Raw genomic sequence first — 56,615 nt, 5'->3', positions numbered from 1 at the left:
CCGCCTGCGGGAGGGTCAGGTCCTTGGCGGTGGTGCTGAAGAAGTACCGGGAGGCGGCCTCGATGCCGTACGCGTCCCGGTTGAAGAAGACGATGTTCAGGTAGCCCTCAAGGATCTGGTCCTTGGTGAACTCCTTCTCCAGGGCGATGGAGAGCTTCATTTCGCGGAGCTTGTCGCCCACGCCCTTGTTGACGCCGTTGAGTTTGATCTGGTCCTCTTCGCCGGCAGCGGCGAGGTTCGCATTGAGCACGTTGTTGACGTACTGCTGCGTGATGGTGGACGCGCCCTGCTTGTTGCCGCGGGCGGTGGCGACCAGCGCGCGGAGGATGCCGGTCGTGTCCACGCCGCCGTGCTCGTAGAAGCGGCTGTCCTCCACGGCAATGATGGCGTTCTTCATGTTGGGCGAAATCTGGTCCAGCGGAACCTTGGTGCGGTTCTCCGTGTAGACACTGGCGATCTCGCTGCCGTCGGCAGCCAGGATGCGGGTGGTCTGGCTGGGCGGGTCAACCTTCAGTTCCGCAGGGAGGGAGTCGAAGAAGTTGATGGAACCGCTTGCCGCGCTGCCGGACACGGCAGCGGCAGGGACCAGAAGGCCCGCCACCAGGACACCGCAAATCGCGCTCACACCGAGGAAAAGAAGGATCTTACCCAGTGTGGTGGCAGTGTCGAATAAGGGGTTGTTGCGAGTCGCCATGTTTTCCACTTTACCGGCAAGGGCTACGCTTTCTCTCATGACCAAATGGGAGTACGCGACGATTCCGCTCATTATTCACGCCACCAAGCAGATCCTTGACCAGTGGGGGGAGGACGGCTGGGAGCTTGTCCAGGTGGTTCCCGGACCCGACGGCAACGGCCTTGTCGCCTACCTCAAGAGGGAGAAGCAGTAGCATGGGCACCCCCGCAGAAGCCCCGTCCGGCGCCGCAACAGCGCCCGCGTCCGCCGTCGAGCAGCGCCTCGCGGAACTTGGCATCACGCTCCCGGAAGTCGCCGCTCCCGTGGCGTCCTACGTCCCCGCCATCGTCTCCGGCAACCACGTGTACACCTCCGGCCAACTGCCGTTCATTAACGGCAAACTCGAAGCTACGGGCAAGGTGTCCGCCGGTACCGAAGGGTTCGCCGACGAGCCCACGGTGTCCCCGGAGGACGCGCAGAAGTATGCCGCCGTGTGTGCCGTGAACGCCCTGGCCGCGGTCAAGAGCGTCATCGGCGACCTGGACCGCATCACCCGCATCGTCAAGGTGGTGGGGTTCGTCTCCTCGGACCCGTCGTTCACGGGCCAGCCCGCCGTGGTCAACGGCGCCTCTGAACTGCTGGGCCGTGTCCTTGGCGATGCCGGGCAGCACGCACGTTCCGCCGTCGGCGTTGCCGTTCTTCCGCTCGACTCTCCTGTTGAAGTCGAACTGATCGCCGAATTCAGCTAGGACCGGTCACTTCCCTTGCCTCACCTCGCACGACGCCTTTTTGCACTTCCCCAGGACCTTGAAGGGGCGGCTCAAAGCTGGCTCGAACACGGCGAACGGACCCCCCGGGCCGCTCGCTACGCCTCTTCCGTGGTCCTCCTGCGTGATTCGCCCACCGGCCTGGAGACGTGGCTGGGCTACCGGCCCGGTTCCTCGCCGCTGGGAGTCCTCGCCTTCCCCGGCGGTTCCCTGGACCCGGCCGACGACGACGCCATGGGCTGGCTTGGCCCCTCGCCGCAGCATTGGGCCGAGCAGATGGGTACGGCCGACGTCGGGCTGGCGCGGCGCCACGTGGTGGGCGCCATCCGGGAGCTCTTCGAAGAGACCGGCATCCTGCTGGCCGGTCCGGACATGTCCAACACCGTGGAAGCCACGTCCTCGTCCGAGTGGATGCGTGCCCGCATCGCCGTCGCGGACCAGGAGAAGACGTTGGCCCAGGTCCTGGGCAAGCGTGGCCTCTCGCTGCGTACTGACCTGCTCAAATCCCTGGTCAACTGGCGCAGCCCGGATTTTGCGCACCGCCGGTTCGACACCCGGTACTTTGCCGCCACCGTCCCGCTGGGCCAGGAACCCTCGCTGCTTGAGGGCAAGGGCGTCTGGGGCAGGTGGGTCAACGCGGCGCAGGTGGTGCAGGAAAGAAATACCACCGCACTCGGCGACGAGGCAGGCCAGGAGAACACAGTGGGCCGTCCCTTGGGCGAGCTGCTGGTCCCCGGCTCGGAGATTATGATCGAAAAGATGGCGGCCGCCAACGGCTGCATCGCCTACCTGAGCTACAAGCGCAAGCCCCACGTGTACCAGCCGGTCCTGGTGGAGGAAGACGGCAAGCTGATGCTTGAGGTCGAAGCCGCCAAGACCGTGGCAGGGGACCACCAGCGCGAACGCTGAAGCCAGGCGGTTGTGCCTGCCCCAACCACCTCATTGTTTCCGGACACGAAAAAGGCCGCCCCTCGGGGGCGGCCTTTTTCGTGTGTCCTAGCGGGAGCGCTGGCGGAGGCGCTGCATGTCCAGGATGACCACGGCGCGGGCCTCGAGGCGGAGCCAGCCGCGCTGGACGAACTCGGCGAGGGCCTTGTTGACGGTTTCGCGGGACGCGCCCACCAGCTGGGCCAGTTCCTCCTGGGTCAGCTCGTGCGCCACCAGGACGCCGTCGGTTGCCGGCCGGCCGAAGCGGTCTGCCAGGTCCAGCAGTGCCTTGGCCACGCGGCCGGGGACGTCGGAGAAGACAAGGTCGGACAGGGAGTCGTTGGTGCGGCGCAGGCGGCGGGCCAGGGCCTGCAGCAGCTGTGCGGAAACCTCGGGGCGGGTGCGAAGCAGGGTGTTCAGGCTCTCGTTCTTGAGCCCGGCCAGGCGGGTTTCCGACACCGCGGTGGCGGTGGCGGTGCGGGGGCTGGGGTCAAACAGGGCCATCTCGCCGAAGAGCTCGCCCGGGCCGAGGATGGCGAGGAGGGATTCCCGGCCATCCGGGGACGTGCGGCCGAGTTTCACCTTGCCGGAGACGATGAAGTAGAGCTGGTCACCCTGGTCTCCCTCGCGGAACACGGATGCGCCGCGGGAAAGGTCCACCTCGGTGAGCTCGTCCGTCAGCAGACGGAATGCGTCGTCGTCGAGCGTGGCGAAAAGGGGTGCTCGGCGCAGTACCTCGATGTCCATGAAATCTCCTGAGTAAAAGTATCGGCTGTGGCGCTTGTGCCATTGTTTCAGAATTTTCAAGGTTCTGTGACGAACTTGGCAGCCGAAACGCCCGCGAACAACCGGATCCGGGTCAGTGGGAGGGCATTGCAGCCCACAGAAGATTGTCAGTGTCCGCCACTAGAATGGGGGTTCAACTGTTTAATAAGGAGCCTTTGTGGTCGGCTTGACTGTCCTGGACCTCGTCCTGATCCTGGCGCTGCTGTCATACCTGGTTTACGGCCTCCGCAATGGGTTCCTGGTCACTGTCGGCGGCCTGGCCGGTTTCGCAGCCGGCGCCGTCGCGGCGTTCTTTGCCGTCCCCCTGGTCAGCACCTTCGTTCCGGACTCCGGATGGCGGCTGACCGCCATCATTGCTGCCGCCGTCGTCCTCATGGCACTGGGCCACGGGCTGGGCACCATGGTGGGCCGGCAAATCCGCGGCGCCATGCGGATCCGGCCGCTGCGTGCCGTGGACCGTCTGGTGGGCGGGGCCCTGAACCTGGTGGTGTCGGCGCTGGTGATGTCCATGCTTGCCTTCAGTGTCAGCTCCCTGGGCGTGCCGGTCGTGTCGCAGCAATTGGCTGAATCCAAGGTGATCCGGTTCATCGACGGGCTGACCCCCACCCCGGTCAAGGCCACCATGGCCGAGCTGCGGTCCACGGTGATCGGCAACGGGATACCCACGTTGTTCGAAGGCCTGGACCAGGGCCAGCCGGTCCAGGTGCCCAACGCCAGCACCAACACTCCCGCCTTGAACAAGGCCGCCCAGTCGGTCCTGAGGATCGCCGGCACGGCGTACGAATGCGGCCAGAACCAGACCGGCACCGGGTTCGTGGTGTCCCAAGGCCGCGTGGTCACCAACGCGCACGTTGTGGCGGGCGTGTCGCAGCCCGTCGTGGAGATGCCCGACGGCGGCGCGATGCCGGGGCGTGTGGTCTACTTCGACACCAAGCGGGACCTGGCAGTCCTGGCCGTGGACAACCTGCCGTCACAGCCGCTGCCGCTGAGCCGCGACCTGCCCGGCGGCAGCCAGGCCGCCTTCGCCGGGTACCCCCACGGCGGCCCCTTCCAGTCCAAGCCGGCCACTGTGCAGGACATCGCCACCGTGCTGGTGCCGGACATCTACGGCAACAACCCGTCGCCGGAGGACATCTACCGCCTGGCGGGGGACGTGCAGCCGGGAAACTCGGGTGGCCCGCTGCTGACCACCGACGGCCAGGTGGCCGGCGTGATCTTTGCCAAGGCAACCTCGGACGCTGAAGTGGGATTCGCCATCACCATGAGCGACCTGAACCCGGTGGCCCAGCAGGCGCCCACCCTGTCTGCGCCCGTCTCCTCCGGGCAGTGCATCCAGAAGTAGGGGCCTGCCCGCTACAGGACCTCGGCCAGGTAGTCGATGGCGAGTTTGTAGCCGAACACGCCGGCACCCACGATGACCGCGGCGCAAACCTGCGACAGGTACGAGTGGTGCCGGAACTCCTCGCGCTGGTGCACGTTGGTGATGTGCACCTCGACGGCGGGCAGCTGCACCGCGGCCAGGGCGTCCCGGAGCGCCACGGACGTGTGCGTGAAGGCGCCGGCATTCAGGACAATTCCTGCGGCGGCGCCCCGGGCCGCGTGGATGGCGTCCAGCAGGACACCCTCATGGTTGGACTGCACGCACTCCACCGCGAATCCGTGCTTGGCAGCGGCGGCAGCGGCCAGCTGCTCCACGTCCGCGAGGGTTGAGGTGCCGTACTTCTCCGGCTCCCGGGTGCCCAGCAGGTTCAGGTTGGGGCCGTTGATAACGAGGATGGTGCCGCGGCCGGCTTCGACGGTGGAGGAGGCTTCAGTCATGCCTGCAAATCTATCGGTTGGTGCTGCCCGCCGCGCATTCTTACGTTGGTATGGGCGGCGGGCAGCGGGGCGGTAGCGGCAGCTAGAGGGCCGTGAGTTTGAACAGCAGCGCGTGCTCCGGGTTCAACGTGGGCATGGGCAGCCCCACTTCGGCGAGGAACCGGCCGCTGGCAACCGCGCCGCCTGCAAGCCAGGCCGGGGGCTGGACCTGGGTGAAGGTGTGGGCGTAGTCGGCGTCCACCGGCGTGGGGAAGACGGCTTCCACCTGGTAGCTCCGCTCCGCGTCCAACCCGGGAATGCCCATCCTGCCGGGGGTCTCGGACGCCGAGGTGCGCAGGCCCACGACGGCGAACAGGGCCGTCGTCGCGCCTTCAACGGGCGCGGGAGCAACCACGCCGTACAACTGGAACGCGTCATCGGCGATGTCTGCGTGGACCGGCAGCCCGCTGTGGATAAGGTCCCGGTGTTCCTTGTACAGCCCCACCAGGCGCCGCAACTCTTCCCGGTCCTTGCCTTGGACCACCCGGACGTCCCATTCCATCCCGAAGTGGCCGAACAAGGCCGTAATGGCCCGGAACGAGAGGTCGTGGGTGCGGGCGGTGGTATGCGAGGTGGTGGGGCCGATGTGGCTGCCTACCAGCTCGGGCGGGACCACAACGCCGGTCCAGCGCTGGATGGTTTGGCGCTCCAGCGCGTCATTGCAGTCCGAAGCCCAGATGCGGTCGGTCCGCTCCAGGATGCCCAGGTCCACGCGGGCGCCCCCGGACGAGCAGCTCTCGATTTCGACACCGGGATGGGCCTTGCGGAGTTCATCGAACAGTCGGTAGGCGGCCAGGGTCTGTGCATGGACGGAGGAGCGTCCGGCGTGACCGTGTTCCACGAGGTCACGGTTCTGGTCCCATTTCAGGTAGCTGATGTTGTTGCCGGACAGGAGCGCGGAAATCCGGTCGAACACGTACTGCCAGGCCTCCGGGTTCACCAGGTCGATGACATGCTGGTTGCGCCATTCAAGGGGCAGCCGGCCGCCGTCCTTGTGCGCTGCGGCGGAAGGACCCACGATCCAGTCCGGGTGCGCACGGGCCACGTCCGAAGCCAGGTTGACCATCTCCGGCTCCACCCACAGGCCGAACTCCATGCCGCGGGAGGTGACGGCATCGATCAGCGGCGTCAGCCCGTCCGGCCACACCCTCTCGTCGACGTACCAGTCGCCCAGCCCGGCGTGATCGTCGCGGCGCCCGCGGAACCAGCCGTCGTCGAGCACGAAGCGCTCCACGCCAAGGTCCGCCGCGGAATCAGCCAGTTCGATCAGCGTGTCCAGGTTGTGGTCGAAATACACTGCCTCCCAGGTGTTCAGTACTACCGGGCGCGGTTTCCCGGCCGGCAGCCCGGTGGCTGCGGCAGGCAGCACATGGTGCGGCCGGGAACGGAACCAGCTGTAGAAGGCCTCGCTGATGCCGTCCAGGCCGTGGCCGGAGTACGCGGCGAACAGGGCCGGCGTGGTGTAACCGGCACCCGGTTCGAGGATGACTTCGGCCGGCCCCAGCAGCTCCGAGCCGCCAATCACGGTGCGGCCATCGCCGATGGTGTCCGCGAACTGTTCGTGGTTGCCGCTCCAGGCCAGGTGCGTTGCCCACACCTTGCCGTGCCGGTTGCCGAAGCCCTCGGTGCCTGCGGCGAAGATCAGTGAAGAGTCGTGCCCGGTGCGGCCGTGCCGGCCGGTGCGGACCCACGTGCCCTGCTGGATGCGCTGCCGTTGTGGGTGGCGTTCCCGGCACCAGCGGCCGGTGAGGTCCAGGAGTTCGACGGCGTCGGGGGCCACCGGGAGGACGGTTGCCAGCTCGTCCACCTGGAACGGGGTGGTGCCGTCATTGGTGATGGTGTGGCGCAGTTCCAGCAGGCCGCCGTCGTGCAGCGTGAGGGAGGTGGAGACGCTGATGCCGGCGTCGGCGTCTGACTGCCCAATCGTGGCGGTGCCGCCCTCGGCGTGGACGGACGTAAGGCGGAGGCGGGTCGAGAAGTCGAAGCCGGAGCCGTAGCCGGTGATGCGGTGCCCGCGCAGGGCGGGGCGTCCCCGCCACGAGGAGGATGCCTGGGGGAGGAGGCCGGACGGTACGCGCGCGTCGACCGAAGAGTGCCCGACAGGTCCGGCCAGGAAACCCAGGTCCGGCAGCACCGCCCCCAGGTCGGCACCCCAATGGATGACCTCGGCCTCCCCGCTGTCGAAGCTGATCAGCAGGCTGGTGCCGGCGGAACGGAGATACAGGGGATCCATAGGAGGTCTCTTTCAGTGTTCAGCGTTGCGTCTTAAGTTACGCACAGGAGGGAAATCCGGGAAGGGGTGGCCGGGCGCCGCCGCCGCGAGGAGGAGGACGGCGGCGCCTGGCCGGTGGCTGCGACCACATACGCAGCCACGTGGGAGGGGTTACTTGAACAGGGCGTTGACCTGGTCGTTGGCCTGGGTCAGGGAGCCGGCCTTGGCCTTGCCGGATACCACGGCGTCCATGGCCGGCTTCATGATGCCGTCAACCTTGGCGGCGTTGTCCGCGATCGGGTAGAGGAAGGTGGTGCCGTCCTTGACCTGCTGGCTGAACGGGGTCACGTCCACGCCCTTGGCCTTGAACGCTTCTACGGCCTTGTCGGCGGAGGTCTTGATGGCGGGGAAGACAACGGCCTTGGCAGCCACCACGTCCTGGCAGGCTGCGGAGCCCAGGTATTCCACCCACTTAACGGCGGCCTCCGGCTTCTTGGTGCCGGCGTAGATGGAGTCCGCCAGGCCGTTGTACATGCTGGCGCGTTTGCCGTTGACTCCCGTGGGCGTCGGGGCGATGCCCACCTTGACGTCCTTGTAACCGGTGTACTGGCCGATCATCCACGAACCGTTGGCGTTGATGACGGACTTGCCGGCGGCAAAGGTGTCCGCCATGCTGGCGCCCACCGTGGTTTCAAGCTTGGGCATGTAGCCCTTGTCCGCCAGCCCCGCGAACCAGTCGATGCTTTCCTGGAACTTGGGGTCGTCGTAGTTGAAGTGCTTGCCCCACGGGTTCTTGTCCGTGTGCGTCCAGTCGGTGGTTCCGGTCAGGTAGCTCCACTCGGTCTGGCCCTGGCCGGAGCCGGAGCCGTTGAGCCCGAGCCCGTAGACGGCCACGTTGTTCTTGTCGAAGCCGGACTCGTCGCCGCGCTTGCCGTTCTTGTCCACGGTCAGGTGGGCGATCGTCTTTTCGTACGTGCCGCCGTCCTGGGGGTTCCACGTCAGGGTGGCCATCTGCTCCGGGGTGACGCCGGCGTCGGCCGCGAGCTTGGTGTTGTAGAACAGGGCGATGGTGTCCCAGTCCTTGGGGAGGCCGTACCGCTTGCCGTCCTGGCCCACCCAGAGGTCCGCGAGCCCGGAGTTGTAGATGCCGGTATCGAGGTTGTCCTTCTTGACGGCGTCATCGAGGGCGAGCAGCTGCTTGTTCTTGATGAATTCGGGGTACTTGCCCAGGTGGTCGGTGAAGACGTCCGGCGCGGTGCCCGCCACGAAGCCGTTGGTGAGGGTGCCCCAGTAATCGTCCCAGCCGCGCTGGGTGACCTTGACGGTGATGTCCGGGTTGGCCTTGTGGAAGTCGTCGGCGCACTGCTTGTACGCCGGGAGCTGGTTGGCATCCCACAGCCAGTAGTTGATTTCGCCCTTGCCGGCCTCGGCGGATCCGCCGCCTCCGCAGGCCGAGAGTGCCAGGACTGCGGCCGCCGCTGCGGCGAGGGAGGTGAGTGCTGTCTTTTTCATGGGTGTTCCTTTCACAGTGCTTCCGGGCAGGCCGCCATGGCCCGGCGCCGGGGATGGGACGGGTGGGTTACGCGGGAAGGGGTGTTACTTGATGCCGGAGAAGCCGATGGAGTTGACGATTTTCTTGCCGAACGCGGCGAACAGGATCAGGACCGGCAGGGCGGAGACAAGGGTGGCTGCCATCAGCCCGGACCAGTCCGGCGCGCCTTGCGGCGACTGGGATTTGAAGACGCCCAGGCCCACCGTGAGGACGCGGACGGATTCGTCCTGGCCCACCAGCAGAGGCCAGAAGTACTCGTTCCACTGGCCGATGAAGGTGAGCAGGGCGAGCGTGGCGATGGGGGCTGCGGCGTTGGGCAGGATGATCTGGAAGAAGATGCGAAGGTGCTTGGCGCCGTCGAGCATGGCCGCTTCCTCCACCTCGCGGGACATGTTCAGGAAGAACTGCCGCAGGAAGAAGATGGCGAACGGGGTCATGAAAATGTAGGGGAGGACCAGCCCCGCCAGGGTGTTGAGCAGGCCCAGGTTCTTGATGAGCAGGAAGTTGGGCAGCGCCGTGAAGATCGGCGGCACCATCATGGTGGCCAGGAAGAGGCTGAACACAAGGTTCCGTCCCCGCCACCGCAGCCGGGCGAACGCGTAGGCGGCCATGGCGCTGAAGAACACGGCTCCGGTGGTGGTGATGGAGGCGAAGAGCACGGAGTTGCGGAGGTAGCTCCAGAAGTCGATCTGGGCGCCGGAGCCGCCCTCGGCGACAGCTTCCTCCGGTGACTGCAGGCCGAAGACCCGTTTGAAGGCGCCCAGGTTGAAGTCTGCCGGGAGCAGGTTGGTGGCGTTGCCGGCAAGGGATCCGTTGGTGGACAGCGCCGTCCGCAGGATCCAGTAGAACGGGAGGACCGAGACGGCGACCGCGAGGGCGACAAGGGCCCAGGCTGCGGCGCGGCGCCAGCTGAACGGACGACGGCGGGCGGCGGGCCGGGCGGGGGCGGAAACTTTTGCGGTGGTCATGGGAGTGTCCTTAGTCCAGGTCTGATTCGTTGCCCTTGAGGAACTTCATCTGGATGAAGGCCACCAGGGCGAGGATGACGAAGAGGATGACTGCCAGGGCGGAGCCGTATCCGAAGTCCGATTCCGTGAAGGCCTTTTGGTAGATGTAGAACTGCAGCACCCGGCTGGCGTTGACCGGGCCGCCAAGGGTGGTCACGGCCACGGTGTCGAACACCTGGAAGGAGCCGATGACGGTGACGATCAGGACCAGGACCAGGACGGGACGCAGCAGCGGCACGGTGATTTTGCGGAAGGTCTGCCAGGGCGAGGCGCCGTCCAGGTTGGCCACCTCGTAGACATGGTGGGGGATGGACTGCAGGCCGGCGAAGAGCAGCAGTGCCGTGTAGCCCATATGCCGCCACGTGTTGATGAGCGCCTGGGTGGGGATGGCCCATTCCTCGCTGCCGAAAAATGCCACTTTGGGCAGCCCGATGGACTCGATGAAGTAGTTGACGATGCCGATCTGGTAGTCCAGCAGCCAGAACCACAGGAGGGCGGCGATCACGTTGGCCATGAGGTACGGCAGCAGGAGTGCGCCGCGGATCCAGGTGGACTTGGCCACCCGGTGCATCAGGAGGGCCAGCCCCAGGGCGAGTGCGGTCTGCAGGACGATATTGATCAGGACGTACTGCGAGGTGACTGCCAAGGCGTTCCAGAACAAGGGATCCTTGGCGATTGCCTCGTAGTTGGCGGTTCCGATCCACGTCGGGTCCCCGAGGATGCTGTATTCGGTGAAGCTGAGGTAGATGCCGCGCAACGTCGGCACCAGGTAGAAGACGAGAAATCCGATCATGGCGGGAGCGATGAAGAACAGCGCGATCTTCAGGTCACTTTGTCCCCGGCGCTTCAGCGGCCGGCGCACTGCGTGCTCTGCCGGGCTGGCGTTCCTGGTAAGGGTGGTCATCGTCGACCCTTTCCTGATTGTGATGGAAGTAACAAGCTGCGGAACAATCTACACGAGTAGATGCGAGAGTGGCAAGAGGTTAATTTTTGCCTGTATTCATGGCATTTTGTCCATTTGGCGGATATTGACTCGAGTAGAAACCGGTGCAAGACTCAGATATCACCCTGACGAAAGGCATGACAATGACGTTCTCGATCGGCATCGTGGGCGCGGGCCAGTTCGGCTCCCAGTTCGCGCACCTGTTCAACCTGCACCCCGGTGTCCACGCCGTTTACGTGGCCGATGAGCGCCCCGAGCGGGCGGCCGAGGCTGTCGAACGGTACAACCTGGCGGGGCAGGAAGCGGACTTTGACGCCCTGCTGGCCTCCGACGTCGACGCCGTTGCCATCTTTACCCAGCGCTGGACCCACGGCCCGCTGGTGGAACGGGCGCTCCGAGCCGGCAAGCACGTCTACTCCGCCGTTCCCATGGCCGTCTCGGAAGCGGAAATCGCCCGCATCATCGACGCCGTCCGGGAAACCGGAAATGTCTACATGATGGGTGAGACCAGCTACTACAACCCCGCGACGGTCTATGCCCGGGAGCAGCACGCCGCCGGCAAATTCGGCAGGGTGTTTTACTCCGAGGGCGATTACGTCCACGACATGGACCTGGGGTTCTATGACGCCTACCAGTACAGCGGCGGCGAGCGATGGAAAGAGACCGCCAGCTACCCGCCCATGCTCTACCCCACGCACGCTATCGGCGGCGTGCTCGGGGCCCTGCCGGCACACGCCGTCAGCGTCAGCTGCGTCGGGGTCACGGACCAGCGGAACGACGGCGTCTTCGACAAGGACGTCAGCATGTTCGGCAACGACCTTTCCAACGCCACCGCGCTCTTCGAACTGAACGACGGCGGCGCCATGCGCACCAACGAAATGCGCCGGGTGGGCTACCCCTCCCACATCCGCGAATCCAGGTTCCGGTTCTTCGGCACGGAGGCCAGCTTCGAACAACTCGCCAAAGTCACCGTGTGGCAGGACAAACAGGACGTCCACGACATCTCCGACCAGATGGAAACCCGGCCCAGCATTCCCCTGGACGATCCGTCGCTGGCCAACGTCGCCCCCGAACTCCGGGACGCGTTCGTCTCGGGACTCGCCCCGGTGCACGACGCAGCCCGGCTGCCCGCGGAGTTCCAGGGCGCCCCCAACGGGCATGAAGGCAGCCACCATTTCCTGGTGGACGACTTCGTCACCGCGGTGAACAACCGCACGCTGCCGCCCGTCAATGCCTGGGTTGCCGCCCGGTTCACGCTGCCCGGGATCGTGGCCCACGAATCGGCGCAGCAAAACGGCGCGCGGCTGCCTATTCGTGACTTCGGCGACGCGCCCGCCACCTGGTAGCTAGCATGTACTCCATGACCACTTCGGCTGTGCCGTCCCCGCGCGGGCCGGTGACGCGCAAGGATGTTGCCCGGTTCGCGGGCGTCAGCACCGCCGTCGTCAGCTACGTGGTCAATGGAGGTCCCAAGAAGGTGGCCCCTGCCACCGAAGCCAAAGTCCAGGACGCCATCCGCGTCCTCGGCTACCGGCCCAATGCCGCTGCCAGGGCGCTAAAGCTGGGGTCCAGCGAGACGCTGGGGCTCATTGTCCCGGACATCGCCAACCCCTTCTTCTCGCTGTTCTCCCACGCGGTGGAGGACGCGGCCGCCGCCCTTGGCTACGCCCTGGTCCTGAGCAACTCGGACGGGAACCTGGCCAAGGAGCGGCGGAACGTCCGCAACCTCGCCGCGCGGCAGGTGGACGGGGTGCTGCTCGCCAGCGTTCTCTTCGAACCGGACCTCGAAGTCCTGGAAACGGCGGACATTCCGGCGGTGCTGTTGAACCAGGAACGCGATGCGCCCGGGTTCAACAGTGTTGGCGTGGATCTGGCAACAGGTGCCAGGATCGCGGTGCAGCACCTCATTGGCCATGGGCACACCAATATTGGGCTGGCGATGGGCACCAACGTTTCCGGCTCCACCGATGGCCGCGAGCTGGGCTGGCGCGAGGCACTCCAGGAGGCGGGCCTGCCGGAAGGGCCCATCGCCTACAGTGCGTTCACCAGGCCCGGCGGGTACGTCGCCGGGCAGCGGCTGCTGGCATCGGTGAACCGGCCCACGGCCATCTTTGCCACGTCCGACATGCAGGGCATCGGACTCCTCCGCGCCATCCACGAGGCAGGCCTTTCGGTTCCGGGCGATATCGCCGTCGCGTCCTTTGACGGGTCGGCGGACTCGGAATACTCCTGGCCGCCGCTGACCACCGTGGAACAGCCGGTGGTGGCCATGGCGGAAGCCGCCGTCGGGGCGCTGGTGGGAGCCGGCCGTGGTGAGAAACCGCGGCACCGGATCTTCCCCACCACCCTGCGCATCCGCCAGTCCTGCGGCTGCCCGTAAGGGCTTAAGCCGGGGCGGCGATCCGCAGCCGGCTGACGCTCTCCTGCAGGATCCGGCGGGCATCCGCGCTGAGACCGGAATCGCTGATGACCTCGTCCGCTTCCTCCAGTGCGGCGATGGTGCTCATGCCTTGGGTGCCCCACTTGGTGTGGTCGGCCACCACCACCAGCTTCCGGGATGCCGCCACGAATGCGCGGTCAGTCTCGGCCTCCAGCAGGTTGGGGGTGGTGAATCCAGCTTCGGGGTCCATGCCATGCACCCCCAGGAACAGCAGGTCCAGATGCAGCTGCTTCAACGCGGCGGTGGCGATCGGCCCCACGAGGGCGTCCGACGGCGTGCGTTCGCCGCCGATCAGGATCACGGTGGAACCGTAGCGGGCAGCCCCCGAAGCCGCCCCGTGGTGGAAAAGGTCCGCAATGCGCACGGAATTGGTCACCACCGTGATCCGTGGCCCCTTGGCCAGTTCCTGGGCCAGGGCCCACGTGGTGGTCCCCGCGCTGAGGCCCACCGCCATGCCCTCATGCACCATCCGCGCGGCTTCGGCCGCAATGGCCCGCTTCTCGGCCGGCAGCTGGGTCGACTTCAGTTCAAAGCCGGGCTCATGGGTGGTTGCCCCGCCGGGGAGCTTGGCACCGCCGTGGATCCGCTCCACCCGGCCGCCCTCCTCCAGCAGCTCGATGTCCCGCCGGACCGTCATGAGCGAGACACCCAGCTGGTGGGCGAGGTCTGACACACGGACCACCCGCTCCCGCTGGACGGCGTCCACGATGGCCTGGTGACGTGCTGCGGGGAGCATGGAGTTCCTTTCGGGCGGCTAAGGGAGGAATGTCCCGTTCACGTTCCATCTTTGCCTACCCCTTGCTGGAACCGAGAGTCAGCCCCGCCACGAACTGCCGCTGCAGGAGCAGGTAGATGATCAGGGTGGGGATGACGGTGATGACCGCACCCGCCGCCAGGAGGTTGTAATTGTTCAGGAACTGTCCCTGGAGGTTGTTGATGGCGGTGGTGATGGGGAGCCGGTTTCCGCTCTGGATGAAGAGCAGGGGCCAGAAGTAGTCGTTGTAGATGAAGATGACTTCCAGCGTGCCCAGGGCGGCGAACGCCGGCCGGCACAGCGGCAGGATGATTTCCCTGTACTGCCGCCAGATGCCCGCCCCGTCGACCAGTGCCGCTTCGGTCAGGTCTGCGGACAGCGCTTTCATGTAGTTGGACAGCACGAAGGTGCAGAACCCCATCTGGAAGGCCGTGTCCACGGCGATCACGACGATGTAGGTGTTGAGCATGTTCCCGGAGTCGCTGAACGAGTAGGGCACCGTCAGGTGCTTGGCCATCTCGAACAGGGGCGCGGCGAGGACCTGCGGTGGAAGGAGGTTGCCCGCCGTGAACATGATCAGCAGCGTGATGTTGAACTTCCAACTGACCCGGCTCACGGCGAAGGCCATGAGGGAGGCCAGGAACAGCGTCAGCAGCACGGCCGGGACGGTGATGATCACCGAATTCCAGAAGTACGTTGAGAATCCGCCCTGGGTCCAGGCCTGGATGAAGTTGTCGAAGTTGAATGCGCCGGCCAGGCTGAAGTACCCGTACTGGTTGGTGGAGGCCACCGGCCTGAGTGCGGTGAAGACGGACCAGCCGAGCGGGACCAGCCACATGATGGCCATGATGGTCAGGAAGATGTGGGTTCCGTAGTGCCGCTTGGGGCGGCTGCCTGACCGGGTTCCGGCGTCTGCCGGAACCGGCCGGGGCCGGGCTGCAACATTGCTCATGCTCTGTTCTCCTTGCCAAAGGTGCGGCTGAGGTAGAAAACGATGGGGACAAGGGAAATCACCAGCAGGACCACGGCCAGCGCGGAGCCCACGCCGATCACCTGGCCCTCGCCCACGAGGTTCTGGATGACCAGCGCGCTGAGCATCTCCAGGCCGTTGGTGCCGCGGTTGATCACGTACACCACGTCGAATGCGCGGAGGGACTCGATGATGGTGATGACCACGATGACGATGTTGATCGGCCGCATGGCCGGGAAGACCACGCGGAAGAACGTCTGCGTGGCGGAGGCTCCGTCGATGGCTGCCGCTTCCTTCAGGCTGGGGTCCACGCCCTTGAGGCCGGCCAGGTAGAGCAACATGACGTAGCCGGCGTGGCGCCAGGTGGCGGCGATCATGGCGGCCCAGATGTTGACGGACGAATCGCCGAACCAGTCCACTGCCTGGGGCGTCCCCGCCGTTCCCAGGATGAAGTTCAGCAGACCGTTGTCACGCTGGTAGAACAGCTGCCAGATGATGCCGATGAGGGCGAGGGACAGCATGACCGGGGCGAAGAAGATGCTCTGGTAGATCTTGCCGCCGCGGATGTTCTGGTCAAGGAGTACGGCCAGGAGCAGGCCCAGCGGCGTGGCGATGAGGGCCAGGAACAACAGCCACAGCATGTTGTGCTGCACCGCGGGCCAGAACGGCGGGTAGTCCTGGGTGATGAACTGGTAGTTGTCGGTGCCGGCCGGGCGGAGGTCGGCCAGGTCCAGGCCATTCCAGCGGCTGAAGCTCAGCCCGACGGACATCAGCATGGGCAGCCAGACCAGCATCAGTTCAATCAGGGTGGGAATCCCCACCATCAGGGCCAGGACCAGCTTGTCCCGGCTGGACAGGCGGCGTACCCGGCCGCGCCCGGGCCGCCTTTTCGAGGGCGCTCCGGCCGGGTCCCTGGACTCCGGCGGGATCAATTCTTGTGCGGTGCTGCTCATGGGATTCTTCCCCTTGCTTGGTCCGGATGCAGGAGGGGGAACGACGACGGCGCACGCCACGTGCCGCCGTCGCCGTTCCGTGGGTGGAACTACTGCGCTGCGTACAGGGTCTTGGCCTGGGCCTCAAGGTTCTTGACGTCCATGGTGCCGTCCTTGATGAACGTCTGCAGGGCCGGAATCATCACGTTGTTGGCCATGGCCGGCAGCGCATCGCGGTCGAAGAACTGGCTGATGTTCTTCGCGCCCGCAATCGTGTCGGCGCATTTCTTGTTCAGGGGCGTGAACGATGAAGTGTCCGCGCCCTTGGCGGTGGCGATGTTTGATGAGTCCACCTTGGCGTAGGCATTCTGGGCCTCCGGGGTGCCGAGGAACGCCAGGAAGTCGCGGGCTGCCTTGTTGTCCCCGCCCTTCTTGGACAACAGCAGTCCGTCGATGGGGGCTTCGACGGAGTCCCTGCCTTCCATGGCGATCTCCGGGAAAGCGAAGAAGTCGATGTCGGCCAGGACCGTGGGGTCGGTGAACTGCTGGGTGACGAAGGAACCAAGCAGGTACATGCCGGTCTTCTTCGCCTCCAGGGCCTTTGCGGCGTCCTGCCAGGTCTGCCCGAGGGCGGCAGGGTCCTGGAACGGCAGGAGCGCCTTCCAGGTGTCAAAGACGGCGCTGACTTTCTGCTGGTCCCAGGACTCCTTGTGGGCGCAGAGGTCCACGTGGAACTGGTACCCGTTGAGCCGCATGTTGATGTAGTCGAAGGTGCCCATGGCCGGCCAGCCGTCCTTGTCGGCAAAACCGATGGGAATCAGCCCGTCGGCCTTCATCTTCGTGGCCAGCGCCTTGAGGTCATCGAACGTTGCCGGTACCTGGTAGCCCTTTTCGGTCCAGAGGCTCTTCCGGTAGAAGAACCCCCACGGGTAGTTGTAGTTGGGAACGAAGTACATCTTCCCGTCAGGGCCGGTGGACGCCTTCTTCAGGGCGTCCGAATAGTTGGCGCCCACGGTCTGCCAGACATCGTCGATGGGTGCCAGCAGTCCCTTGCCCGCGTAGTACTGCATCCGGTACCCGGCGAACCAGGTGAACGCATCGTCGGGGGAGCCTTGCAGGTAGGAGTTGATCTTGTTCTGGAAATCGTTGTGGGGTACCACGTTGGTGGTGACCGTCTTGCCCGTCTTGGCGGTGAAGGCGTCCGTCACGGCCTGGTAGGCGCGCTTGGGCACGTCGTCGGAGGCTCCGGAGCCGAAAGTGAGCCCGGAGGATTCCGACCCCGTTGCCGACGGTGCGCTGCCGCCGGTGCAGGCGGCGAGGAACGGGATGCCGGCCAGGCCAACCGCTCCTACGCCGACTGTCTTGAGGATGGTCCGCCTGCTCGGAAATGCGGTGGCAGACGCATCAAACTGTGAAGCCATGTTCTCTCCCTTGAAAAATAGCCGCGTGTGAGGCACCTCACATACGCTGACTATAACCTCGCAAAAGCGAACAGGGAAGAACGCTAAATAACATTTTGCGTGTCGATTTTTTTGAATCGTCACAAATGCGAGTGGCCCCGTTTTCCCCGCGGTGGCGGGGAAAACGGGGCCACTCTGTGGCTCCCGGCTTGATACTAAGCCAGTGTTACTTTCTGAGCGACTGCGCGATCTGCTGCATGATCGTGGGGTCCGAAAGGGTGGTGGCGTCGCCCGGGTCCCGGCCTTCCGCGACGTCCTTGAGCAGGCGTCGCATGATCTTCCCCGAACGGGTCTTGGGCAGTTCGGGGACCACCAGGATGTTCTTCGGCTTGGCGATCGGGCCGATCTCCTTGCCTACGTGGTTGCGCAGTTCCTGGACGGTAGCGTCGCCATTGTTCACGGCATCACCGCGCAGGATGACAAAGGCGACGACGGCCTGGCCGGTGGTCTCGTCCGAGGCGCCCACGACGGCGGCCTCCGCCACTGCGGGGTGGGATACCAGGGCGGATTCGATCTCCGTGGTGGAGAGCCGGTGTCCGGAGACGTTCATGACGTCGTCCACCCGGCCCAGGAGCCAGATGTCCCCGTCTTCGTCCTTCTTGGCCCCGTCCCCGGCGAAGTACATGTTTTCGAACCGGGACCAGTACGTGTCCTTGAACCGCTCGGGGTCACCCCAGATGCCACGCAGCATGGCCGGCCAGGGTTCGCGGATCACCAGGAAGCCGCCGTGGCCGTAGGGAACGGACTGGCCCATCTCGTCCACCACGTCCACGGCAATGCCGGGCAACGGCACCTGGGCCGAGCCTGGCTTGGTGGCCGTGACGCCCGGCAGCGGGGCGATCATCTGGGCGCCGGTTTCGGTCTGCCACCAGGTGTCCACGATCGGCGCCTTGTCGCCGCCTATCACCTTGCGATACCACATCCATGCCTCGGGGTTGATCGGCTCGCCCACCGAACCCAGGACGCGGATCGAGGACAGATCGTACTTGCCCGGGATCTCGGCACCCCACTTCATGAAGGTGCGGATGGCGGTAGGGGCGGTGTAGAGGATGGAGACCTTGTACTTCTCCACGATCTCCCACCAGCGGCCCTGGTGCGGGGAGTCCGGGGTGCCCTCGTACATGACCTGGGTGGCGCCGTTGATGAGCGGGGCGTAGGCGACGTAGGAGTGGCCGGTGATCCAGCCGACGTCGGCCGTGCACCAGTAGACGTCCGTTTCCGGGTGCAGGTCGAAGACGGCCTTGTGCGTGTACGCGCCCTGGGTGAGGTACCCGCCGGTGGTGTGCAGGATCCCCTTGGGCTTCCCGGTGGTCCCGGAGGTGTAGAGGATGAACAGCGGGTGCTCGGAATCGTGGCCCACTGCGGTGTGTTCCGCCGACGCGGCGCCCACGGTGTCCGCCCACCAGTGGTCACGGCCCTCGTGCCAGTCCACGTCCTGCCCGTTGCGCTTGACCACCACCACGTTCTGCACGGTGTGGCCGTCGTGGGCCAGGGCGTCGTCGACGGCCGGCTTCAGCGGGCTGGGCTTGCCGCGCCGGTAGGTACCGTCAGCGGTCACCACCAGCTTGGCTTCGGCGTCATCGATCCGGGAGCGGAGCGCCTCGGCCGAGAACCCCCCGAACACCACCGAGTGCACCGCGCCGATCCGGGCACACGCCAGCAGCGTGATGACGGCCTCCGGGATCATCGGCAGGTACACGGCCACCCGGTCACCCTTGGCCACGCCCAACGACTCGAAAGCGTTGGCCGCCTTCTTCACTTCTTCGGTCAGCTCTGCATAGGTGTAGGCGCGGGTGTCGCCGGGTTCGCCCTCGAAATAGATGGCCACGCGGTCTCCGTTGCCGGCCTCCACGTGCCGGTCCAGGGCGTTGTATGCGGCGTTGATTTCACCGCCAACGAACCATTTCGCGAACGGCGGATCGGACCAGTCCAGCGCCTGCGTAAAGTCCTTGGACCACGTCAGCAACTCCCGGGCCTTCTTCGCCCAGAACGCCGGCCGGTCCGCGTTCGCATCGTCGTATTCGGCTGCCGTGGCGACGGCGCCCGCCGCGAACTCGGCGCTGGGAGGGAAGGCCCGGGTCTCGTGCAGCAGGTTCGCGAAGGCGTCGCCCTGCTGGCTGGGCTGGGCTGCGGCCGGAGCGGACTCGGACGGAACCGTGGCCGTGGAGCTGGGGGTGTCCTGGGACATATGAACCTCATCATTCATCGATCGTCGCCGCGCGGGACGCCATCGCCGCAGGGCCCGCCGTTCGCGCGGCACTGGGCTCCAGCCGGGACGGAGATACCGCAAAGAGCTGTTCCGCCACCAAGCCTAATGCTTGCCACGGATGCAATGTGCCCGCCGTCACAGATGGGGCAGCGAACGGCATTTGTTAAGCGGTGAATGGTGTGCAAGCCACTCCGGCGGCCTCGCGTCGGCTAGTGATCAGCTTGGCTGTTGACTAGGCTGAGATGGAATTGTGACTTCACTTCGGAGGGCTCCGACCAGGCATGAACCGTGCCCTGCCGGAGCCGGACCGCATGTCAAGACGGCACAGTTTTCGGGTCCGTACGGGCCCTGTGCCGCCACGCTAAGGAGAGCAGAATGAACCAGCAGAGCTTCGGCCAGCGAACGGCCCCGCAGACGCAAGCGGGACCCGGCGGCTCCGGGTCCGCGGGGGGACCCGGCCACCAGACCCCTGCCGGCAGCACCGCTCCAGGGCAGAAGGCAGGATCGGGAAAGATTGACCCGAATGCCAACCAGGCCGTGCTCGGTCCGTTCACCGTGCGCGACCTTGCGGTTTTCGCCGGCACCCTGGTGCTCTTCGTTGCGTCCCTGCTGCCCCTGTTCGGCGCACGGTACAACCTGTGGAACCTCAACAACCTCTTCTTCCTGGGACTGGGCATCATCCTGCCGCTGATCGCCAGCGCGCTGTTCGCCGCACGCCGCCTGGCTCCCGGCACCAAAATCAGGGTGGGGTCGCTGTCCATTGACCAGTTCGCGTCAGTGGTGGCCTCCTTCGCCGTCGCCTTTTTCTTCCTGTCGGTTGCGGGCGCCTATGTCACCAGCCTGCTGGTGGGCCTGATCGGCTCCCTGGTCCTTTTCGCCGCCACGGTCCTGGGCCGCTTCATTCCTTATCTCGCCGGTGATTTCAAGGGCCGTCCCGACGCCCCGGCCCATATCGTGGCACGCGAAGCCGCAGTGCCGGCGCGGAAGCCCCGCGCCCCCAAGCCAGCCAAGCCGGAGTCCGGCTCCGGCCAGTCCAAGACCGGCTTCGGGCTCAAGGGTGCAGGCGTCTTTGGCGGCGGAGGTGCCGGGTCATCCGCGGTCCAGCCGGGAGGTGCCGGCCACGGACCCGCCGGCACCGCGCACCCGCCCGCCACGGCCGCCGTGCCTGCCTCCGCCGCTGCAGCGTCTGCCCCTGCTCCGGCCGCTGCTCCGGCCGCCTCGGCTCCGGCCGCTGCTCCGGTCGCCTCGGCTCCTGCTCCGGCCGCCTCGGCTCCTGCTCCTTCCGCGCCGGCATCCTCCACTCCGGTTTCCACCGCGCCTGAGGTCTCGGATCGTACCCCTGAGCTGGATGCCGGCCCGCCCACCCAGGCAGCCGACGTCGTCCGCCCCGCTGCGCCGCCCGCGGCGGAGGAAACCCAGGCAGCCGACGTCGTCCGCCCCCCTGCGCCGCCCGCGGCGGAGGAAACCCGGCATGGCGATGCTCCGGCAGCGGGTGCCCCGCAGCCGGCCTGGGAGCCACCGGCCGCTACGGCGGTGCACCAGCAGATCCGAACGGAAGAGCCCATCGGCGCAACCGTGGACCCCGCTGCCCGCCACGACGAGACGGACGCCCAGCCCGCCCACGAGGCATTCTGGTTTGCCGTGGCGCAGCACCGCACCGCCTTTGATCCCCGCACCGGGGCGCCTGCCTTCGTCATCGAACCCGGCGGGTGGGTCCTGGCACTGGAAGACCGGGGACATGAGTTCCTGGTCCAGCACACTGACGGCCGGCTGGGCGTCCTGCGCGACCTCAGCAACATCGAACGGGGCTGACGTCCATGGCCGGGCTCCGGGCGGCCAGGCCCGGCGGGAATGACCCCGCCGGGCATACCGCGAACAACGGCCAGGCTCCCGGCATGCCGGCGGTCCCGGCGGAATCCTTGCTGGCACTGAAGCGGCGGGCGCGGCGCATCAACAAGGCGCTGGCCGAAAAATACCCCTACGCCCATGCGGAGCTCGACTTCCGCAACCCCTTCGAACTGCTCGTGGCAACCGTGCTGTCCGCCCAGACCACCGACGTCACCGTCAACCAGGTCACCAAAGTGCTGTTCGCGCGCTGGCCTGACGCCCGCTCCCTGGCGGAAGCGGACCCGGTGGAGCTGGAAGCCATCCTCAAACCCACCGGATTCTTCCGGGCCAAAGCCAAGAACGTCCTCGCGCTGTGCACGCGGCTCGTGGATGACTTCGACGGCGAGGTTCCGGGCCGGATGAAGGAACTGGTCACGTTGCCCGGCGTCGGACGCAAGACAGCCAACGTAGTGCTGGGCAACGCCTTCGGCGTCCCGGGCATCTCCGTGGACACCCACTTCGCCCGTCTTGCCAAGCGGTTCGGCTGGACGCAGTCCGAGGATCCCGTGCAGATCGAACAGGACGTCGCCGGGCTCTTTGAGCGCAAGGACTGGACCATGCTGTCCCACCGGGTCATCTTCCACGGCCGGCGCGTTTGCCACGCCCGCAGGCCTGCCTGCGGTGCCTGCCCCGTGGCCAACTGGTGCCCCTCCTACGGCATGGGAGAGACGGACCCGGCCAAGGCCGCCAAGCTCCTGAAATATGAGCTCGCGCCCGGCAGCGAAGCCCTGCTGGAGCAGTACCTGTCAGAACAGCACCGGGCGGCCGAGATCCGGATGGCTTCCCAGGTGAGGACCCCGTGAGCGCGCGCGAAGACCTCGCCAGGCTGGTCCGGCAGGCCGAATCGGGAACCGCCGGGAACCCCGACCCCGCGCTGGGCCGCGCTGACCGTGGATGTTGAGCGGGCCCGCAGGGCCGCCGTCCTCATGCTTTTCGGCGTGCTCGACGACGTCCCTGCGGCGTCCGGCAAACCGTTGGCCCCGGCCGACCTGGATGTCCTGCTCCTGGAACGCGCCCACACCCTGGGGTCCCACCCGGGACAGGTGGCCTTCCCCGGCGGCAGCATCGACCCGGACGAGACACCTGTGGCGGCTGCGCTGAGGGAGGCCGAGGAGGAAACCGGATTGGATTCGGCAGGCGTGGAGGTGCTGGGCACCCTCCAGGAGCTGGGCCTGGCGCACAGCAACTTCCTGGTGACGCCGGTCCTCGCTTGGTGGCATGCACCGTCACCGGTCCGGGTGGTGGACTACGGCGAATCGGCCCAGGTGTTCCGCGTCCCGGTCCGGGACCTGTTGGACCCTGACAACCGGGTGATGGCCACCGTCCACCGGGCAGGCCGCACCTTCGACAGCCCCGCCTTTACCGTCAATGGAGTGGTGGTGTGGGGGTTCACCGGGATTGTGCTGAGCGGGCTGTTCGACCAGCTCGGCTGGTCCGTCCCGTGGGACCGGAACCGGCTGCACCCGGTGGCCGTCTAAGCGTCAGGCCTGCCGGCGCAAGTCCACCACAATGCCCGTGGCCGCATTTTCCCGCACGGCCTTGATGCCGTCACGCAGCATCGTCAAGGACCGAAAAGTCGGAGAAACCGCAACGATATTCCCTTCGGCGTCTGTGAGCCGCAGCCGGTAGGACTCGTCCCCAACACGGTGTATTTCAAATCTTCCCGCCATGGACGGGGACCTCCCTGGTATGCGTCGTTGCATCAGTGACCGGATCTGTTTCAGCCATTTTGACTGTAACCGCCGTCACCGCACCCGTCGAGCTACCGCCCGGTAGGTTACTTTGCGTCTCAAAGGCGAGTTTTCTTCGGAGCCTCAGGCGCGCTATTTGGCGCGGTCGTAGGAATCCACCACGGCAACGCTGACCGGAAACTCCACCGGAATCGGGCCGAACAACAGTTCCTTGGCTGCGCTGGCTGCCTCCTCGATGGCGGCGATGCAAGCCTCCACCCGCTCCGCCGGCGCGTGCACCATCACTTCGTCGTGGAGGAAGAACACCAGTTCGGGCCCGCCGGCCCCGCTCCCAACCCCGTCGGCAGCCCGCAAGGCGCGCAGCCGTCGTCGCAATTCCGCCAGCCAGCATGCCGCCCAGTCCGCCGCCGAGCCCTGGACCACGAAGTTCCGCGTGAAACGGCCCCGCGACCGGGCGATCGACTCGGCCCGCCGCTGCTCCTCCGCCGTTGCCGAGCGCTGGCTTTGGAACCAGCGCTCGGACGGAGGAGGACTGCTGCGCCCCAGCCTGGTGGTGACCGTCCCACCAGCTTCGCCCGCCCGTGCAGCACGCTCCACGAAGTCGACGGCGCGTGGATAGGTGCGTGCCAGCTGCGGCATCAGCCGGCCTGCTTCACCGGACGTGGCACCATACATCGCGCCCAGCAGCGCCATCTTCGCCTTGGCCCGGTCCCCGCCGAAACCCCTGGCGGCGATCCCGGCGTAGAGGTCCTGGTCCCGGGCCGCTTCCGCCATGGACGAATCCTGCGCCAGGGCCACCAGGACGCGGGGTTCGAGCTGGGAGGCGTCGGCGACGATGAGCTTGTGGCCGGGGTCGGCATGCACGGCACCCCGGATCTGGCGCGGAATCTGCAGGGCGCCACCGCCGCGGGAAGCCCAGCGGCCCGAGACCACGCCACCCACGACGTACTCCGGCCGGAACCGGCCGCCGTCCACCCAGGCATCCAGCCAGGACCAGCCGTTGGCGGTGTGCAGCCGGGACAGGCTCTTGTACTCCAGCAGCGGCTCAATGACCGGATGGCTGGACTCCCTCAGCTCCCACTTCCGGGTGCTCTTCACCTCGATCCCGTTCCGGTGCAGGGCCCGCATCAGGTCCTGCGGCGAATCCGGGTTGAGCCCGGGAGCGTTGAGCAGGGCACGCAGCTCCGCCGCCAACGTTTCGAGCCTGTGCGGACGCTGTCCCGCGGGAGGGCGGGGACCCAGGTGGCCGGCCAGTATTTGTTCGTGCAGGTCTTCGCGCCACGGAACACCCGCGTGCTGCATCTCCGCAGCCACCATGGCGCCGGCGGACTCCGCCGCCAGCAGCAGCTGGAGCCGGTTGCGTCGGTTTTCCGCTGGGTCCACCGCGGCCACGGCGGCCTGCTGGGAGCCGTATTCGGTTCGGAGCTCGTCCAGGGACATTCCGGGCGCGGCACGGACGTTGGGGTCTTCGAACAACGCGCCCTGGTCCGCCGGGGGAGGCGGCGGCTGCAGAGCCTTCGGCGGCAGCAGCGGATCCTCCACGGGGACCCGGTCCGTGTTCCGGGCGTATTCAGTGTTCGCGCTGAACTGCGAAAAGGCCAGGATGTTGCCGCAGAGACTGACGTCATAGCAGCGCTCCACCTCCACCCCGGATGCGAGCAGGGCGGGGTACCAATCCTGCGTTCGGTGCCAAATCCAACGGGGCGGCTGGCCGCCGGGGCGCCGGGCTTCCAGGTCGCGGACGACGGCGGCAAGGTCCGCCAGTGCCACGGGCCGGGGTTCCGGGCTGGCCGGCTCGGGATGTCCGGCCTGCGTCAGTTGCTGGAGGGCCGCGCCGCGGGAATGGGCGGCGAGCAGCAGGTACATGCTCCAATTCTGCCCTGTTTGCGGAGCTGCCCCGACGCACGTTGTCCACATACAGGATTTGTTCCCTTATCCGCGCGGCGGGATGTGGAAAGAGTGGCTTCATGAGCAGGCACCAGTTGAACGCACCACACTCCGGGCCGGGAGATTCCGGGACACCTTCGTGGCGGCCGCCGGACGGGGAACCGGCCGCGGCCGCCGGGCCGGAGGTGCGAGGTACGGCCTGGCTGCCGGATGGGGCCGGTGAAGTGTTGCTGGTCTCCTCCTCCGGCGTGCTGCGTTCCGAGGTGGAACGCATTGTGGCGGCCGCCGGTGCCCACTTGCGTGTTGTTCCCGATGCTGTCGAAGGCGCGCAGTATTGGGATGCTGCGGCGGCCGTCCTTGTGGGCAGCGACGTGCGGGAACTTCCACCGCGCCGGCGCACGCCGGCGGTCATGGTTGGCCTGGACGGTGAAGGGGACAGCCTCTGGCACCTCGCCGCCGCCCTCGGAGCGGAACGCGTCGCCGTGCTGCCGGACGCCGCTGCGTGGCTGGCAGACCACCTGAGCCGGTCCCGCTCGCCGGGTCCGGGTGGCGTGGTCCTGGGCATCACGGGTGGGTGCGGCGGGGCAGGGGCCACCACGGCGGCCATCTGGATTGCGCAGGCAGCCGCCCGGCTGGGTGTGCGCGTCCTGCTGGTTGACGGTGACCCATGGGGCGGGGGTCTGGAACTGGCGCTCGCTGCGGAGGACACCCCTGGCCTCCGCTGGCCGGACCTCGCCGAGGCCAGGGGCAGCATCGACCCCGTGCAACTGGTGGATTCCCTGCCCGCGGCGGGAGGCCTGTCCTTCCTCTCGTGGCCTGCCACCCGGGAGCAACCGGTCCCGGTTCCCGCAGCTGCCATGGCGGGGGTCCTCGACGCCGCCCGCCGTGGCTACGAACTGGTGGTCGTCGATGTGGGGCGGGGTGCAGGGCCGCTGAACACGGTGGCCTGGGACTGCGACCGGATCATGGTGGTGGTCCCGGCCCAACTCAAGGCAGCAGTGGCAGCCGTGCGCCTGCTCCAGGAGCTTCCGCCTGTGGAGGCGGCACTGCTGGTCCGCGGGCGTCCCGGCGCCGCGCTGGACAGTTCGCTGATCGCCGACGCCGTCGGGCTGCCGGTGCAAGGCAGGATCCCCGAGCTGCGCGCCGTACCAGGTGCCACGGAAACGGGGCGCCTGCTGGACCTGGGGAAGCGGCGGAACATCCGGCGCTTCGCCGCCGCCGCCCTCGATTGGCTCGGCGATGACCTGCAGGCGGGGGAAGTGGCATGAGGCGCCCACAGGGAACTCCCGGATTCACGGAGCGGGACCAGGGCAGCGGTGCGGCGCGAGGAAACGCCGGCGCAGGTCGGAGCGCCCGGATCCTGGAAACCAATCCGGCAGGCCGCGCCGGGCGGGCGACGGATACAGCGGTGACCGGAAGGGCAGTGGACGCCGGGCTGCTGGAATCGGTCCGCGAGTCGATGATGGCCGAGGCCGGGGCCGTGACGCCCTCACGGGTTGCTGCGGCGGTCCAGGCCACCGGCAAGCTGCTGGGTACCGCCGGTTCGCTGGCCGCGGTGGAGCGGATCAGTGCTGAGCTCAACGGTCTGGGGCCGCTTCAGGAGCTCACCCGGGATCCGGCCGTCACGGACATCTTCGTGAACGCACCGGGCTCTGTCTGGGTGGACCGGGGGCGGGGCATTGAGCGCGTTTCCGTCCAGTTCGACGGTGAAGCCCAGCTGCGGGCACTGGCCGGGAGGCTTGTAGCTGCAGGCGGCCGGCGCCTGGACGACGGCTCACCGTGCGTCGACGTCAGGCTTGCCGGCGGCTACCGTGTCCACGCCGTGTTGCCGCCGGTTTCCACGTCCGGGACGTTGCTGAGCATCCGGATCCGCCGGGAGCGGGTCTTCACCATGGCGGAGCTCCGGGCCGCCGGAATGTTCGGCCCGCGGGTGCAGGCAGTGCTGGAGGCAGTGGTGGCCAGGAGGTTGAGCTTCCTGGTCAGCGGCGCCACCGGTTCCGGCAAGACGACGCTGCTGTCCACCCTGTTGGGGCTGTGCGCTCCGGACGAACGCCTCGTCCTGATTGAGGACGCGTCCGAGCTGAACCCGGTCCACCCGCACGTGGTGTCCCTTGAATCGCGCCACGGAAACCTTGAAGGCGGAGGAGCCGTGGACCTGGGAGAACTCGTCAGGCAGGCCCTCCGCATGCGCCCGGACCGACTGGTGGTGGGCGAGTGCCGGGGGCCCGAAGTACGCGAGCTCCTCACGGCGATGAACACCGGCCACAGCGGTGGCGGCGGAACCATCCACGCCAACACCGCGACAGCGGTCCCGGCCAGGCTCACAGCACTCGGGGCCCTCGCCGGCTTGGGACCGGAAGCCGTGCGGCTCCAGGCGGCCAGCGCGCTGGACGTGGTCATCCACCTCGGCCGGACACCCCGGGGCAGGGAAGTCCTCTGCGTGGGACTCCTCGGCGACGGTCCCGAGGGCCTTGGCGTGGTGCCGGCCGTCGAGGAATCGGGAAAGCCAGGACCGGCGTGGCCTGCGCTGGCAGCCCGGTTGGGGATGGATTCCGGGGAAGCCCTGTGACGCTCTTCCTGGCGGTGCTCCTTTGCACCGCCGTGCTGCTCCTCAGGCCGCCGCTGCATGCGGCCGCGAGGTTGCGCTCCGTGGCGCGGAATTCCCCGGCCGCGCAACCTTCCCCCAGGCGCAGGATGCTGCCGTGGTTTCGGCGGGCCGGCAGCGCTTCGGTCGATAAGCGCGGACTGGGCCTGACCCTGGTGGTACAGCAGCTGGCGGCGCTGCTCAGGGGCGGACGGACGCCCGCCCGGCTCTGGGACGAACTGTGGACCGTGTACGGCGTCCCCGGCCGTCATTCGCAGCGGCTCCAGGGTGCCGTACGCCCCGCCGGGCCCGTACTGTCGCCGGGATCAACGACAATCCTGGCAGCAGCGCGTGCAGCCGCGGCTACCGGAGCTCCGGTGTCGGAGGCCATCCGTCGGGTGCTTCCCACGGCATTCCCGGGCCGGGACCGGGAAGCGGGAACCTGGACTGAGCTGGCGGCCTGCCTCGATATCGCTGAAGCCAGCGGATGCCCGCTCGCTGACGTGCTGACCAGGTTCGCGGCACAGCTGGAGGCAGCGGAAGACGCCGACGCCGCACGGCAGACGGCCCTGGCCGGGCCCAAGGCCACGGTCCGCCTGCTGACCTGGCTTCCGTTGATGGGACTTGGACTGGGGGCAGCCTTGGGGGTCGATCCGTTAGCCACGCTGCTGGGCACTCCCCTGGGACTGGCAGCGCTGGTGGGCGGCGTGGTTCTCACCATGGCGGGCAGGGTGTGGTCCGCCCGGCTCGTTTCGGCCGCCGCGGAGTCCGGGCCATGACGCCGGGATGGGGCCCCGGCCTGGCGCTGTTCTTGCTCCTCGCGGTGGCTGCCTGGCTGGCATGTTCCGGCCGCAGCCGGCCCCGCCAACGCTTGCGGCACCTGCGCCTGGACGCCCCACAGGAGAATCACCATCAGGCGGCTGCGGGGACCGGCATCCGCCGCGCCGCCGGCCTCAAGGACACGGCCATGATGCTCGAACTCGTGGCGGCGATGCTGGATGCCGGGGCCGGTATCGGGCGCTCGCTGGAACTGGTGGCCGCTTCGGCTGCACCCCACTACCGGGACTCCCTGCGCCCCGTGGTCTCCGCCCTGGCCATCGGCGCAGACTGGGAGACGGCGTGGCGCAGCTCTGCCGTTCGGCTCCCTGAGATCCTGGAGCTCCGGGACGCCCTGGGGTTTGCCGCGCTGACCGGCGCACCCTCGTCCGCGATCCTGTACGCCCAGGCGGCAAGGCTACGGCGGGAGAGGTTCCGTGCCGCCGAAAAACGCGCCGCGTCGCTCGGCGTGAAGCTGGTGGTCCCGCTGGGCCTTTGCTCGCTCCCTGCCTTCATCTGCCTGGGCGTCCTCCCGGTGCTGCTCGCCATGGTTCCATCCGGTTCCTAGACCGCCCGCCCGGGCTCCCCGGGCCTCGGTCCTGTCCTCCACAAGAGGGCGGCGGCCCGGCTTTTCCACTTAGCCCACCCCATCCCTTACCGGCCGCAGCACCGCCGGGAAGAGTCGAGACAGCGGGGAAACACCCCGGCAAACCCACGAAAGGAAGACACATGTCCATCAACCACCACCGCTGCTCCGCCGGAACATCTGCGCTCGCCGATTTCGCCAAGGCCGGCACCTCACCTGGCGGACAAGGATTCGCCCCCGGCGGCACCGGGCACGCTTCCGCACCAACCGGTCCTGCCAGGTATGGCTCCGCGGCCGCAGACGGCAACGTCGTGGAGCTTTACCCGGCACCGGACCGAGCCCGGCATGGGAACCGGCGCAGGGCCCAGCTGCTGGGCTCTGAGGCAGGCATGGCCACTGCGGAATATGCCATTGCCACCCTGGCGGCCGTCGGCTTCGCGGGGCTGCTCGTGTTCATCCTTCGCAGTGATGAAGTCCGCGGCTTCCTGCTGAACCTGATCCGGACCGCGCTGGCGTTGCCGTGACAGGTGTGTTGGCGTGGCGCCACCGCAGCTCACGGAGGAGCACGCCGGCAACGATGACCCACCCCGGGGTGGGCCCGGGAACGCCGGACCATGCCAACGCCCCGGACAAGCCCCATGCACCGGACACTCCCAAGGCGCTGGCCGGGGAGAGGGCCAGGGGCGCGGTCACAGCAGAGTTCGCCGTGGGGCTGCCGGCCGTACTGGCGCTGCTTGCCATGCTGCTGGCCGGGGCCGCCGCAGGTATGACGCAACTGCGGATTGAAGAAGGGGCCCGCGCCGGTGCACGGGCCCTGGCCCGGGGCGAAGACCCCGGAGCCGTGGAACGGACAGTCAGGACCCTCGCCGGCGGATCGGCGGCCGCGTCCATTGCGGCCGATGGCGAGTGGTTCAGCATTACCGTCACCGACCACGTGCCGGGGCCCCTGGGAGCGTCCATTCCTTGGACTCTCACCGCACGCGCATCGACGCGGAGTGAGTCGCCGGGAACCAGTGGCGCAGACAGGACCCGCAACGGCAACGGCCTGACCGATGGCAAGGGAAACCGGTGACGGGGATGGGAACGCGCCACGCAGCTGCCGGGCAGTGCTACCCAGCCGTTGGGCAGAGACACCCACCTGCCGTGCCGGGGCACCTTGGAAGCGCGTCCGGCTGGAGGGGTGCACACGATGGCCGCGAGCGTGGCTCCGGAACGGTCATGGCTGCAGGGCTGGTGCTGGTGGTCATGACAGCCATGGCCGTCGTGCTCTTGCTCGCCCAGTCAGCCGTGTTGGCCAGCCGCGCGGCTACGGCCGCGGACTTGGCAGCCCTCGCCGCTGCCGACGCCCTCCGCGGCATCACCACGGGGGAGCCCTGCACCGTTGCGTCGGAGGTATCGGCCCGCCATGCCGCCACAGTGATCAGTTGCTTGCAGGGGTCCGGGCAGACGGTTGACGTGCGGACCGAGCTTAACGAGCGGTCGCTCTTGGGCGCCGCCACCGGACATGCACGGGCCGGGCCTCCTCCATAAGGAGATGCCCTGGAGCGGCGGCGCATGGCGTGTCTGTCCAGGCCTCCGTGCACATTCCTTCAGTCCGGCACGTCCCGCTCAGCTCCTGGCGTCCAAAACCTCCCGGCTGGCTTCCGAGGCGTCCTTGAGCAGGACATCCAGCAGGGTTACCGCCGCGGCTTTGTCCAATGGGTTGTTCTTATTGCCGCACTTGGGCGACTGGACACAGGACGGGCAACCGGCGTCACACTCGCAGGCCGTGATGGCGTCCCGGGTTGCCGCCAGCCACACCATGGCCTTGTCGAACCCACGTTCGGCGAATCCGGCGCCCCCGGGGTGCCCGTCATACACAAAGATGGTGGGCACCCCGGTGTCGGCGTGCAGTGCGGTTGAGACCCCGCCGATATCCCACCGGTCGCTGGAAGCCACCAGGGGGAGGAGCCCAATTGCCGCGTGTTCGGCAGCATGCAGGGCGCCCGGGAACTGTGCCTCGATCAGTCCCGCCGCCGTCAGGGAACGGTTCTCCACCACGAACCACACCGCTTTGGTGAAAAGGTCCCGGGCGCCCAGCTCCAGGGGTTCCTCGCCCAGCACCTCATTGGAGATCAGTGCCTTGCGCTGGAAGGAGACAACCTGGGTGGTGACCTTCACGTCGCCGAAGTGGACCGTCACGTCACCCCACTGCATGGTTCTCTGGGTCTCCAGCACCTCGATCTGGGTCACGTCCCGTGCCGTCGTGTAATAGTCCGGGTTGGCCCGCCGCACCATGACGCAGTGGTCGTCTTCGTTCAGGTCCTCCACCACATAGGTATCGCCCTGGTGGACATACACCGCTCCGGTGTGCGCTTGGTAATGGGTCTGGGGCGAGTCCATGGTTCCCAGGAGCGAACCGGTCTCGGCGTCCACGATACTGACAGGTCCCCCGCCGTCCGCCCGGAGGTTGACCATGGCGGCGGCACTCTGTGAATGGGTCCAGAACCAGCCGGCGGGCCGTCGCCGGAGGTAACCCTGTGCTACCAGCCGGTCCAGGAGCATTTCCGCGGTATCGCCGAAGAGATCGAGCTCCGCCGGTCCCAGCGGAAGTTCCGCTGCCGCAGCGCACAGATGAGGTCCCAGGACATAGGGATTGGAAGGGTCAAAGACCGTTGCTTCCACCGAAACGTCGAAGATGGCCTCGGGGTGGTTCACCAGGTACGTATCCAAGGGGTCATCGCTTGCCACGAAGGCGGCAATAGCATCCTGTCCAGCGCGGCCCGCCCTGCCGATCTGCTGGAACAGCGAGGCCCGTGTCCCGGGCCACCCGGCCACCAGGACCGCATCGAGGCCGGAAATGTCGATTCCCAGTTCCAGTGCCGACGTGCTGGAAACGCCCAGCAACTGGCCGGAACGCAACGCCTTCTCCACCGCCCGGCGTTCCTCCGGCAGGTAGCCCGAACGGTACGCTGCCACCCGTTGCGGGAGGCTCGGATCCACTTCGTCGAGGAGCCGTTTGGTAATGGCGGAGATGGTCTCCGCTCCGCGTCGTGACTTGATGAACGCGATGGTGCGGACCTGCGCGGACACCAGGTTGGCCAGCAGGTCCGAGGTCTCCGCCACGGCCGTCCGCCGCTCCTGGGCACCGTTCTCGCCGCGGACGTCCGTCAGTGCCGGTTCCCAGAGGGCCACCGTCGTAGCGCCGTGTGGCGAACAGTCGCGGGAAACCGCGGTGACGGGAGCGCCAATGAGGCGTGCAAAGGAAACGTCAGGCTCCGACGCCGTGGCGGATGCCGCAATGAACACCGGTTCCGGGTACGACGAGCCCGCCCCGTAGTAGGCGCAGATCCGGCGCAGCCGCCGCATCAGGTTGGCCACGTGGGACCCGAACACGCCACGGTAACTGTGGGCCTCATCCACGATGACATAGCGCAGCCGGCGGAAGAACGACGCCCACCACGCGTGGTTGGGGAGGATGCCGAAGTGCAGCATGTCGGGGTTGGCCAGGATGAAGTTCGCGTGGTCCCGGATCCAGCGGCGGGCGCCGGGATCGGTATCCCCGTCATAGGTTTCCGCCCGGACCGTGGGCAGTTTCAAGGCGCGGATGGCGTTCAACTGGTCGGCCGCAAGGGCCTTGGTGGGGGAGAGGTACAGCGTCACGGCGCCGTCGTCGTGGATCTTCCCGGGATCCGCCAGCACACGCAGCTCCGACCGGTGGATCGCGTCCAGCGCCGGCAATTGGTACGCCAGCGATTTCCCGGACGCTGTTCCGGTGGCCACCACAACATGCTTCCCCGCATGGGCTGCGTTGGCCGCCTCCACCTGGTGCCGGTACGGCTCCCGGATGCCGAGCGAGCCGTACGCCTCAACGAGGTCCGGGTGCATCCATCCAGGCCAGGGTTCGTGGACCGCCGCCCGCGCCGGGATGGTGCGGACATGACGCAGCTGTTCCGGTTCCGGGCCGCGGCCCAGGAGGGGAATCAGGGAGTCATGGGGGGTCACCGCACCATTCTTTCACCAGGCACCAAGCCGGAGGGCAATGGTTCGCCAAGCGCACAACCGGGCGGTGGCACCCTCAGCTAAGCGAAAGATCCGCTCCGTCATGGGACGCCGAAAGCATCAGGACGCGGGCCACCGTGGTCCAGCCCAGATGCGAGTACAGTTTCTGCCCGTCGGTGGACGCCAACAGGAGCCCGGTGCGCACGTCGTGGCCGAAGGCCTGCGCCGCCAGCGCGCGCATGATGAGGCTGCCAAGGCCCCTGCGCTGGAATGCAGGCTCGGTGATGATTTTGTCGAACACTGCGGTATCGCCAACCACGAACACCCTTCCGCTGGCCGCGATATCATCCCCGGAGCGGACCTCGGCGTAGTGCACGCCGTCCTGCTCGAACGTGGACAGGCTCAGGTCGTCGTCGGAAAGCCACGGATCCTCGGCATCCTGGGTGTCCATGTCCACGATCATCATCGTCTGCGAATCCGAGGTGACGTTCAGCCCGTGCTTGGCCGCCAAACCAGTGAACCGGGCGGGATCGAGCGTCAGGATGGTCAGCACGCGTGCCGGCGATTCGGCTGTCGTGGCCGCCAGAGCCGCGAATTCTTCAGGAGTGGGTTCGGATGCAAAAACTTCCCAGTCGCCGCTGGTATCAGCCCGGAGTACTGCAGGGAACCGGCCCTGCGTTGAGGTCCGGTAGCCGCGACATCCGGCCCAGCCCGCAACCCACACGTGAAACAGGCCAGTGATGTCTTCAACCAGGGTTTCCTGACTCATGGCATGAAGACTATTCCAGCCGGAACGCCAGCAACAGGGGGTGACCAAGTGATTATGGAATTGTGATGCGCGCCCGCTTCCGGGCCGCCGGCATCCATACTTCGGGCCGGCGGTACCCTTAAATACGTGGCTTTGAACCGAATTGTGCTTTTTTACGGCTTTACCCCCATCGCGGATCCGGACGCCGTGCGGCTTTGGCAGCGCGCCCTCTGCGAAAAGCTCGGCTTGACCGGCCGCATCCTCATCTCCAAGGACGGCATCAACGCCACGGTGGGCGGGGAAATCGGCGCGGTCAAACAGTACGTCAAGACCACCCGCGAGTACCCGGGGTTCCGGGGCATCGACGTGAAGTGGTCCGACGGCGGCGCAGAGGACTTTCCCAGGCTCAGCGTCAAGGTGCGGGACGAGATCGTCTCCTTTGGCGCGCCCGGAGAACTCACCGTTGACGCCAATGGAGTGGTGGGCGGGGGCAAGCACCTCAAGCCCGAGGAACTGCACGAACTCGTGGACGCCAAGAAGCAGGGCGGCGAGGACGTGGTGTTCTTCGACGGCCGGAACGCCTTCGAAGCCGAAATCGGCAGGTTCAAGGACGCCGTGGTCCCCGATGTGGCCACCACGCACGACTTCATCAAGGAACTCGACTCGGGCAAGTACGACGACCTCAAGGACAAGCCGGTGGTCACCTACTGCACCGGCGGTATCCGCTGCGAGGTCCTCTCCAGCCTGATGGTGAACCGCGGCTTCAAAGAGGTCTACCAGCTCGACGGCGGTATTGTCCGCTACGGCGAGGCATTCAAGGACCAGGGGCTCTGGGAGGGCTCGCTCTACGTCTTCGACAAGCGCATGCACCTCGAGTTCAGCGAGGACGCCAAGACGATCGGCCAGTGCACCCGCTGCTCGGCACCCACCAGCAAATTCGAGAACTGCTCCAACCCCAGCTGCCGGACCCTGACGCTGTACTGCGCCGAGTGCGCCTCCAGCCCGGAAACCCTCCGCTGCCCCGAAGGCTGCGCGGCTGCCTGAGCCCGCACGTCAAAGCCTGCGCAGCCGGAACGCATAGTTCGCCGCGCTGCCGGCTTCCAGCCGCACTGTCAGGACGCTCCGGGTGGAGAGATAGAAGACGTTTTCCCGGTTAATGCCGCACCGAAGGCCAAGATCCACCAGCGTCAGGTCTTCGGTGCTCACCGTGAACGTCACCCTGCGCTGGCTCCGGCAGGCCAGGGCCAGGGTGTAGGTCCCGGTTTCCAGGGCCGGCGATGACACGGTCCGCACCTCGCCGGAACCCAACAAGCCGGCATCGGCCTGGACGTCGGCTCCCGTGCCTTCCGGAAGCGCCCGGGACACCCAATCACCGAGGTCGGCACGGCTGACCGGGTCCTGTTGCAAAGGATCGCGGGTGAACGCCGGAACCGGGGCGATGGTGCCACCACCCTGGACGGCGCCGGCCCGGCCGTCGTCGTACGTATATTCGCAGCCCGCCAGGACGACTGCCGCAAGTACCAGCCCAAGGGCGACGGCGGCCGCCGGCGTCGGTGCCATGGCCGCCCGTGCTGTCCCTTGCGGACGGAGCGCGGAGATCCTCCGCACGCTGGGCATAATCCGACTGTATGCCCGCGACAGGCGGCGGGCCATAGCCGGAAACCGGCGTTATTGCGCCGGGACCAGCCGGTACGCGTAGAGCAGCGGGGCGTCCACGCTGGAGCTGCTGATTTGGACCCGGCCGCTGGCGGGCAGGTTGATCCTGGTGGTCTCGGCACGGCCGTTGCAGGCCGCCCCGGCTTCGGTGACCGCCTTGCCGTCCACCGACACCGCGAAGAACGCCTTGCCGGTGCCGGCACACACCGCCGTAAGCGTGTAGCTGCCGGCATGTACGGAAGCTGCTTCCTGCACGAGGTGGTCCCGGTTGAGGATCTTTCCCGAATCCTGAAGCGCCACGTCCGCCGGGGCCGTGGGCAGCGCCGTGGCCCGCCACTGCGGAACGTCCGCGGCCTCCACCGAGCCCGCCGGCGAACACCCTGCGACGGTGAGGCCAAGGGCCGCGGCACCCAGTACCGCCGGCAGCGAACGGCGTACCGCGGCGGTGCGGGCGCGCGGAAGGAAGGGCAGGCGGGAAGGCATGGTTCCACCGTACCCCGCGGCCGGGCCGGACTAAACTTGAGCGGTGCCTAAATCCCCGTACGAGTTCACCGCCGGAAACACCCCCGACGCACCCCGCAGCGACCTTCCCGGGCTGCTGGCCGCGCTCGCCGCGGACCTCCGCGGGATCGACTACACGCTCGACGGCGTAGCCCGGTTGCTGGGGCCCACGGCCTCCGCGGCGCTGAACCGGGACCAGGTCATCCCCGCCATGCTGGCAACCGGGCAGGCAGTGCAGCGCACCGCAGCGGCGGCGCCGCTTGCCGCCGTCGTCCGGCTGTGGCTCCTTGCCGAGCCGCAGGAACGGGAAACGCTCGACGCCGCGCTGCCGGGCATCGGCGTGGAAGGGCTCCTGGAGTTGGGGCTGGTGCAGCCCGTCCCCGGCACGCCCCACGTCACGGCCAAAGCCGACCTGCGCCCCTACGGCTGGGACGCCAACCCCGACGGCAGCGGCGGCGCAGAACTGTGGGTGGCCAGCGACCTTGCGGCCCACCAGCAGGCAGGAGTCCTGCGGCACGATCACGTCCTGGGCATCGGGCAGGCATCCACCACGCTCGTGCAGACCACCATCCGGCAGCACACCGAACGCGCCCTGGACCTGGGCACGGGGTGCGGAGTACAGGCCTTCCATCTGCTGCACCACTGCCAGCATGTGACCGCCACCGACATCTCCGAACGCGCCCTGGCCTATGCCCGCTTCAACATCCTGCTTAACGCCGAGGCGCTCTCCGTGGACCCGGACCGCCTCGATGACCGGGTGAGCCTGCGCCTGGGTTCGCTGCTGGAGCCGGTGGCCGGCGAGGAGTTTGGCCTGGTGGTGTCCAACCCGCCGTTCGTGATCACGCCGCGCAGCGCCGGTGAGGACGCGGCCGGCCAGTTCACCTACCGCGACGGCGGCCTGCCTGGCGATGAGATCGTCGCGTCCGTGGTGGCGGACCTGCCAGGCATCCTGGCGCCGGGCGGCGTGGCCCAGATGCTGGGAAACTGGGAAGTCCCCGTTGGCGCCCCCTGGGATGAGCGGCCAAAGTCCTGGGTTCGGGCCGGCACCGATGCCTGGTTCATCCAGCGGGAGCAAGTCAGTCCGGAACAATACGCGGAAACCTGGCTGCAGGACGCCTCGGAATCCCGGGACCGGGCACACTACCGGGACGCATACGCCGCGTACCTCGCGGATTTCGGGTCCCGGAACGTCGCGGGGATCGGCTTCGGCATGGTGTGGCTGAGGCGCCGCGCTGCGGCCGGGCAGGAAGCCATCAGCCGCTTCGAGGAAATCACGTACCCCATTGAGCAGCCCATCGGACCCCACCTGGGCGCCGCCGTCGAACGCAGCGACTGGCTGGCCGGGCACGAACTCGCCGGCACGCACCTGCTCGTCGCCGACGACGTCACGGAGGAGCGCCACCAGCGCCCCGGCGCCGAGCACCCGGGCGTGATCCTGCTCCGGCAGGGCGCCGGGTTGCGCCGCACCAACCTGATGAGCACCGAGCTGGCCGGGTTCGTCTCAGCGTGCGACGGCGACCTGGCCGCCGGGCAGATCGCCGCGGCCCTGGAGGCCCTCCTGGGCGGAGAGGCCGGGACATTCCAGCGCGCGCTGCTTGCCGACGTGGCCAACCTGGTGCGGGACGGGTTCCTCATTCCGGCCGCGTTTCCGGCCGAACAGTAAGCCCCCTTATGCCCCCGTCTTTTCCACATGAATGCGCACGATTCCCCAAAATATGGTGAACTAGGCGAACATGGGCTCATCTGCCCCAGCAACCTTTTTCTGTAGGAGCACCGTGCCAAGCAAGGCCAAAACCGGCAAGAAACTCGTGATTGTGGAGTCTCCGGCCAAAAGCAAGACCATCGCCAAGTACCTCGGCGAGGGCTTCATCGTAGAGGCCTCCATTGGTCACATCCGCGACCTGCCGCAACCGTCGGAACTCCCTGCCGAGCTGAAGAAAACGTCGGTGGGCAAGTTCGCCGTCGATATCGATCACGACTTCAAGCCCTACTACGTGGTGTCTCCGGACAAGAAGAAAAAGGTGACCGAGCTTAAGGCTGCGCTCAAAGACGCCGACGAACTTTATCTCGCAACCGATGGGGACCGCGAAGGCGAAGCCATCGCGTGGCACCTGCTCGAAGTGCTCAAGCCCAAGGTCCCGGTCTACCGGATGACGTTCGGCGAAATCACCAAGGAAGCCATCCAGCGCGCCATGGGCAACCTGCGCGATGTGGACCAGGATCTGGTGGATGCGCAGGAAACCCGCCGCGTGCTGGACCGCCTGTACGGCTACGAGATCTCCCCGGTGCTGTGGCGCAAGGTGGCGCGCGGCCTGTCAGCCGGTCGCGTGCAGTCCGTGGTTACGCGCATGGTGGTGGACCGCGAACGCGAACGTATGGCCTTCAAGGCTGCCTCCTACTGGGACCTGACCGGCCAGTTCGGCGCGGACTCCGGCTCGTTCAAGGCCAAGCTCGCCGCCGTTGACGGCGCCAAGGTCGCCAGCGGCCGCGACTTCAACGACAACGGCGAGCTCACCGGCAAGAACGTGGCCCACCTCAACGAAGAGCTCGCAACGTCCCTCGCCGCCGGGCTCCAGGATGCAGACTTCCGCGTCCGCTCTGTGGACACCAAGCCGTATACCCGCCGCCCGGCCGCGCCGTTCACTACCTCCACGCTCCAGCAGGAGGCCGGCCGCAAGCTGCGGTTCTCCTCCAAGAGCACCATGCAGGTGGCCCAGAGGCTGTACGAAAACGGCTACATCACCTATATGCGTACGGACTCTTCGGCGCTGAGCGACGAAGCCATCACCGCCGCGCGCCGGCAGGCCTCGGAGCTCTACGGACCGGAATACATTCCGCAGTCCCCGCGCGTCTACTCCAACAAGGCCGCCAACGCGCAGGAAGCGCACGAGGCCATCCGCCCCGCAGGAGACTCCTTCCGCACACCGGCCCAGGTTGCCAAGCAGCTCTCCGGGGACGAGTTCCGCCTGTATGAGCTCATTTGGAAGCGCACCGTGGCGTCCCAAATGGGCGACGCCAAGGGCTCGACGGCGACCATCCGCCTGGGTGCCATTGCCGCCGACGGGCGGGACGCCGAGTTCTCCGCCTCCGGCACCGTGATCACCTTCCCCGGCTTCCTGGCCGCCTACGAGGAAGGCAAGGACGAGACCCGGGGAGACGACGAGTCCGACGAAGCACGCCGGCTCCCGAACGTGGCCAAGGACGACTCCCTCACCGCCTCGGACATCCTGGCGGTAGGCCACGAAACTTCGCCGCCGCCGCGCTACACGGAAGCGTCGCTGACCGCCGAGCTGGAAAAGAAGGGCATCGGACGCCCGTCGACGTACGCGTCCACGATCTCCACAATCCAGGACCGCGGCTACGTCCGGAAGCAGGGCTCCGCGCTGGTGCCCAGCTGGATCGCGTTCTCGGTGATCCGGTTGCTGGAGCAGCACTTCCACGACTACGTGGACTACGACTTCACGGCCGACATGGAAGCGGACCTCGACAAGATCGCCAACGGCCAGGAAGCCGGACCGGCCTGGCTCAAACACTTCTACTTTGGTGCGGATTCCGAGCCCGGGCTGCTGAGCATCGTCAACAACCTCGGCGAGATCGACGCCCGCGAAATCAACTCCATCCCGATCACCGAGGACATCACCTTGCGGGTGGGCAAGTTCGGCCCGTACCTGGAAAGTTCGGCAGCGGTCGTGGATCCGAAGACGGGCGAGATCGTTGAGTCGGCCCGCGCCAACGTGCCCGAGGACCTGGCGCCGGACGAACTGACCGCGGCCAAAGCCATCGAGCTGATGGAGACGGCGGCGCCGGAGGAGCGCGTGCTCGGTGCAGACCCGCACACGGGACACACTGTGGTGGCCAAGAACGGCCGTTACGGCGCCTACGTCACAGAGATCATCCCGGAGATGACCGACGAAGAGCTGGCCAAGCAGCCGGTGGAGTACTACAAGAACGGCAAGCCCAAGCCGCCCAAGAAGCCGGTCAAGGCCAAGCCGCGCACCGGTTCGCTGTTCCAGTCCATGACCGTGGAGTCCGTAACGCTGGATGAGGCCCTGCAGCTCATGAGCCTGCCCCGCGCGCTGGGCGAGGACGCCGAGGGCAACCTCATCACGGTCCAGAACGGCCGGTTCGGCCCGTACCTGAAGAAGGGCACGGATTCCCGCTCCATCGGATCCGAAGAGGAAATCTTCACCATCACCCTGGAGCAGGCGCTGGAGATCTACTCGCAGCCCAAGCAGCGCGGCGCCCGTGCCGCGGTGCCGCCGCTGGCCGAGTTCGGTCCGGACCCGGTGTCGGAGAAGAACATCGTGGTGAAGGAAGGCCGGTTTGGTCCGTACATCACCGACGGCATCACCAACATCACGGTTCCGCGTGCCACCTCCCTGGAGGAACTTACCCGGGAACAGGCCGTGGAACTGTTGGCCGAAAAGCGCGCCAAGGGCCCGGTCAAGCGGACGGCCACCCGCAAGGCACCGGCGAAGAAGAAGGCAACGGCCAAGAAGTAGTGCCTGGCCGGCGCGTTTGCGCCGGCCACCGGATCGTGATCGGGTAGACGGTATGACTGAACAGCCCGCGCACACGGATCTCCAGCCGCTCAACGACCTTGAGGAGAAGCTCGCCACCGGCGGGCAGGAAGACGCCAACCCTGTGGACGTCATCCTGTCCTTCCTGAACAGCGAGGTCTACATCATCAGCTCGGACACGGCGGAGGGCGTGGACTCCCAGGTTGAGCCGCTGGTCCTGGCCAACGCCGACGGCCGGCCCGTCCTCGCCGTGTTCTCGCACCCCACCCGGGTGGACCAGCAGTACCTGGAAGCCGCCCCCAACGTGCTGGGCACCCAGGGAGCGGCCATCATCGCCAACATCGGCGACGAACTGGGCATGGTGATCAACCCCGGTGCCGCCTACGGATTCGAGATCGATCCTGAAGGTGTCGCGAACATCCGGCGCGACTTCAAGCGCGCCGACGAGCAATAATGTCCCCATGCGTCTAGGCGTCCTCGACATCGGGTCCAATACTGTCCACCTGCTCCTGGTGGACGCCCACGCCGGTGCACAGCCGGTCCCGTTTGCGTCCCACAAGCGGCCGCTGTCCCTGGTCCAATACCTTGAACCCGACGGCAGCATCAGCGACGAAGGCCAGCAAGAGCTGACCGACTTCGTCCTGGAGGCCTGGGAGTTCGCGGCCCGGCACAACGCCGAGGACCTGTTGGCGTTCTGTACGTCTGCCATCCGCGAAGCCACCAACGGCCCGGCCGTGCTTGCCCGGGTCAAGCACGAGACCACGGTGACCCTCCAGGAACTCACCGGGAGCGAGGAAGCGTCCATGACGTTCTTCGCCGTGCGGCGCTGGCACGGTTGGGGCGCCGGCCCCATCCTGAACCTGGACATCGGCGGCGGCTCCTTTGAAATGGCCTTCGGCCAGGACGAGCTTCCGGAAGTGGCCACCTCCGTGCCGCTTGGCGCCAGCAGGCTCACCCGGGACTGGTTCCCGGAGGACCCGCCGTCTGCCAAAAGCGTCAAGGAAATCCGGCGCTACATCAGGGCCACCCTCAAACCTGCTGTCCGGGAATTTGACGGCCTCGGCCGGGCGAACGTGGTGGCAGGCACCTCCAAGACCTTCCGCTCCCTGGCGCGGATCGCAGGGGCCGCGCCCAGCGCTGAAGGACCCTACGTCAAGCGCGAACTGCACGCCTCCGATCTCGGCATCTGGACCCAGCGGATCTCGGCCATGAGCTCGGAGGACAGGCTGCATCTCCCCGGCGTTTCCGAAGCGCGGGCGCGCCAGCTCCTTGCAGGGGCGCTGGTGGCCGAGGCCGCCCTGGAGATGTTCAAATTCAAGAAGCTGCGCATCTGCCCGTGGGCCCTGCGCGAAGGGCTCATCCTGCGCCGCCTGGACCAGCTGGTCTTCGCGGGGCCGCTGGAACCGGCACCCCACGTGGCAGCGTCACGCCCGGTCGAAGCTATTATCTAGCAACCAAGCGTTCGTCCGTGCCAGGCAGCGCCTCCAGCGGTGCAGCGCTTAAAAGCGGAAGCACCGGGGCCGGCAACAGGAAAATGGGGGAAAACCTGTTGCCAAGCCGCCGGTGCCCTGGCAGGCATCCCCATGCCTGCCGCATCACTCGCACCCTCAATGAGGTAATAACTACGTTAGGACCCCAAGTTGTGCGCTGCCTGCGCTGAACATGGGAGTTGCCTGTGAATGCATGCGTACTGCAATGATGGAGGCATGAGCAACCGAATTGCATTCCTTGGCTGTGGATCCATGAACGAAGCCATTCTTGGCGGCCTGCTGGAGGCCGGGACGGACCCCGGGGATGTGGTGGCCACCGTCCGCCGCGCGGAGCGCGCCTCGGAACTCGCCGAACGGTACCCCGGTATTACCGCGATCGCCGGCGAGGAAGAACCCGACAACAATAAACAGGCCACCAAGGGATCCGCCGTCGTCATCCTTGGCGTCAAACCGGTGGGCGTTGCTGACCTGGCCCGCGAAATCGGCCCTGCCCTTTCGCCGGATACCGTGGTGGTCAGCGTGGCCGCGGCAGTATCCATCGCCCAGCTTGAAGCCGCGCTCCCCGCCGGCCAGCCGGTCATCCGGACCATGCCCAACACGCCGGCAAAGCTGGGCCGCGGCGTGGTGTCCGTCTCGCCAGGAACCCACTGCACTCCCGAGCAGCTCCGGAAGGTCAAGGACATCCTGCAGGGCGCCGGGACTGTGGTCGAAGTGCCCGAAGAGCAGGTGGATGCGCTGTCAGCCATCAGCGGCTCGGGCCCGGCGTACGCTTTCTACCTGGCCGAGGCCATGGCCTCGGCGGGGGAGGAGCTGGGGCTGGACCGCGAACTGTCCCTGCTCCTGGCCCGCGAAACGGTGGCCGGCGCAGGCTTCATGCTCGCCGAACCGGGGGCGGACCCTTCCGCGCTGCGCAAAGCGGTCACCAGCCCCAATGGCACCACGGAGCGGGCCATCGCCACGTTCGACGAACAGGGCATCCCGGCCATCATCGCCGCCGGCGCCAAGGCGGCAGCGGACCGGGCAGCGGAAATCACCAAGCAGCTCGGGTAGCGGAGGTTGGGCCTGTCGAAATCCGGTTTCGACAGGCCCAACCACCGGGGGACTCTAAGGCCGGGCGGCAAACCGTTCCAGCAGGTCCACATGCCCGGAAACAATGAGCATGTCCCGCGAGGACACCTTGGTCTCGGGCCGGGCGTAGGTGAAGTCCTCGCCCGGGGACTTCACGCCCACAATGGTCACACCGTACTTGGAGCGGACCTTCGACTCGTCCAGCGTGAACCCCACGGTCTCGCGCGGCGGATACATCTTTACGATGGCGAAGTCGTCGTCGAACTCGATGAAGTCCAGCATCCTGCCCGACACCAGGTGCGCTGCACGGACGCCGGCGTCGGCCTCCGGGTAGATGACGTGGTTGGCCCCGATCCGCGTCAGGATCTTGCCGTGCGAGGGGGTGATGGCCTTGACCCAGAGGTGCTCGATTCCCAGGTCCACCAGGTTGACGGTGATCAGCACGGAGGACTCAATGGACGTACCCACCCCCACCACCGCGGAACTGAACTCCTGGGCGCCCAACTGGCGCAGCGCGTCGATGTTGGTGGCGTCAGCCTCCACCACATGGGTCAGGAGCGGAGCCCATTTCTGCACCAGGTTCCGGTCGCGTTCGATCGCGAGCACCTCCCGGCCCTGTTTGACCAGCTGCTCTGCCGTGGATGATCCGAAGCGGCCCAGTCCGATCACCAACACCGGGGCGTTGTGGGCGGGGCGCCGCGGGGCGTCTGTGGAACTAGCCAATGATCGGCCTCTCTTCGGGGTAGTGGTACAACTGGCTGCGCTGGCGCAGGGCCAGGGCGGCTGCGAGGGTAACGGTTCCCACGCGGCCCGCGAACATCAGGGCCGCGAGGACGTAGACGCCGGCTGGGGGCATCTCGGCGCTGAGGTTGGTGCTCAGGCCCACCGTGGCGAACGCGGAAATGGTTTCGAACAGCACCCGGTCAAGTGACTGGCCGCTGATGGCCAGCAGCAGGAAAGCGGACACGGACACCAGGGTGGCGCCGGCCACGATCACCGAGATGGCCACCCGCATGCTTCCTTGCGGGATGGTCCTGCCGTAGACCTTGACGTCCGCGTCACCGCGGGCCTCGGCGACTATGGCCAGGAACATCACAGCGATGGTGGTGACTTTGATGCCGCCTGCCGTGGATGCGGAGCCGCCGCCGGCGAACATCAGGGCGTCGGTCAGCAGCATGGTGGTGGAATCCATCTGGTTCTGGTCCACCAGGTTGAAGCCGCCGGACCGCGTCATGACGGAGGCGAACAGCGCGTGGGTGATCTTGTCGCCCACATCCATGGTGCCGATGGTCCGGACGTTGTCCCACTCCATCAGCGCCCACAGGAACGCCCCGGCCACCAGGAGGATCAGCGATACCTGGATGGTGAGCTTGGTGTGCAGGTTCCACTTTTTCCAGTTCAGGCCGTTCTGCTGGAGGACCATCACCACGGGGAAGCCCAGGCTGCCCAGGAAGACCCCCACCATCAGGGGGATGAGGATCCACAAATCCGTCTCGTAGGGCACGATGCCGTCCGAGTGCGGGGTGAAACCGGCGTTGTTAAATGACGAAATGGCATAGAAGATGCCGTGCCACACGGACTGCCAGAAGGGCTCGCCCAGGGTCAGGAACCGGGGAACGAGCGCCAGGGCCAGGACGCCCTCGATGACCACGGAGGTGGTGATGACGATCCGGAGCAGGGTGCCCACCTCACCGAGGCGGCCGGCGTTGTTCATGGATTCCGCGGCAATGATCTTCCCGCGCACTCCCAGCCGCTTGCTCACCATCAGTGCCAGCAACGAGGCCAGCGTCAAGGTGCCCAAGCCACCGATGAAGATGCCCACCAGGATCACCAGCTGGCCGAAAAAGGACCAGTGCGCCGCCGTCGACACCACCGTAAGTCCCGTCACGCAGACGGCCGACACGGCGGTGAACAGGGCCTGGTGGATGGGGGTGGCGGTTCCGTCGGCCGAAGCCACGGGCAGCGACAGCAGGAACGTGAACACCACACAGACGGCGGCGAACGCAGTCAGTGCAAGCCTGGCGGGGGAGGTGTTGGCAATGTCGTCGATGAAGTCGCGAAGCCGCGTGAAGATCCAGAGGCCCTCCCGCTCCTGCGCCGGGGGGTGCCAGCTGGCCGGGGTCCGGGGCCTTGACTGGCTCTGCGTCATGTGTGGCTTTTCCTCGGTCGAAACTGCTTCCCCCAGTAGTAAACCACTAAAGCCCCGCTTCATGGCCTGGCTGCGGGTCCGGCGGGCTCGGGTAGCCTGTGATTGATGACATATCTGCCCGGTCTAAGCCAGCCCGCGCCGCCGACGACGGTGGCGTGGAGCCCCGACATGACTGCCTACAATTTCGGCCCGGGCCACCCCATGGCGCCGGAGCGGATGGACCTTACGGCCCGCCTGTCGCGCAGCCTGGGGCTCTTCGACCTGGACCACGTGGACGTGCAGGCGCCGGAGACGGCATCCGATGCAGAACTGGAAGCGGTGCATTCGGCGGATTATGTCGCGGCGGTGCGCAGGGTCAGCGCGGACCCCTCGCGGCCGGACGAGTCCCGCGGGCTGGGCACCGAGGACGACCCGGCTTTCGCGGGAATGCATGAGGCCGCGGCGCGGCTGGCCGGCGGATCCCTGATGGCTGCCCAGGGTGTGCTGGAGGGCTGGGCCGTGCATGCGGTCAACTTCGGCGGCGGCATGCACCACGCTTCCCGGGACCGTGCCAGCGGATTCTGCATTTACAACGACGCCGCCCTTGCCGTGCAGCGGCTCCTCGACGGCGGCGTCGGAAAAGTGGCCTACATCGACGTCGACGCCCACCACGGCGACGGCACGCAGAACATCTTCTGGGACGACCCCCGGGTCCTGACGCTCTCGCTGCACGAAACGGGACTGACCCTCTTCCCCGGAACCGGGTTCGCCAACGAGATCGGCGGCCCCGCGGCGGAGGGGACGGCCGTCAACGTTGCGCTGCCGGCCGGCACCGCGGACGCCGGCTGGCTGCGGGCCTTTTACGCCATCGTGCCGCAACTGGTGGGCGCCTTTGAACCGGAGGTCATCGTGAGCCAGCACGGCTGCGACTCGCACCGCAGCGACCCCCTCACGCACCTCAACCTCAGTGTCGACGGGCAGCGCGAGGCCGCGAACGCCGTCGCAAACCTCGCCGAACGGTTCTGCGGAGGCCGCTGGATCGCCACCGGGGGCGGCGGTTACAACGTCCTGGATGTGGTGCCGCGCGCTTGGAGCCACCTGGTGGCGATCGCCGCCGGACGGCCCGTGCCGCTGCGCACCGCCGTGCCCGAGGACTGGCGGCAGTACGTGGCGGAGAAATTCGGGACCGTGGCCCCCACACTCATGGGGGACGACGTGGAGCTGTGGTGGCGCTCCTGGGAAGTGGGCTTCGACCCCAACGACGCCGTGGACCGCACCGTCATGGCCACCCGCAAGGCGGTATTCCCGCTCCATGGGCTGGACCCCTGGTTCGACTAGCAGGCCCGGGCGCCGCACCGGGACACGGAGGCACCGAAATAGTTGATGCCTTTCGGCGTATATGTCGCTAGGGTGGGAGGCATGGTGACAGACGACGTATTTGCCGTCATAGCGGAATCCACCCGGCGGGACATCCTGGTGGCCCTCCGGACGGGGGACAAAGCCGTGGGGGAGCTGGTGGAGGAACTGGACGCCAGCCAGCCCACCATTTCCAAGCACCTGAAGGTCCTGCGGGAGGCACAATTGGTGAGCATGCGTGCCCAGGGCCAAAAGCGGTACTACGCCTTGAACCGGGGTCCGCTGGAAGGCATTGCGAGCTGGCTGGAGACGTTCGACGTCGGCCCGGCCGGCACGGCTGCCTCGTCCCCAACCAACGCATCGCCAAAGAACGCCCCCGCCAACAGTGCAGCGGCCGGCAGCGCATCAGCGACGAAGGGCCGGTCTGCGGCGGGCACCGCCGCAGCGGGCCTGCCGGAAGCACCCGCCGCCGTCGAACGGGGCCTCGTGCCGCAGGGCCAGGAGGAAGCCGCCGCGGCCGTCCTGGTGCGGGAGGGCGCCGAACTGAGCCCCGCCGTCGTCATTCCCGGCGGAACCGCCGCCCCGCTGAGCGATGACAGTGTTCCGCAGCAGATCGGACGCAGTGTTGGCCGCGCGGCCACCAAAGCCGCTGACCTCCTGGCAAACCTCCCCAACCTGCCTAAATTCGGCAGGAAGAAATAGTTTGGACGCCGGCGGTTGAGGTCTCGAAACCCGGGTTTCGAGCTTCCAACCGCCGGTTCCCGGCTCAGTGCGTGCCCAGCAGCCGCACGTGGTCCGGCGTAAGCCCTGAAACGGAACTGACGCCCAGCAGGGCCATGGTGCGTGCCATGTCCTTTTCCAGGATCTGCAGGACGCGGTCCACGCCGGCGCGGCCGCCGGCCATCAGCCCGTAGAGGTAGGCGCGCCCAATCAGGGTGAAGTCCGCGCCAAGGGCCAGCGCGGCCACGATGTCCGCGCCGCTCATGATGCCGGTATCCAGCATGATGGCCGCGTCCGTGTTGTCCTTGGTGAAGGCCTCCTTGACCTCGGGGAGCAGGTGGAACGGGATGGGGGCCCGGTCCAGCTGGCGGCCGCCGTGGTTGGAGAGCACTACGCCATCCGCGCCGTGGTCCACTACCCGGCGGGCGTCCTCCACCGTCTGGATGCCCTTGACCACCAGGTTGCCCTTCCAGGTGTCGCGCAGCCAGTCCAGGTCCTCAAAGGTGAGCGTGGGATCGAACATGGAGTTGATCAGGTCCGCCACGGTGCCGGTGTAGCGCGAGAGCGACGCGAAGGTCAGCGGCTCGTGGGTGAGGAAGTTGAACCACCAGGCCGGCCGGTAGGAGGCGTCCAGGACGGTCTTCAGGGTCAGTGCCGGCGGGATGGTCATGCCGTTGCGGACGTCGCGGAGGCGCGCGCCGGCAACGGCGGTGTCCACGGTGACCATGAGGGTGTCGTTGCCGGCCTTGGCGGCGCGCTCGATCAGTTCCAGCGAGCGGTCGCGGTCCGTCCACAGGTAAAGCTGGAACCAGTTCCGGCCGTTTGGTGCGGCCGCTGCCACGTCCTCGATGGACGCCGTGCCCATGGTGGAGAGCGTATAGGGGATGCCCGCTGCCTCGGCGGCGCGGGACCCGGCGTATTCGCCCTCGGACTGCATCATCCGGGTGAACCCGGTGGGGGCGATGCCCACGGGTAGGCGGGACGGTTTCCCGAGGATGTCGGTGCTGAGGTCGATGGCAGAGACGTTCCGCAGGATGCCGGGCCGGAATTCGATGTCCAGGAATGCCTGGCGGGCCCGGCGGAGGGTGATTTCCTCCTCGGCGGCTCCGTCCGTGTAGTCGAAGGGGGCCTGCGGGGTACGCCGTTTGGCGATGTCCCGGAGTTCCCGGATGGTGCTGGCCCGCTTGAGCCGCGCGTCCTTGCTGAACTCCGGCTTCTTGAACTGCATCAGTGGAGCGAGGTCTGAGTACTTGGGCACGCGGCGCTTCAGGGCCGGGGGCACGGCGGACGACGCCGGAGCCTTGGCGGGTGCGGGCGCTGCGGGAATGTCAGTGGCGTCCGGGGCCGGGGCGGCCTCCGGGTTGCCGGGCTGGATGATGTGGGTCATGGCGTCCTCCTGTGGTCCAACCACACTGTAGGCCATGTGGTCCAACCACATCAACTACCATTGGCCGTATGCGAACCCACCAGCTGGTCCTTGCCTGGATCGAGGACCAACTCTCTGCCGGACGGCTGGCCGTCGGCGGCAGGCTGCCGGCCGAACGGACCCTCGCCGAGCAGCTCAAGGTGTCCCGGACATCGGTGCGGGAGGCCATCCGGATCCTCGAGGCGATGGGGGTGGTCCGCGCGGGTGTCGGGTCCGGCCCCGATGCGGGGACGGTGGTCATCTCGGACCCCACCGCGGCGCTCGGCTCGGCCCTCCGCCTGCACGTTGCCACCCAGCACCTGCCCGTGGCGGACATCGTGGAGACCCGCGTCCTGCTGGAGTCCTGGGCTGTGGGCAAGGCGCGGCCGGATGCCCCCGAACTCGATGAGGCCGCTGCCCTGCTGGCCGGCATGGACGGGCCGGATGGCCTGCCGGTCGGCGACTTCCTGGCCCTCGATGTCCGCTTCCACCTTGCTCTGGCCAACGCCGCCGGCAACGCGGTGGTCAGCGCCATGATGGGGTCCCTCCGGGAATCCATCCAGGGCTACGCTGCAGAGCTGACGTCAAACCTGCCCGACTGGGACGCCACAGCATCCCGTTTGCGTGCCGAACACCACGCCATCCTTGCGGCGGTCCGGAGGGGCGACGGCGGCCGGGCGGCAGAACTGGTGGCGGCCCACATTGAGGGGTATTACCAGGAAGCAGGCTTGGGGGCGGAGTTCCGGGAACGCTAGCCGTGGACGGCGCTCCGTGACGCCTTGGCCGGACCGCTGCTGGCCCGGACTTCCAGCCGGGGCTGGAAGCGGCTGCCGGGCGCCTCGTTCCCTTCCTTGCGGATCAATGCCCGGAGCTGGTGCCACGCCTGCTCGCCCAGTTCGGTGATGGGGACGGCCGCGGTGGTGAGTGCCGGCGTCGTGTACTTGGCGAAGGGGATGTCGTCGAAGCCGGTGACGGAGATGTCGCCCGGCACGTCCAGGCCCCGTTCATGCAGTCCGCTCATCAGCCCCATGGCCACGAGGTCGTTGAACGCGAGGATGCCGGTGGCCCCGCTGGCCAGGACCGCGTCCACTGCTCCATGCCCGGTGTCGAAGTCCGAGCCGCCCTCGAGCATGGTCACCTCCACCTGCGGGTGGGCGGCCTTGAAAGCCTCCAGGCCCTTGAGCCGCATGCCGTTCGATGCGCTCCGCGGCGGCCCTGCCAGGAAGGCCAAGCGGGTATGCCCCAGCTCCACCAGGTGTCCGGCGATGTCCTGGACGCCCTGCCCGTAGTCCACCACGAGGCTGGGCACGTCCGGTGCGGCCGTGGTGCGGTTGATCAGTACCAGCGGGTGCAGCGACGGCGCGATTTCCGTCAGTTCGGCATCCGTCATGCGGGGGGCGCAGAGGACCAGCCCGTCGCAGCGGCGGCGCGCTTCGCCGGCCAGGATGGACTCCTCGCTGGAAACTTCGAACGAGTCCGCGATGAGCACCCGGTAGCCGTCCTGTGCCGCGGCCCGGCTCAGGCCGCGGAGGATGGCCTGGAACGTGGGATTGGCCAGATCGGGCACCACGATGCCGATCGTGTCTGTCTTCCCCAGTGCCAGGCTGCGGCCCACCGGGTTGGGCTGGTACTTCAGTTCTGCGGCGGCGGCGCGGACCCTGGCGGCGATGTCCGGGTCCACCGTGAAGTTCCCGTTCATGACACGCGAAACCGTGGCGTGTGAGACTCCTGCCTTCACGGCGACATCCGCGATGCCGATCCGGCCGCTTGCCGATTTCCTGGCCATGGGGAACCCTTCTTTCGCGCCACCCGGACGGACGCTGCCGGATGCGGCGGCGTCCGGCGAACAAGCCCCGGGAGGCTGGTGCTTTGGAAGACAGCATATACGGCAGTCGGAAAGCGATTTCTACCCTTTTCCCGACAGTTTTCCGTCGGGGAGGGCGCCAGCGCGGCGCGCTTGGCCGGAAAACGCTTTCTGTCAGCGCCTGAAGTGGTTGACGGATAGGCGGACGGGTTGATAGAACTGCTATAGCGAACTGAGAAAACGCTTTCTCAGGCAGGTGCAGCAGAGTGCCACCGCCGAACCGCAGCGGCCGTCCCGGCGGCCGGGCAACGAGCTTTCGAAAGGTACCCCACATGGTCAACACAGCCGAGACGACGTCGGCCGCAGCTGCTCCCCACACGGCTGCCGGCAGCGCCACCTCCGACGGCCGCAAGGCGCGCCTTGCTTTGGTCGGCACCGGAGGGCGCTCCGAAATGTACATCCGCGCAGTGTTCGGCAAGCACGCCGACACCTCGGAACTGGTCGCGTTCGCGGACGTGAACCCCGGCCGCGTGGAGTTCTACCAGAACCTCATCCAGGAACTCGGTGCCCCCGGCCCCATTGCCTCGTTCGATCCCGCGGACCTGACGGCCTTCATCCAGGGCAACAACATCGACCGCGTCGTGGTGACCACTCCCGACTACACCCACGCCGACTACATCGTCGAAGCCCTCCGGGCCGGTGCCGACGTGGTGGTGGAAAAGCCCCTCACCATCGATGCCGAGGGCTGCCGCCGCATCACCAAGGCGGTCCAGGAAACCGGCCGGAACGTCGTGGTGACGTTCAACTACCGCTACTCGCCCCGCAACAGCGCCCTCAAGGAAATCATCCAGAGCGGCGTGATCGGCAAGGTCACCTCGATCGACTTCAGCTGGGTCCTGGACACCGTGCACGGCGCGGACTACTTCCGCCGCTGGCACCGCGAGAAGAAGAACTCCGGCGGCCTGCTCATCCACAAGGCGTCCCACCACTTCGACCTCGTCAACTGGTGGATCGACGACGTCCCGGAGCGCGTCTTCGCCTCCGGCGGCCTGAAATTCTTTGGCGACAAGAACGCCGCCGAACGCGGGCTTGGCCCCCGCCCCGAGCGCGGAACGCCCGACGCCGGTGCGCCCGCCGGTGAAAAGGACCCGTTCGCGCTGGACCTCCGGGAGGACGAGCGGCTCAAGGCGCTCTTCCTGGACAACGAACACTACGACGGCTACCGCCGCGACCAGGACGTCTTCACCGGCGGGATCACCATCGAGGACAACCTGGCACTGGTGGTGGAGTACCAGGGCGGGCCGCGCCTGAGCTACTCGCTGAACGCGCACAGCCCCTGGGAAGGCTACCGGGTGGCGGTCAACGGCACCGAGGGCCGCGCTGAGCTCGAAGTGGTGGAACGCGCCGCCGTCCTGCACAGCACGGACAAAAAGACCGTGGTGGACCCCAGCGCAACCCCCGTGGAGGAAGAGGACGCCGTCCGCCGCAACGGCGAACGGCTGGTGGTCCAACGCCACTGGGAGGCCGCGTACGAGGTGCCGATCGTCAACGGCGAAGGCGGGCACGGCGGGGGCGACGAACTCCTGCTCTCGGACCTCTTCAACGGCCCGGGTGAAGACCCGCTGGGCCGTCCCTCCGGCTACCTCGACGGGCTGCGGTCGGTCTCCGTGGGCATCGCCGGCAACCAGTCGCTCGAAACCTCGCTGCCCATCCGCGTGGAGGACCTGGACCTCGGCGTCGACCTCCGCCGCGGCAAGTAAGGAAGAACCATGAGCAGGATATTCGTTACCGGCGGCTCCGGCCGCCTGGGCCGCAGCGTCGTGGCGGGGCTCGCCCAAGCGGGCCACGAGGTGGTCTCCGTGGACCGCGACGCCGTGCCCGCCGACCAGCTGCCGCCCGGCGTCGTGCAGGAAACCGCGGACCTCCTGGCGCCGGGCGAGGCGCTGCGCCTCCTCCGGGAGGCAAGGCCCGACGCCGTCATCCACCTTGCAGCGATCGCCGTCCCGTTCAGCGCGCCGGAGGACGTCATCTTCGGCACCAACACCCGGCTCGCCTTCGCCGTGATCAGCGCGGCCACGGAGCTGGGCGTGCCCAAGATCATCACCGCCAGCAGCCCCACCGTGCTCGGATACGGCTCGCCCGCGGGCTGGCTGCCGCCGTCGTTCCCGCTCGATGAGCGGACGCCGCCGAAGCCCTGGAACGCCTACGCACTCTCCAAGCTCATCGCCGAACAGACTGTCCAGATGTTTGCCGCCGCCCAGGGGGAGAGGATCCGGTACGCGGCGTTCCGCCCGTGTTTCGTGATCTCCCCGGAGGAGTGGGAGGGGGCGCCCACGCAGCAGGGCCACACCCTGGCTGAACGCCTGGCCGATCCCGCCCTTTCCGCACCGGCCCTGTTCAACTACGTGGACGCCCGCGACGTCGCGGACTTCCTTGACCTGCTGCTCCGGAAAATGACGGACATTCCCAACGGGGAAACCTTCTTCGTCGGAGCCGCGGACGCCCTCGCCACCGCGCCACTGGCGGAGCTCATGCCCCGGTTCCTGCCGGGCAGTGAAGGCATCAGCGCAGGCCTGACCGGGACCAGCCCCGCCTTCTCCATCGCCAAGGCACAGGAACTCCTGGGCTGGCAGCCGCGGCGCAGCTGGCGCACCGAACTCACGTCCCGCCCCACCCTCAACGACGAGGCTTCCGCGCTGGTCACTGCCGGCGGCGGAAGCAAGGAGACACCATGAAATTCGACGGCGTACTGTTCTTCCCCGTCACCCCGTTCACGGCCGAAGGCGCCGTCGATGTGGAACTGCTCAAGGAACACATCGGTTCCCGGCTGCCCTTTGGCCCCGGCGGCGTCTTCCCTGCCTGCGGCACCGGTGAATTCCATGCCCTCAGCATCGAGGAGGTCCGCACGGTGGTGGCGGCCGCCGTCGAGGTCGTCGCCGGGAAGGTTCCCGTGGTGGCCGGGGCGGGCGGACCGCTGGGCCACGCCCTCGCCGCCGCCCGGGTTGCCGAGGAAGCAGGCGCCGACGCCCTCCTGGTGCTTCCGCCCTACCTGGTGACGGGACCCACCGACGGCCTGGTGGCCTACATCGAGGCTGTCGCCAACGCCAGCAGCCTGCCGGTCATCGTCTACCACCGCGGCAACGCAAAGTTCACCGCTGCGTCCATGGCGAAGCTGGCGGCCAATCCCAAGGTCATCGGCTTCAAGGACGGCCTGGGCGATGTTGGCCTGGCCCAGGAGATCGTGTCCGCCGTCAAGGCTGCCGGCCGGGAGGACTTTGCGTTCTTCAACGGCCTGCTCACCGCGGAACTGACCCAGGGCGCCTATCGCGGCCTGGGGATCCCGCTGTATTCGTCGGCAGCCTTCGCGATGGCGCCGGAGATCGCGAAGGCGTACTACGACGCCTACGTATCCGGGGACGAGGACCGCCGCAATGCCCTGCTGGCGGGCTTCTACGCACCGCTGGTCCGCCTGCGCGACCAAACGCCCGGGTTCGGCGTCTCCCTGATCAAGGCCGGCCTGCGACTGGGCGGCCTTCCGGTGGGCGCGGTGCGGCCGCCGCTGGTGGATCCCACGGAGGAACAGCTGGTGGAGCTCAAGGCCATCCTCGCCAGGGGCTACGAGCTGGCCGGCCGCTGATGGGCGCCCTCGCGACCCGGACCGTTACAGTCCCGCGCATCACGGGCCTTTCCACGCGGCTCATCACGGTGCCGCTGCGCCGGAGCTGGGGGGCTGAAGCGCCGGAGAACCACGTCATCGCCACCGAGCTCCACACGGATGACGGCGGCACCGGGTACGGCTTCTCCTGGACCCCCACTATCGGGCCCCGGGCGGTAAAGGCCCTGCTGGATCACGACATCGCCCCTTTCGTCGCCGGGCTGCCCGCCACCCCCGAGGGGGTGTGGGACGTGCTCTGGAAGCGGCTGCACGAGGCCGGCGGCGGAGGGCTCACCACCATCGCCATGGCCGGTGTGGACCTTGCACTGTGGGACCTGCAGGCCCGCCGTGCCGGCACGTCCGTCACCGGCCTGCTGGGACAGCGGCACGAGTCAGCCGAGGTCTACGGCTCCGGCGTGAACCTGCACTACACCCTGGAGGAGCTGGTGGCGCAGGCTGAACGCTGGGTCGCCGCCGGCCACCAGGCCGTCAAGATCAAGGTGGGCAAACCGGACCTGCGCGAGGACGCGGAGCGGGTGGCGGCCGTGCGGTCCGTGCTGGGCCCGGACCGGCGGCTCATGATCGACGCGAACCAGCGCTGGGACCTGCCCACCACGTTCCGGGCGCTGGACGTCCTGGCTGAATTCGGCCTTGAATGGTTGGAGGAACCCATCCGCGCGGACGACCTTTGGGCCTACCGCCGGCTCCGCAAACACTCCCCGGTGCCCATTGCCTTGGGCGAAAACCTGCACACCATCTACCGTTTCCGCGATTTCATAGAAGCTGAGGCGGTGGACATCATCCAGCCCAACATCATCCGGGTCGGCGGCATCACCCCGTTCCGGCGGATCGTGGAGCTGGCCCGGACCCACAGCATCAAGGTCATGCCGCACCTGCTGCCGGAACTGTCCGGGCAGCTGGCATTGACCCTGGCGGAACCCACCCTGGTGGAGGACGTCGAAGAGGCGTCGTTCGAGCAGCTGGGCATCCTGGACGGGCCATCGCCGGTGCGGTTCAGCAACAGCCGGGTGGCCCTGGCGGACCGGCCCGGCCTGGGATTCCGGTTCCGGGACGCACCGTAACCACCTACGCACATCCACAGAACAGGTACCCGACGTGACAACTGCAACCCTTTCCCTGTCCGAGCTCACAGCTGCCGCGACGGAAGCCGCCAGGGCCGCCGCCGCCGCCACCGACGCCGAGCGCGCCGCCTGGCTTCACGCGGTGGCGGACGCCCTGGACGCCAACGCGGCCGAACTGGTGGAAATCGCCGATGCCGAAACCAGCCTGGGAGTTCCCCGGCTGACCGGCGAGGTAGCCCGCACCACCGGCCAGCTGCGCCTCTTCGCCACCGTCATCACCGAGGGCTCCTACCTGGAAGCCATCATCGACCACGCGGACCCCGCCGCCACGCCGCCCAAACCCGACCTTCGCCGCATCCTGCGGCCCATCGGGCCAGTGGCGGTCTTCTCGGCGTCGAACTTCCCGTTCGCCTTCTCAGTGGCCGGCGGTGACACGGCCTCGGCCCTCGCCGTCGGCTGCTCCGTCGTTGTCAAAGCCCACTCAGGGCACCTGCGGCTCTCCGAGCGGACCGCAGCAATTGTGGCGGAGGCGCTTCGCAGTGCGGGTGCTCCGGAGGGCCTGTTCGCCTTGGTCAGCGGCCGCGAGGTGGGAACGGCGCTGGTCCAGGACCCCGCCATCAAGGCCGTGGGCTTCACCGGCTCCATCCCCGGCGGCCGCGCCCTGTTCGACCTCGCCACCTCACGGCCCGAGCCCATCCCGTTCTACGGAGAGCTGGGCAGCCTCAATCCCGTGGTCATCACGGCGGCAGCACTTGAAGGACGCCCGGCGGAACTGGCCGCCGGCCTGGCCGGATCCTTCACCCTTGGGGCGGGCCAGTTCTGCACCAAGCCAGGCCTGGTGTTCATCCCTGCCGGAACCTCCTTTGCAGCCCAGGTCGCCGAGGCCAGCAAGGACAAGCCCGCGGCCGGCATGCTGACCAGCCGCATCGCCGAGGCCTACCCTGAGGGACTGCGCAGCTTCGCGGCCGTCGAGGGCGTGGAGGTGGTGGGCGGCAGCGTTGACCAGGACGCGGCGGCCAACGGGGCGGCTCCGGTGGTGTTCGCCACCAGCGCGGCCAAGGTCCTGGAGCGGCCTGAGCAGCTGCTTGAGGAATGCTTCGGGCCCACCACCATCCTCATCGAGTACGCGGACCAGCAGGAACTCTCTGCTGTCCTGGCAGAGGTTCCCGGCAGCCTGACGGCCACGGTGCACGCACAGCCGGGCGAGGACATCGCCGCCCTGGTGGAGCAGCTCTCGGGCCTGGCCGGCCGGGTCCTGTTCGATGGCTGGCCCACGGGTGTCGCCGTGAACTGGGCCCAGCAGCACGGCGGCCCATACCCCGCCACCACCTCGCTGTTCACCTCGGTGGGTGCGACGGCGGTCCGCCGCTTCCAGCGTCCCGTGGCCTACCAGGACGCCCCGGAAAGCGTCCTGCACCCGGCGCTGCGTGAGGACAATCCGCTCGGGATCCCGCGCCGTGTGGACGGCGAACTGCGGCTCCCGTAACAACGCCCGCTCACCTATGGCCGCCTTACTCGAAACGCCCGCTCACTTATGGCCGTAAATACGGCCATAAGTGAG

General features: G+C 67.5%; 51 protein-coding genes and 1 pseudogene (1 of these 52 running past the window's edge). 30 read left to right on the top strand and 22 right to left on the bottom strand.

Annotation, left to right across the window (positions count from 1 at the left end; translation table 11 throughout):
* Nucleotides 1–694 carry the start of a transglycosylase domain-containing protein gene (locus tag ACFVVC_RS21160; protein ID WP_387457988.1) on the bottom strand. 1,616 nt of this gene lie to the left of the window's left edge, so 694 of the gene's 2,310 nt are visible here — the first part of the coding sequence; it begins with the start codon at nt 692–694; the stop codon falls past the left edge of the window.
* 37 nt (nt 695–731) lie between these two features.
* On the opposite strand from ACFVVC_RS21160, the gene ACFVVC_RS21155 reads away from it, so the two are divergent.
* From ACFVVC_RS21155 to ACFVVC_RS21145, 3 genes are read left to right on the top strand one after another with little or no spacing between them, the layout of a single operon-like run.
* Nucleotides 732–887 (top strand): DUF4177 domain-containing protein, encoded by a 156-nt coding sequence (locus ACFVVC_RS21155; protein ID WP_009359196.1) that lies wholly within the window; start codon nt 732–734, stop codon nt 885–887.
* Between the two features lies 1 nt (nt 888).
* Entirely contained in the window at nt 889–1,422 is a 534-nt protein-coding gene (locus ACFVVC_RS21150) for a RidA family protein (protein WP_387457983.1), read from the top strand.
* 15 nt (nt 1,423–1,437) lie between these two features.
* On the top strand, nt 1,438–2,349 hold the full coding sequence (locus tag ACFVVC_RS21145; RefSeq protein WP_026264606.1) for an NUDIX hydrolase: 912 nt from the start codon (nt 1,438–1,440) through the stop codon (nt 2,347–2,349).
* Nucleotides 2,350–2,436: 87 nt separating this feature from the next.
* Here the strand turns inward: ACFVVC_RS21145 and ACFVVC_RS21140 are convergent, their stop codons facing one another.
* The gene (locus tag ACFVVC_RS21140) at nt 2,437–3,114 is read right to left on the bottom strand and encodes a Crp/Fnr family transcriptional regulator (protein WP_013602309.1); all 678 of its coding nucleotides are present in this window, start codon (nt 3,112–3,114) and stop codon (nt 2,437–2,439) included.
* Nucleotides 3,115–3,310: 196 nt separating this feature from the next.
* Between ACFVVC_RS21140 and ACFVVC_RS21135 the strand changes: the two genes are divergently transcribed.
* On the top strand, nt 3,311–4,495 hold the full coding sequence (locus tag ACFVVC_RS21135; protein WP_285246961.1) for a MarP family serine protease: 1,185 nt from the start codon (nt 3,311–3,313) through the stop codon (nt 4,493–4,495).
* An 11-nt stretch (nt 4,496–4,506) separates the two neighbouring features.
* On the opposite strand, the gene aroQ is transcribed toward ACFVVC_RS21135, so the two are convergent.
* The 5 genes from aroQ to ACFVVC_RS21110 form a co-directional block, all read right to left on the bottom strand.
* Nucleotides 4,507–4,971, bottom strand: coding sequence for a type II 3-dehydroquinate dehydratase (gene aroQ, locus ACFVVC_RS21130; protein ID WP_387457978.1), 465 nt, complete (start codon nt 4,969–4,971; stop codon nt 4,507–4,509).
* Nucleotides 4,972–5,053: 82 nt separating this feature from the next.
* Entirely contained in the window at nt 5,054–7,243 is a 2,190-nt protein-coding gene (locus ACFVVC_RS21125) for an alpha-galactosidase (RefSeq protein WP_387457975.1), read from the bottom strand.
* Nucleotides 7,244–7,393: 150 nt separating this feature from the next.
* Nucleotides 7,394–8,734 carry an ABC transporter substrate-binding protein gene (locus ACFVVC_RS21120; RefSeq protein ID WP_387457972.1) on the bottom strand — a complete coding sequence of 447 codons (1,341 nt, stop codon included), beginning with the start codon at nt 8,732–8,734 and terminating at the stop codon, nt 7,394–7,396.
* Nucleotides 8,735–8,818: 84 nt separating this feature from the next.
* Entirely contained in the window at nt 8,819–9,742 is a 924-nt protein-coding gene (locus ACFVVC_RS21115) for a carbohydrate ABC transporter permease (RefSeq protein ID WP_018761853.1), read from the bottom strand.
* A gap of 10 nt (nt 9,743–9,752) precedes the next feature.
* A complete protein-coding gene (locus ACFVVC_RS21110) occupies nt 9,753–10,685 on the bottom strand; it encodes a carbohydrate ABC transporter permease (protein WP_387457968.1) in 933 nt (310 codons plus the stop codon).
* A 182-nt stretch (nt 10,686–10,867) separates the two neighbouring features.
* Between ACFVVC_RS21110 and ACFVVC_RS21105 the strand changes: the two genes are divergently transcribed.
* Both ACFVVC_RS21105 and ACFVVC_RS21100 read left to right on the top strand, forming a co-directional pair.
* The gene (locus ACFVVC_RS21105) at nt 10,868–12,070 is read left to right on the top strand and encodes a Gfo/Idh/MocA family protein (RefSeq protein ID WP_387457965.1); all 1,203 of its coding nucleotides are present in this window, start codon (nt 10,868–10,870) and stop codon (nt 12,068–12,070) included.
* A 5-nt stretch (nt 12,071–12,075) separates the two neighbouring features.
* The gene (locus tag ACFVVC_RS21100) at nt 12,076–13,104 is read left to right on the top strand and encodes a LacI family DNA-binding transcriptional regulator (RefSeq protein ID WP_387457962.1); all 1,029 of its coding nucleotides are present in this window, start codon (nt 12,076–12,078) and stop codon (nt 13,102–13,104) included.
* Nucleotides 13,105–13,108: 4 nt separating this feature from the next.
* Here the strand turns inward: ACFVVC_RS21100 and ACFVVC_RS21095 are convergent, their stop codons facing one another.
* The 5 genes from ACFVVC_RS21095 to acs form a co-directional block, all read right to left on the bottom strand.
* The gene (locus ACFVVC_RS21095; RefSeq protein WP_387457959.1) at nt 13,109–13,900 is read right to left on the bottom strand and encodes a DeoR/GlpR family DNA-binding transcription regulator; all 792 of its coding nucleotides are present in this window, start codon (nt 13,898–13,900) and stop codon (nt 13,109–13,111) included.
* A 55-nt stretch (nt 13,901–13,955) separates the two neighbouring features.
* Entirely contained in the window at nt 13,956–14,870 is a 915-nt protein-coding gene (locus ACFVVC_RS21090) for a carbohydrate ABC transporter permease (protein ID WP_387457956.1), read from the bottom strand.
* A complete protein-coding gene (locus ACFVVC_RS21085; protein WP_387457953.1) occupies nt 14,867–15,841 on the bottom strand; it encodes a carbohydrate ABC transporter permease in 975 nt (324 codons plus the stop codon). The genes ACFVVC_RS21090 and ACFVVC_RS21085 overlap by 4 nt, the downstream gene beginning before the upstream one ends.
* Nucleotides 15,842–15,930: 89 nt before the next feature.
* A complete protein-coding gene (locus tag ACFVVC_RS21080; RefSeq protein ID WP_387457950.1) occupies nt 15,931–17,241 on the bottom strand; it encodes an ABC transporter substrate-binding protein in 1,311 nt (436 codons plus the stop codon).
* A 205-nt stretch (nt 17,242–17,446) separates the two neighbouring features.
* On the bottom strand, nt 17,447–19,468 hold the full coding sequence (gene acs / locus ACFVVC_RS21075; RefSeq protein ID WP_387457947.1) for an acetate--CoA ligase: 2,022 nt from the start codon (nt 19,466–19,468) through the stop codon (nt 17,447–17,449).
* A 396-nt stretch (nt 19,469–19,864) separates the two neighbouring features.
* Here acs and ACFVVC_RS21070 point away from each other — a divergent pair, with 396 nt between their 5' ends.
* From ACFVVC_RS21070 to ACFVVC_RS21060, 3 genes and pseudogenes are all read left to right on the top strand, one after another.
* Nucleotides 19,865–21,301, top strand: coding sequence for a hypothetical protein (locus ACFVVC_RS21070; RefSeq protein WP_387457944.1), 1,437 nt, complete (start codon nt 19,865–19,867; stop codon nt 21,299–21,301).
* An 83-nt stretch (nt 21,302–21,384) separates the two neighbouring features.
* Complete coding sequence (gene nth / locus ACFVVC_RS21065) at nt 21,385–22,179, top strand: endonuclease III (RefSeq protein WP_387458020.1); 795 nt, start codon at nt 21,385–21,387, stop codon at nt 22,177–22,179.
* Nucleotides 22,176–22,854, top strand: a pseudogene (locus ACFVVC_RS21060) (NUDIX hydrolase). Before nth ends, ACFVVC_RS21060 begins: the two are co-directional and overlap by 4 nt.
* Before the next feature lie 3 nt (nt 22,855–22,857).
* Here the strand turns inward: ACFVVC_RS21060 and ACFVVC_RS21055 are convergent.
* Complete coding sequence (locus ACFVVC_RS21055; RefSeq protein ID WP_387457941.1) at nt 22,858–23,046, bottom strand: YegP family protein; 189 nt, start codon at nt 23,044–23,046, stop codon at nt 22,858–22,860.
* Between the two features lie 153 nt (nt 23,047–23,199).
* On the bottom strand, nt 23,200–24,933 hold the full coding sequence (locus tag ACFVVC_RS21050; RefSeq protein ID WP_387457938.1) for a bifunctional 3'-5' exonuclease/DNA polymerase: 1,734 nt from the start codon (nt 24,931–24,933) through the stop codon (nt 23,200–23,202).
* Between the two features lie 101 nt (nt 24,934–25,034).
* Between ACFVVC_RS21050 and ssd the strand changes: the two genes are divergently transcribed.
* The 7 genes from ssd (at nt 25,035) to ACFVVC_RS21015 (ending at nt 30,470) form a co-directional block, all read left to right on the top strand.
* Entirely contained in the window at nt 25,035–26,222 is a 1,188-nt protein-coding gene (gene ssd, locus ACFVVC_RS21045) for a septum site-determining protein Ssd (protein ID WP_387457935.1), read from the top strand.
* A complete protein-coding gene (locus tag ACFVVC_RS21040) occupies nt 26,219–27,523 on the top strand; it encodes a TadA family conjugal transfer-associated ATPase (RefSeq protein ID WP_387457932.1) in 1,305 nt (434 codons plus the stop codon). The genes ssd and ACFVVC_RS21040 overlap by 4 nt, the downstream gene beginning before the upstream one ends.
* Nucleotides 27,520–28,317, top strand: a complete 798-nt coding sequence (locus ACFVVC_RS21035) for a type II secretion system F family protein (RefSeq protein ID WP_387457929.1) — start codon at nt 27,520–27,522, stop codon at nt 28,315–28,317. Before ACFVVC_RS21040 ends, ACFVVC_RS21035 begins: the two co-directional genes overlap by 4 nt.
* Entirely contained in the window at nt 28,314–28,922 is a 609-nt protein-coding gene (locus ACFVVC_RS21030) for a type II secretion system F family protein (protein ID WP_387457926.1), read from the top strand. The genes ACFVVC_RS21035 and ACFVVC_RS21030 overlap by 4 nt, the downstream gene beginning before the upstream one ends.
* A 161-nt stretch (nt 28,923–29,083) precedes the next feature.
* Nucleotides 29,084–29,464, top strand: coding sequence for a DUF4244 domain-containing protein (locus tag ACFVVC_RS21025; RefSeq protein WP_387457923.1), 381 nt, complete (start codon nt 29,084–29,086; stop codon nt 29,462–29,464).
* A gap of 53 nt (nt 29,465–29,517) precedes the next feature.
* The gene (locus ACFVVC_RS21020; protein ID WP_387457921.1) at nt 29,518–30,012 is read left to right on the top strand and encodes a TadE family type IV pilus minor pilin; all 495 of its coding nucleotides are present in this window, start codon (nt 29,518–29,520) and stop codon (nt 30,010–30,012) included.
* 71 nt (nt 30,013–30,083) lie between these two features.
* A complete protein-coding gene (locus ACFVVC_RS21015) occupies nt 30,084–30,470 on the top strand; it encodes an Rv3654c family TadE-like protein (protein ID WP_387457918.1) in 387 nt (128 codons plus the stop codon).
* 78 nt (nt 30,471–30,548) lie between these two features.
* Here ACFVVC_RS21015 and ACFVVC_RS21010 read toward each other — a convergent pair whose 3' ends face one another.
* Entirely contained in the window at nt 30,549–32,924 is a 2,376-nt protein-coding gene (locus ACFVVC_RS21010; protein ID WP_387457915.1) for a DEAD/DEAH box helicase, read from the bottom strand.
* Between the two features lie 73 nt (nt 32,925–32,997).
* On the bottom strand, nt 32,998–33,690 hold the full coding sequence (locus ACFVVC_RS21005; protein ID WP_387457913.1) for a GNAT family N-acetyltransferase: 693 nt from the start codon (nt 33,688–33,690) through the stop codon (nt 32,998–33,000).
* Nucleotides 33,691–33,816: 126 nt separating this feature from the next.
* On the opposite strand from ACFVVC_RS21005, the gene ACFVVC_RS21000 reads away from it, so the two are divergent.
* A complete protein-coding gene (locus ACFVVC_RS21000) occupies nt 33,817–34,713 on the top strand; it encodes a rhodanese-related sulfurtransferase (RefSeq protein WP_387457910.1) in 897 nt (298 codons plus the stop codon).
* Nucleotides 34,714–34,722: 9 nt separating this feature from the next.
* Here ACFVVC_RS21000 and ACFVVC_RS20995 read toward each other — a convergent pair whose 3' ends face one another.
* The gene (locus ACFVVC_RS20995) at nt 34,723–35,286 is read right to left on the bottom strand and encodes a hypothetical protein (RefSeq protein WP_387457907.1); all 564 of its coding nucleotides are present in this window, start codon (nt 35,284–35,286) and stop codon (nt 34,723–34,725) included.
* A gap of 51 nt (nt 35,287–35,337) precedes the next feature.
* The gene (locus ACFVVC_RS20990; protein WP_387457904.1) at nt 35,338–35,808 is read right to left on the bottom strand and encodes a DUF6023 family protein; all 471 of its coding nucleotides are present in this window, start codon (nt 35,806–35,808) and stop codon (nt 35,338–35,340) included.
* Nucleotides 35,809–35,851: 43 nt separating this feature from the next.
* Here ACFVVC_RS20990 and ACFVVC_RS20985 point away from each other — a divergent pair, with 43 nt between their 5' ends.
* From ACFVVC_RS20985 to proC, 5 genes are all read left to right on the top strand, one after another.
* A complete protein-coding gene (locus ACFVVC_RS20985; RefSeq protein WP_387457901.1) occupies nt 35,852–37,489 on the top strand; it encodes a methyltransferase in 1,638 nt (545 codons plus the stop codon).
* Nucleotides 37,490–37,601: 112 nt separating this feature from the next.
* Complete coding sequence (gene topA, locus ACFVVC_RS20980; RefSeq protein ID WP_387457899.1) at nt 37,602–40,328, top strand: type I DNA topoisomerase; 2,727 nt, start codon at nt 37,602–37,604, stop codon at nt 40,326–40,328.
* Between the two features lie 52 nt (nt 40,329–40,380).
* Entirely contained in the window at nt 40,381–40,800 is a 420-nt protein-coding gene (locus ACFVVC_RS20975; RefSeq protein ID WP_387457897.1) for an SseB family protein, read from the top strand.
* A 7-nt stretch (nt 40,801–40,807) separates the two neighbouring features.
* Nucleotides 40,808–41,797 (top strand): Ppx/GppA phosphatase family protein, encoded by a 990-nt coding sequence (locus ACFVVC_RS20970; RefSeq protein WP_387457894.1) that lies wholly within the window; start codon nt 40,808–40,810, stop codon nt 41,795–41,797.
* Between the two features lie 255 nt (nt 41,798–42,052).
* Nucleotides 42,053–42,886, top strand: a complete 834-nt coding sequence (gene proC / locus ACFVVC_RS20965; protein WP_387457891.1) for a pyrroline-5-carboxylate reductase — start codon at nt 42,053–42,055, stop codon at nt 42,884–42,886.
* 54 nt (nt 42,887–42,940) lie between these two features.
* On the opposite strand, the gene ACFVVC_RS20960 is transcribed toward proC, so the two are convergent.
* Nucleotides 42,941–43,579 (bottom strand): TrkA family potassium uptake protein, encoded by a 639-nt coding sequence (locus tag ACFVVC_RS20960; RefSeq protein ID WP_018761823.1) that lies wholly within the window; start codon nt 43,577–43,579, stop codon nt 42,941–42,943.
* Nucleotides 43,580–43,619: 40 nt separating this feature from the next.
* Nucleotides 43,620–45,053: a TrkH family potassium uptake protein gene (locus tag ACFVVC_RS20955; protein WP_387457888.1), complete on the bottom strand. Its 1,434-nt coding sequence runs from the start codon at nt 45,051–45,053 to the stop codon at nt 43,620–43,622.
* A gap of 105 nt (nt 45,054–45,158) precedes the next feature.
* Here ACFVVC_RS20955 and ACFVVC_RS20950 point away from each other — a divergent pair, with 105 nt between their 5' ends.
* Both ACFVVC_RS20950 and ACFVVC_RS20945 read left to right on the top strand, forming a co-directional pair.
* The gene (locus tag ACFVVC_RS20950; RefSeq protein ID WP_387457885.1) at nt 45,159–46,370 is read left to right on the top strand and encodes an acetoin utilization protein AcuC; all 1,212 of its coding nucleotides are present in this window, start codon (nt 45,159–45,161) and stop codon (nt 46,368–46,370) included.
* 81 nt (nt 46,371–46,451) lie between these two features.
* On the top strand, nt 46,452–47,090 hold the full coding sequence (locus ACFVVC_RS20945) for an ArsR/SmtB family transcription factor (RefSeq protein WP_387457882.1): 639 nt from the start codon (nt 46,452–46,454) through the stop codon (nt 47,088–47,090).
* A 64-nt stretch (nt 47,091–47,154) separates the two neighbouring features.
* On the opposite strand, the gene ACFVVC_RS20940 is transcribed toward ACFVVC_RS20945, so the two are convergent.
* Nucleotides 47,155–48,495, bottom strand: coding sequence for an alpha-hydroxy-acid oxidizing protein (locus tag ACFVVC_RS20940; protein WP_387457880.1), 1,341 nt, complete (start codon nt 48,493–48,495; stop codon nt 47,155–47,157).
* A gap of 68 nt (nt 48,496–48,563) precedes the next feature.
* Between ACFVVC_RS20940 and ACFVVC_RS20935 the strand changes: the two genes are divergently transcribed.
* On the top strand, nt 48,564–49,268 hold the full coding sequence (locus ACFVVC_RS20935; RefSeq protein ID WP_387457877.1) for a FadR/GntR family transcriptional regulator: 705 nt from the start codon (nt 48,564–48,566) through the stop codon (nt 49,266–49,268).
* Here ACFVVC_RS20935 and ACFVVC_RS20930 read toward each other — a convergent pair.
* Complete coding sequence (locus tag ACFVVC_RS20930) at nt 49,265–50,299, bottom strand: LacI family DNA-binding transcriptional regulator (protein ID WP_387457875.1); 1,035 nt, start codon at nt 50,297–50,299, stop codon at nt 49,265–49,267. The genes ACFVVC_RS20935 and ACFVVC_RS20930 overlap by 4 nt on opposite strands.
* Before the next feature lie 350 nt (nt 50,300–50,649).
* Here ACFVVC_RS20930 and ACFVVC_RS20925 point away from each other — a divergent pair, with 350 nt between their 5' ends.
* Genes ACFVVC_RS20925 through ACFVVC_RS20905 form a run of 5 tightly spaced genes read left to right on the top strand, consistent with a single transcriptional unit; the run spans nt 50,650 to nt 56,540 of the window.
* Nucleotides 50,650–52,077: a Gfo/Idh/MocA family protein gene (locus ACFVVC_RS20925; protein ID WP_387457873.1), complete on the top strand. Its 1,428-nt coding sequence runs from the start codon at nt 50,650–50,652 to the stop codon at nt 52,075–52,077.
* 9 nt (nt 52,078–52,086) lie between these two features.
* Complete coding sequence (locus ACFVVC_RS20920) at nt 52,087–53,052, top strand: NAD-dependent epimerase/dehydratase family protein (protein ID WP_387457870.1); 966 nt, start codon at nt 52,087–52,089, stop codon at nt 53,050–53,052.
* Entirely contained in the window at nt 53,049–53,954 is a 906-nt protein-coding gene (locus ACFVVC_RS20915; protein ID WP_387457867.1) for a 5-dehydro-4-deoxyglucarate dehydratase, read from the top strand. Before ACFVVC_RS20920 ends, ACFVVC_RS20915 begins: the two co-directional genes overlap by 4 nt.
* Complete coding sequence (locus tag ACFVVC_RS20910; RefSeq protein WP_387457864.1) at nt 53,954–55,054, top strand: mandelate racemase/muconate lactonizing enzyme family protein; 1,101 nt, start codon at nt 53,954–53,956, stop codon at nt 55,052–55,054. The genes ACFVVC_RS20915 and ACFVVC_RS20910 overlap by 1 nt, the downstream gene beginning before the upstream one ends.
* Before the next feature lie 34 nt (nt 55,055–55,088).
* Nucleotides 55,089–56,540 (top strand): aldehyde dehydrogenase (NADP(+)), encoded by a 1,452-nt coding sequence (locus ACFVVC_RS20905; protein ID WP_387457861.1) that lies wholly within the window; start codon nt 55,089–55,091, stop codon nt 56,538–56,540.
* Nucleotides 56,541–56,615: the final 75 nt, after the last annotated feature.

Origin of the sequence: Pseudarthrobacter sp. NPDC058196, from assembly GCF_042882685.1 — a bacterium.
GTDB lineage: Bacteria > Actinomycetota > Actinomycetes > Actinomycetales > Micrococcaceae > Arthrobacter.
Note: the sequence above shows the minus strand (reverse complement) of the source record. Positions and strands in the feature narration are given on the sequence as shown.

Coding starts and splice junctions, on each gene's coding strand:
- ACFVVC_RS21155 (WP_009359196.1), top strand. CDS start 732: ATGACCAAATGGGAGTACGCGACGATTCCGCTCATTATTCACGCCACC.
- ACFVVC_RS21150 (WP_387457983.1), top strand. CDS start 889: ATGGGCACCCCCGCAGAAGCCCCGTCCGGCGCCGCAACAGCGCCCGCG.
- ACFVVC_RS21140 (WP_013602309.1), bottom strand. CDS start 3,114: ATGGACATCGAGGTACTGCGCCGAGCACCCCTTTTCGCCACGCTCGAC.
- aroQ (WP_387457978.1), bottom strand. CDS start 4,971: ATGACTGAAGCCTCCTCCACCGTCGAAGCCGGCCGCGGCACCATCCTC.
- ACFVVC_RS21125 (WP_387457975.1), bottom strand. CDS start 7,243: ATGGATCCCCTGTATCTCCGTTCCGCCGGCACCAGCCTGCTGATCAGC.
- ACFVVC_RS21120 (WP_387457972.1), bottom strand. CDS start 8,734: ATGAAAAAGACAGCACTCACCTCCCTCGCCGCAGCGGCGGCCGCAGTC.
- ACFVVC_RS21115 (WP_018761853.1), bottom strand. CDS start 9,742: ATGACCACCGCAAAAGTTTCCGCCCCCGCCCGGCCCGCCGCCCGCCGT.
- ACFVVC_RS21110 (WP_387457968.1), bottom strand. CDS start 10,685: ATGACCACCCTTACCAGGAACGCCAGCCCGGCAGAGCACGCAGTGCGC.
- ACFVVC_RS21105 (WP_387457965.1), top strand. CDS start 10,868: ATGACGTTCTCGATCGGCATCGTGGGCGCGGGCCAGTTCGGCTCCCAG.
- ACFVVC_RS21100 (WP_387457962.1), top strand. CDS start 12,076: ATGTACTCCATGACCACTTCGGCTGTGCCGTCCCCGCGCGGGCCGGTG.
- ACFVVC_RS21095 (WP_387457959.1), bottom strand. CDS start 13,900: ATGCTCCCCGCAGCACGTCACCAGGCCATCGTGGACGCCGTCCAGCGG.
- ACFVVC_RS21090 (WP_387457956.1), bottom strand. CDS start 14,870: ATGAGCAATGTTGCAGCCCGGCCCCGGCCGGTTCCGGCAGACGCCGGA.
- ACFVVC_RS21085 (WP_387457953.1), bottom strand. CDS start 15,841: ATGAGCAGCACCGCACAAGAATTGATCCCGCCGGAGTCCAGGGACCCG.
- ACFVVC_RS21080 (WP_387457950.1), bottom strand. CDS start 17,241: ATGGCTTCACAGTTTGATGCGTCTGCCACCGCATTTCCGAGCAGGCGG.
- acs (WP_387457947.1), bottom strand. CDS start 19,468: ATGTCCCAGGACACCCCCAGCTCCACGGCCACGGTTCCGTCCGAGTCC.
- ACFVVC_RS21070 (WP_387457944.1), top strand. CDS start 19,865: ATGAACCAGCAGAGCTTCGGCCAGCGAACGGCCCCGCAGACGCAAGCG.
- nth (WP_387458020.1), top strand. CDS start 21,385: ATGCCGGCGGTCCCGGCGGAATCCTTGCTGGCACTGAAGCGGCGGGCG.
- ACFVVC_RS21055 (WP_387457941.1), bottom strand. CDS start 23,046: ATGGCGGGAAGATTTGAAATACACCGTGTTGGGGACGAGTCCTACCGG.
- ACFVVC_RS21050 (WP_387457938.1), bottom strand. CDS start 24,933: ATGTACCTGCTGCTCGCCGCCCATTCCCGCGGCGCGGCCCTCCAGCAA.
- ssd (WP_387457935.1), top strand. CDS start 25,035: ATGAGCAGGCACCAGTTGAACGCACCACACTCCGGGCCGGGAGATTCC.
- ACFVVC_RS21040 (WP_387457932.1), top strand. CDS start 26,219: ATGAGGCGCCCACAGGGAACTCCCGGATTCACGGAGCGGGACCAGGGC.
- ACFVVC_RS21030 (WP_387457926.1), top strand. CDS start 28,314: ATGACGCCGGGATGGGGCCCCGGCCTGGCGCTGTTCTTGCTCCTCGCG.
- ACFVVC_RS21025 (WP_387457923.1), top strand. CDS start 29,084: ATGTCCATCAACCACCACCGCTGCTCCGCCGGAACATCTGCGCTCGCC.
- ACFVVC_RS21020 (WP_387457921.1), top strand. CDS start 29,518: ATGACCCACCCCGGGGTGGGCCCGGGAACGCCGGACCATGCCAACGCC.
- ACFVVC_RS21005 (WP_387457913.1), bottom strand. CDS start 33,690: ATGAGTCAGGAAACCCTGGTTGAAGACATCACTGGCCTGTTTCACGTG.
- ACFVVC_RS20995 (WP_387457907.1), bottom strand. CDS start 35,286: ATGCCCAGCGTGCGGAGGATCTCCGCGCTCCGTCCGCAAGGGACAGCA.
- ACFVVC_RS20990 (WP_387457904.1), bottom strand. CDS start 35,808: ATGCCTTCCCGCCTGCCCTTCCTTCCGCGCGCCCGCACCGCCGCGGTA.
- ACFVVC_RS20975 (WP_387457897.1), top strand. CDS start 40,381: ATGACTGAACAGCCCGCGCACACGGATCTCCAGCCGCTCAACGACCTT.
- ACFVVC_RS20970 (WP_387457894.1), top strand. CDS start 40,808: ATGCGTCTAGGCGTCCTCGACATCGGGTCCAATACTGTCCACCTGCTC.
- proC (WP_387457891.1), top strand. CDS start 42,053: ATGAGCAACCGAATTGCATTCCTTGGCTGTGGATCCATGAACGAAGCC.
- ACFVVC_RS20955 (WP_387457888.1), bottom strand. CDS start 45,053: ATGACGCAGAGCCAGTCAAGGCCCCGGACCCCGGCCAGCTGGCACCCC.
- ACFVVC_RS20950 (WP_387457885.1), top strand. CDS start 45,159: ATGACATATCTGCCCGGTCTAAGCCAGCCCGCGCCGCCGACGACGGTG.
- ACFVVC_RS20945 (WP_387457882.1), top strand. CDS start 46,452: ATGGTGACAGACGACGTATTTGCCGTCATAGCGGAATCCACCCGGCGG.
- ACFVVC_RS20940 (WP_387457880.1), bottom strand. CDS start 48,495: ATGACCCACATCATCCAGCCCGGCAACCCGGAGGCCGCCCCGGCCCCG.
- ACFVVC_RS20935 (WP_387457877.1), top strand. CDS start 48,564: ATGCGAACCCACCAGCTGGTCCTTGCCTGGATCGAGGACCAACTCTCT.
- ACFVVC_RS20930 (WP_387457875.1), bottom strand. CDS start 50,299: ATGGCCAGGAAATCGGCAAGCGGCCGGATCGGCATCGCGGATGTCGCC.
- ACFVVC_RS20925 (WP_387457873.1), top strand. CDS start 50,650: ATGGTCAACACAGCCGAGACGACGTCGGCCGCAGCTGCTCCCCACACG.
- ACFVVC_RS20920 (WP_387457870.1), top strand. CDS start 52,087: ATGAGCAGGATATTCGTTACCGGCGGCTCCGGCCGCCTGGGCCGCAGC.
- ACFVVC_RS20915 (WP_387457867.1), top strand. CDS start 53,049: ATGAAATTCGACGGCGTACTGTTCTTCCCCGTCACCCCGTTCACGGCC.
- ACFVVC_RS20910 (WP_387457864.1), top strand. CDS start 53,954: ATGGGCGCCCTCGCGACCCGGACCGTTACAGTCCCGCGCATCACGGGC.